We start from the raw sequence: 57,171 nt of genomic DNA, 5'->3' as shown, positions 1-57,171 counted from the left end.
GCGGGGAAAGCTGTCGCGAAGCGACTGAAGGGGGCGCTCTGGCTGGTGATCTTCGGGTCCCCGTTTGCCGCGGCGAGGGCAGGCCGGAAACGTCCGTAAGGATCGCGCGCACGATGCGCGCGAGTTCGTTGCACGCACACGGACGTGCGTTCAACGAACCCCGGCCTGGCCTCGCGAACCCGTAGCGCGTAGCGCGGAGGGCGCGGCATCCGGGGTGTGTTCTCTTTGGTGACTTTCTCTTGCACAAGCAAGAGAAAGTGACCCGCGCGCCGGACGCGCGCGGAAAAGCGAACGGATGCGGCTACAAAAGATCAAAAAGCAAGAACCGGATTTACAAGCTGCGTCCGCAGTTTGCCCCCGAGCCATTCGCCGCGCGAATGTTCGCTCCGACATCCTGCCTGCGCAGTCCCGCCTGCGCGGGAATGACGCGCAAGGCGGCCGCGGCCGTATTGAATTCCTTTCGCGCGAGACGCAAGAAAGGCGCGCCGCTACTTGCGCCGCAGCGCGTAAAACTCCGCGACGAAATCCGCGAGCCTGCGCGCGGCGATCGCCTTGCGCAGCCCACGCATCAGGTCCTGGTAGTAGTGCAGGTTGTGGATCGTCGCCAACATCGGCCCGAGCATCTCGCCGCACTTGTCGAGATGGCGCAGGTAGGCGCGCGAGAAGCCGTTCGCGCAGGTGTAGCACGCACAGGCTTCGTCAAGCGGGCGCGTGTCGCGTTCGTACTGCGCGTTGCGGATGCGCAGCACGCCGCTGCGCGTGAAGATGTGTGCGTTGCGCGCGTTGCGCGTCGGCATGACGCAGTCGAACATGTCGATGCCGCGCACGACTGCCTCGACGATGTCCTCGGGACGCCCGACGCCCATCAGGTAGCGAGGCCGGTCGGCCGGCAGCAGCGGCACGGTTTCTTCGAGTGTGCGATTGCGTTCCTCTTCGGGTTCGCCGACGGCGAGGCCGCCGAGCGCGTAGCCGTCGAAGCCGATCTGCAACAGGCCGTCGGCAGAAATCCTGCGCAGCGCCGCATAGGTGCCGCCCTGGACGATGCCGAACAGCGAATTCGGATTCTTCAGATCATCGAACGCGCGACGCGAGCGCGCCGCCCAGCGCAGCGACAACTCCATCGAATCGCGCGCCTGCTTTTCCGTCGCGGGATACGGCGTGCACTCGTCGAAAATCATCGCGATGTCGGAGTCGAGCGTCTTCTGGATACGCATCGACTCCTCGGGCGAGAGGAACACCTGCGAACCGTCGACGGGCGAGGCGAAGCGCACGCCCTCCTCCGTGATCTTGCGTCGCGCGGCCAACGAGAAGACCTGGAAGCCGCCCGAGTCGGTCAGGATCGGCTTGTTCCAGCCGATGAACCTGTGCAGTCCGCCGAACTCGCCGATCACCCCGAGGCCGGGGCGCAGGAACAGGTGGAAGGTATTGCCGAGGATGATTTCCGCGCCCGTTTCGCACACAGCGCGTGTTGTCATGCCCTTGACCGAACCGTAAGTGCCCACCGGCATGAAGGCCGGCGTCTCGACCGTGCCGCGCGCGAACGTCAGGCGCCCGCGCCGGGCCGTGCCATCGCCGCCGAGAAGCTCGAATCGCATCGACGTCATTGCGAAAAGCTCAAGGGCTCAGCGCCGCGCCGCAATGGCGGCAATACCTGTCGCCCGCCTCGAGCGACTTGCCGCAGGCGCGACACGACGGCTTCGGCGCGGACTTCGGCAGCAACAGCGATATCAGCCAGCCGAGCGGCCCGAGCGCGACGCCGAGCAAGGTGTCGCGCACGACGGCGTTCTTGTACTTGCCGATTAGCGCGCCGACGAGTGCGCAGACGATGGTGAAGCCGATCAGCCAGTACCACAGCGTCGGATCGATCAGCACGGCCGAGCAGGCGTCGAGCGTCTGCATCTGCTCGTCGGGATCGCCCGACTGCAGCACTTGCATCAGCGTGGCGATATCGCAAGCCAACGGGGTCGCCTCGCGATCTCACGCGCCCGCGCGCGCGATCGCGTCGTCGATGCGCTTGAGCGCGCGGGCGCGGCCGACGAGATAGACCGTATGGTCGATCGACGGCGACACCTGCGTGCCGGTCATCGCCACGCGCAGCGGCTGCGCCACCTTGCCCATGCCCTCGCCGATCGCGGCGGCGGCGTCCTGTATGGCCTTGTGCACGTTCTCGACGTTCCAGTCGACGACGTTCGCGAGTTGCGCATGCACGGCTTGCAGCGCCGGCACGGCGGTCGCCGATTTCAGATGCTTGACCACGGCGGCCTCGTCCCACGAGACGATCGGCCCGTACCAGACGCTGGCCTTCTCGGCCATCTCGCGCAGCGTCTGCGCGCGCTCGCGCAGCGCAACGATCACGTCCGCCGGCGCGGGGCCCTGCGCGGGATCGAGGCCCTGCATGCGCAGGTGCCATTCGAACTCGCTTGCCAATTCGAGCGGATCGTCGTTCTTGATATACTGCTGGTTTAGCCACTTGAGCTTGTCAAGATCGAAGCGCGCCGCGGCGCGGTTCACATCGGCGACGTCGAACAGCTCGACCATTTCCGCACGCGAAAAAATCTCCTGGTCGCCGTGCGACCAGCCCAGGCGCACGAGGTAATTGAGCAGCGCGTGCGGCAGGAAACCGTCGTCGCGGTACTGCATCACGCTGACCGCGCCGTGGCGCTTGCTCAGCTTCTGCCCGTCCGCGCCGAGGATCATCGGCAGGTGCGCGAACGCGGGCGCTTTCGCATCGAGCGCGTGATAGATGTTGATCTGGCGCGGCGTGTTGTTGACGTGGTCGTCGCCGCGGATCACGTCGGTGATGCCCATGTCGATGTCGTCGACGACGACGGCGAAGTTGTAGGTCGGGAAACCGTCCGAGCGGAATATGACGAGATCGTCGAGCTCGTCGTTGCTCCACTCGACCCGACCCTTGACCTTGTCGTCGAACACGACGCTGCCGCCTTGGGGGTTCTTGAAGCGGATCACGCGGTTCGGATCGTCGCGGTAGGGCTCGTCGCGGTCGCGGTACCAGCCGTTGTAGCGCGGCTTCTCGCTCGATGCCATCGCAGCGTTGCGCATCGCTTCGAGTTCTTCCCTGGTCTCATAGGCGTAGTACGCCTTGCCGGCACGGATCAGTTCCTCGGCGACATGGCGGTAGCGCTCCGTGCGCAAGGTCTGGTAGTACGGGCCTTCGTCGGCGCCGAGGTCGAGCCAGCGCATGCCGTCGAGGATGGCCTGCACCGCCGCGTCCGTCGAACGTTCACGGTCGGTGTCCTCGATGCGCAGGATGAATTCGCCGCCGCGATGCCGCGCCTCGAGCCAGCAGTACAGCGCGGTGCGCGCACCGCCGATGTGCAGGAAGCCGGTGGGGCTCGGGGCGAAGCGGGTGCGGACGGTCATTGCGAAAACGAGCTGAAAAACAGCCGCAAAGAGTAACAGAAGGCGCGCTAAACTGTGCTTTTCGCCAACGGACACGCACGATGAAGCGATGGTTACTCGCAACAGCGGCATTCCTCGCCGGCTGCACCGCTCCCGAACACGGGGCGAAAGCGCCGGCGCCGCCCGCATCCGGCACGCAGGCGCAACTCGTCCTGCTCGAAACGACCGACATCCACTCCAACGTGATGAGCTACGATTACTACAAGCTCGCCGAGGACAAGGCCATCGGCCTCGAGCGCGCGGCGACGCTCGTGCACGCGGCGCGCAAGGAGTTCGTCAACACGATGCTGTTCGACGCCGGCGACACGATCCAGGGCACCGTGCTCGCCGACTACCAGGCGCAGGTCAAGCCGGTCGCCTGCAATCAGGAACTCGCGGTGTACAAGGCGATGGACACGCTCGGCTACGACGCCGGCACGATCGGCAACCACGAATTCAACTACGGCCTGCCGTTCCTGAGCCAGGTCACCGGCACCGCGCTCGACCTGAACGGCGTGCCGGCCGAACACTGCAAGGGGCCGAATTTCCCGCTCGTGCTGTCGAACGTGTTCAGCGCGAAGGACGGCAAGCCGCTGTTCGCGCCGTGGAAAGTTCTGACGCGCACGATCAGGGCGCGGACCGCCGACGGCAGGACGGTCGAGGCTCCGGTCAGGATCGGCGTGCTCGGCTTCGCGCCGACGTGGATCCTCGACTGGGACAAGCGCAATCTCGACGGCAAGGTCACGGTGATGGGCCCGGTCGAAGCGGCGCAGAAATACCTGCCCGAAGTCAGGGCCGCGGGTGCGGACATCGTCGTGGCGATCTGCCATTGCGGACTCAACCCCGCGCCGTACTCCGACAAGCTCGAGAACGCCGGCTGGCATCTCGCCGGCGTGGCCGGCATCGACGTGCTGCTGCTCGGCCATTCGCACGACATCTTCCCGAATCCGGCCAATCCGAAATCGCATTACGCGAACATGCCCGAGGTCGACAACGCGCGCGGCTTCGTGCGCGGCGTGCCGGCGGTGATGGGCAACTATTTCGGCAAGAGCCTCGGTCTCGTCGAGCTTGCGCTGGTGTTCCGCGACGGACGCTGGCAGGTCGATCGCGCGGCGAGCAGGTCGGAAGTGCGTTCGGTCAAGGGCGCGGACGGCTTCGCCGACGCCGACGAACGCATCGCCGGGCTGGTCAAGGACGAACACGCCGGCGCGATCGAGTACGTGAAGACGCCGATCGGCCGCAGCGACTACGACATCAGTACCTACTTCGTCGCCGCGGGTGACACGTCCGCGTTGAGTCTGGTCAACGCAGCCCAGCGCGACTATGCGCAAAAGTACATAAAGCAAAATTTGCCGCAATACGCCTCGACCCCGGTGCTTGGCGCCGCTTCGCCGTTCAAGGCCGGCTTCGGCGGCCCCAACGACTACACCGACGTGCCGGCCGGTCCGCTCGCGATCAACAACGCCGCCGACCTGTACCTCTACCCGAACGTGCTGACCGCGGTGAAGGTGAACGGCGCCGGCGTCAAGGCGTGGCTGGAAACCTCGGCGCGTTGGTTCAACCGCATCGATCCGGCGAAACGCGAGACTCAGGAACTCGTCAACACGAAGTTCCCGACCTACAACTTCGACGTGCTGCAGGGCGACCTCAGCTACGCGATCGACGTGACCCGGCCGGCCGGCCAGCGCATCGCCGACCTGAAATACCGCGGCAAGCCGGTGCGCGACGACGAGGATTTCATCGTCGTCACCAACAACTACCGCGCCGGCGGCGGCGGCCGCTTTCCGGGGCTCGACGGCAACAACATCGTGCTCTCCGCGCCCGACACCAATCGCGAGGTGCTGATCAACTTCATCCGCGAGCACGGCGAGATCCTGCGCAAGGAGTTCAGCAATCCGCACAACTGGCGCTTCGCGAAAACCCGGACCTCCGGCCCGATCGTGTTCACCTCGGCCGCAAACAAGCTCGACCTCGCGCGCAAGGCGGGGCTGGTCAACGTCGCGCAGGTCAGGGACAACGGCGACGGGACGGCGGTCTATTCGGTCGATCTCTCGCATTGAGCGCGTCGCCGCGGGCCTGTTGCGCCTCGGCCGGGAACCCGGCGACCGCGTCGGCATCTGGGCGCCGAACTGCGCGGAGTGGGTGCTGACCCGTAAGCTTCCGCTGATCGCGGACACACAGTAAGTAGAACTTTCTGGCATCTTTCCAGCCAGGAGGTTCCGTGAAGAAATCGAAGTTTAGCGAGACGCAGACCGTCTCGATTCTCGAGCAAGGCGACGTCGGCGTGCCGGTGAAGGATTTGTGCCGGCAGGCTGGGAGACGTACTACCAGTGGAAGTCGAAGTACGGCGGCATGGAGGCGTCGGATATGCGGCGGGTGAAGGAGCTGGAAGCGGAGAACGCCAAGCTCAAGCGGATGTACGTGCCCGAACGTCCCGACCGGGTATGGTCGGCGGACTTCATGCTTGATGCGCTGGCCTGTGGCCGGCCGTTCCGCACCTTCAACCTCATCGACGACTTCAACCGCGAGGCGGTGCACATCGAGATCGACACCTCGATCACTTCGGCGCGGCTGGTGCGCATCTTCGAGCGCATCGCCCAGGAACGCGCGCTGCCGCAAGTGCTGCGCACCGACGACGGCGCGGAGTTCCTGAGCGAGGTGTTCGTGCAATGGGCCAAGGCACACGGCATGGCGATCCGGTACACACAGCCGGGCAAGCCGAACCAGAATGCCTACATCGAACGCTTCAACCGCACCTACCGCAAGGAGGTGCTCGCCCAGTACTTGTTCGTCCGCCTGGACGAGGTGCGCGAGGCAACGTGGCAGTTCCTGATCGACTACAACGAGCAACGTCCCCACGACGCCCTTGGCGGCATGACACCCGCCCAGTACCGTTCCCACAACGCCGAAAGCTCTACTTTTGCAGTGTCCGCTCGACGGGGAGCTTAAGCAGCGACTTTAGCTCTCTGGAATGCACTGAAAAAGCGAAAGGCCCCGGATTCCGGCTTTCGCCGGAATGACGAGCCTGGCCCAGGTTCTAAGCGTTGCCGCCGACCGCGCCACAGCTTGCCCAGGCGCGGACCCTGACGGAAAATAGGCGGATGACCGATTCCACGCGTTACCCGCGCCTGTCGCGCATCGACTCGCCGACCGACCTGCGCAAATTCGACGAGGCCGAGCTGCCCGAGGTCGCGCGCGAACTGCGCGAATACCTGATCGAACAGGTCGCCGGCGCCGGCGGCCATTTCGGCGCGGGGCTGGGCGTGGTCGAGTTGACGCTAGCGCTGCACTACGTCTACGACACGCCGAACGACCGCCTCGTCTGGGACGTGGGCCACCAGTGCTATCCGCACAAGATCCTGACCGGGCGCCGCGACCGCATCCATACGATCAAGCAGGCGGGTGGCCTCGCGCCATTCCCGCGACGCGACGAATCGCCTTACGATACGTTCGGCGTCGGCCATTCGTCGACGTCGATCTCGGCCGCGATCGGCATGGCTGTCGCCGCCCAGGCCAAAGGCGATGCGCGCAAGATCGTCGCCGTGATCGGCGACGGCGGCCTGACCGGCGGCATGGCCTACGAGGCCCTGCACCACGGCGGCGACCTCGACACCGACGTGCTCGTGATCCTCAACGACAACCAGATGTCGATCAGCGAGAACGTCGGCGCGTTGCCGAAGATGCTCGCGCGGCTGATGACGAGCCGCACGCTCAACGCGATGCGCGAGCGGGCGAAGAACAGCATGCGTCCGCACAGCTTCCTCTGGCGCTTCTTCAAGCGCTGGGAAGAACACTTGAAGGGTATGTTCGTCCCCTCCACGCTGTTCGAGGAATTCGGCTTCCACTATTTCGGCCCGATCGACGGCCACGACCTGCCGCAGCTGCTGCATGCGCTGAAGACGCTGAAGGACCTCAAGGGCCCGCAGCTGCTGCACGTGATCACGACCAAGGGCAAGGGCTACGCGCCGGCCGAGGCGCAGCAGATCGACTACCACGCGGTCGGCCCGTTCGACCCGGTCAAGGGCCTGGTCAAGAAGGCGCCCGGCAAGCAGACTTACACCGAGGTGTTCGGCGACTGGCTGTGCGAGCAGGCGCGCGCGGACGAGCGCCTGCTCGCGATCACGCCGGCGATGCGCGAAGGCTCGGGCCTCGTGCGCTTCTCCAAGGAATTTCCGCAGCGCTATTTCGACGTCGGCATCGCCGAACAGCACGCGGTGACGCTCGCCGCGGGCATGGCCTGCGAGGGCGCCAAGCCGGTCGTCGCGATCTACTCGACCTTCCTGCAGCGCGCCTACGACCAGGCGATCCACGACGTCGCGATCCAGAACCTCGACGTCACCTTCGCGATCGACCGCGCCGGCGTCGTCGGCCCCGACGGCGCGACGCACGCGGGCAGCTTCGACCTGACTTACCTGCGTTGCATCCCGAACCTGATCGTCGCCGCGCCGAGCGACGAGAATGAGTGCCGGCGATTGCTCACGAGTGGATTTTTATACAATGGACCCGCGGCGATCCGCTATCCGCGCGGCACCGGCCCGGGCGCGAAGCTCGACGCCGAACTGAAGGCGCTGCCGGTCGGCAAGGCCGACGTGCGCCGGCGCGGCGCGGGGCTCGCGATCCTCGCTTTCGGCAGCCCGCTCGCCGCGGCGCTCGACGCCGGCGCCGAACTCGGCGCGACGGTGGTCGACATGCGCTGGATCAAGCCGCTCGACGAGGCGCTGATCCTCGAACTCGCGCGCACGCACGGCGCGATCGTCACCGTCGAGGACAACGCGGTCGCCGGCGGCGCCGGCAGCGCGGTCGCCGAGTATCTTTCTGCGCAAAATATACAAATGCCCGTTTTGCACCTCGGGCTGCAGGACGTTTATCTCGAACACGCGAGCCGCGAACGACTGCTCGCCGAAGCGGGCATCGACGCGACCGGCATCCGCGCCGCGATCCTCGAACGCTGGCCGCAGTCCGTACCGAAGCGCATCGGCGAAATGCGCAGCGTGCTCTGATGGATACCGCGCGAAGCGAAGGCGGGTTCGTCGATCTGTCGCACACGATCGAGCACGGGCTCGTCACCTACAAGGGGCTGCCCGCGCCGGTGATCTGCGACTATCTCAGTCGCGCCGCCTCGCGCGAGTTGTATGCGGCGGGCACCGAGTTCCAGATCGGCAGGATCGACATGGTGGCGAACACCGGCACCTATCTCGATTGCCCGTTCCATCGCTACGCCGACGGCAAGGATCTTTCCGAAGTGGCGATCGAGGCGACGACCGACCTCGACGCGATCGTCGTGCGCGCGCCGTACACGCCCGCACAGGCGATCGGGCCAGAGACGTTCCGCGGCAGGGAAATCCGCGGCCGTGCCGTGCTCGTTCACACCGGCTGGGACGCGCACTGGAACACGCCGGGGTACTACGCAGGGGGCCCGTTCCTGACCGCCGGCGCGGCGCAGTACCTGCGCGACGGCGGTGCGCGGCTCGTCGGCATCGACGCGCACAACATCGACGATACGCGCGGCGGCGAGCGGCCGGTGCACTCCCTGCTGCTCGGCGCCGGCATTCTCATCGTCGAACATCTGTGCAACCTCGCGGCCGTGCCCGACGAGGGCTTCGCCTTCAGCGCAACACCGCCGAAATTCAAGGGCGTCGGCACGTTCCCGGTCAGGGCGATGGCGAAGCTTTCCCGTCGCTGAGCCGCCGCTGCGGAACGGCTCGTCCGCACGGGTATCGGCTGCGCGTTTCATAGTAAAATTCCGCGATTCGCCGCCAAACACTTTGGCGCCATCGCATTCCTAATGATAAAAAACGTCGAATACCTCCTGCCCGGCGGCCGCTCGGGCGTGCTGCTGATCCATGGCCTGACCGGCACGCCGACCGAAATGCGCTTCGTCGCCAAGGGCCTGCAGCGCCACGGCTTCACCGTCTACGGCATGCAGCTCGCCGGCCATTGTGGCAACGAAGCCGACCTGCTCGCCACCGGCCGCAGCGACTGGTTCCAGAGCGTGCGCGAGGCGGCCGACCGGCTCGCCGCACAGGTCGACCATCTGTTCGCCGCCGGCCTGTCGATGGGCGCGCTGCTCGCGCTGCGCCTCGCCGCCGAGCGGCCCGAACAGGTTGCCGGACTCGGCCTCTACGGCACGACGTTCCGCTACGACGGCTGGACGATTCCGTGGTACGGCAAACTCTCGTTCCTGTTGCCGATGGCGGTCAGCATCGGCATCGGCCGGCACGCCAGGTTCCACGAGCAGTTCCCTTACGGCATCAAGGACGAGCGCATCCGCCAGCGCATCGCCGGCGCGATGCTGAGCGGGCACAGCGACGAAGCCGGCCTGCCGGGCAATCCGTGGCCTTCGCTCGCCGAGTTCTACCGGTTGTCGTGGCGCGTGCGCAAGCTGCTGCCCAAGGTCCTTGCGCCGAGCCTGATCATGCACTCCAGCGAAGACGACGTGGCCAGCCTGGCCAACGTGCGCCGCCTGGAGCGCGACCTGGGCTGCCCGCACGAAACGGTGATCCTCGACAAGAGCTATCACATGATCACGGTCGACCAGGAACGCGACGTCGTGATCGAGCGCAGCGCGGCGTTCTTCAAACGCATCGCCGAAGGCCGCGCGGCGGGTTGATCGGCGGACGTTACCGAACCCAGGCCAGCGTCTGCGCTATCATTGCCGCACCCGACACGGAGACCCTTCATGAGCACCGTCCAAGACACCGTCTTCGGCATCATCGCCAAGGAAGCGAACATCGATCCGGCGAAGATCACGCTCGATTCGACGTTGAAGGACCTCGAGATCGCCTCGCTCGATGCGGTGCAGATCATTTTCGAGATCGAGGACCACTTCAAGATCACGCTGCCCGACCGCGATCCGAACTTCGACACCGAATCGGTGCGCGGTCTGGTCGAGGCGGTCGAGAAGCTCGTCGCCGGGAAAAACGCCGACGACGCATCGCCCGCCTAACGCCAAAAGCGGAAATGGTTGGCTGCAAAACCGCAAAGCGCGCAAATGCTTCTCGGTCGACTTCGCGCCTTTCGCGTTCTTTGCGGCCAATCTGTTCCTGAAACTTCCCGGCCCATTACCCCATGAGTTCTGTTCGTCGTGTCGCCATCACCGGCATGGGCGCGATCACCGCGCTCGGCCACAACGCCGCTGCCACCTGGTCCGCGCTGGCCGAGGGCCGCTCGGGCATCGGCCCGATCGAGACGATCCCGACCGACCTGCTCAACGTCAAGATCGCCGCCGAAGTGCGCGGCTACGATCCGGCCGCGCATTTCGACAACAAGAAGCTGCCGCTGCTCGACCGCGTCTCCCAGTTCGCGCTGGTTGCCGCGCGCGAGGCCGTGGCCCAGTCCAGACTCGACTTCCGCGTCGACGGCCGCGGCGAGCGCGCGGCCTGCATCGTCGGCAGCGGCATCGGCGGCGAGAACACTCACAACGAACAGTCACGGCGTTTCTTCGCCGACAACAACCCGCGCCTGCACCCGCTCACGATCATCCGCGTCATGGCGAACGCGCCGGCCTGCCACGTCGGCATCGAATTCGGCCTGACCGGTCCGTCGTTCGCGGTCGTCAGCGCCTGCGCCTCGGCCAACCACGCGATGAGCCAGGCGGCCGACATGATAAAAAGTGGAAAAGTGGATTTCGCCGTCACCGGCGGCACCGAAGCCTGCGTCACCGTGACGACGATGAAGGCGTGGGAGGCGATGCGCGTCACCGCCGACGATACCTGCCGCCCGTTCTGCAAGCAGCGCCGCGGCATGGTGCTCGGCGAAGGCTCGGGCATGTTCGTGTTCGAGGAATTCGAGCACGCGCGCCGGCGCGGCGCGGTCATCCTCGCCGAATTCGCCGGCAGCGGCATGACCGCCGACGCGGCGGACATGGTGTTCCCGTCCGAGGCCACCGTCGCGCGCGCGATGCAGGATGCGCTCGCCGATGCGGGCCTCGACCCGGCCGACGTCGGCTACATCAACGCGCACGGCACCGCAACGCCGGCGAACGACCCGACCGAGACGAAGGCAATCCGGCGCGCGTTCGGCGCGGATGCGGACCGGCTCGCGGTGTCGTCCACCAAGTCGATGCACGGCCACGCTCTCGGCGCCGCCGGCGCGCTCGAGATGGTCGCCGCGATCGGCGCCCTGCGCCACGGCATCATCCCGCCGACCGCGAACTTCATCGACCCCGACCCCGTCTGCGACCTCGACTACGTGCCGAACGTCGCACGCGCGAAAACCGTGAGTGCGGTGCTGAGCAACTCGTTCGCGTTCGGCGGGCTCAATTCCGTCGTCGCACTGAAGAAAGCCTGATGCGGGGACGCGCAGCGCGCAGACGGCGTCTGCGGTGAAAATGGTTGCCGAGGCGGAACCGTTCGGCTATCCTTGCGCCCCCTCGCCGGAACCGTTTTCCGGTGCCGTCACGAAGTGGGCAGTTAGCTCAGCGGTAGAGCATCACCTTGACATGGTGGGGGTCACAGGTTCGATCCCTGTACTGCCCACCACTTCGTAGTCCAACGCCGTCCAAGCAAGTCCGGAAAACCCAATGAAACCGCGCACTGTCGCGGTTTTTTTGTGCGAAGCAGTCCAAGGGCGTCCGCTTGCATCCGGGAAAATTGTGAGTAGGATAGTGAGTAGAACGCAGGTTCCCTACTCACCCTACTCACTTTTCGAGGTTCCCGTGCTGACCGATGCGAAGCTGCGCGTTATGAAGCCGCGTAGGGTGCTCTACAGGGTCGCCGACGCCAACGGCCTGTGTATCGAGGTGCCGACGAGCGGGGCGCGCTTGTGGCGCTTCCGGTATCGCTTCAACGGCAAGGCGAGCATGTTGTCGCTTGGCGAGTACCCAGCCGTGTCGCTGGTCGACGCGCGCGCACGCCGCGACGAGGCGCGCAAGCTATTGAACGCGGGCACCAACCCTGCCGACGCTGCACGCGCTGCCAAGGTCGCGCAGGTGGAATATGCGCAGAACACCTTCGGCTCGGTCGCGGCGGAACTGATCGATAAGCGCGAGCGCGAAGGCAAGTCGGCGGGCACCATCTACCGCGAACGGCAATGGTTGAAGAACGACCTTGCGCCCTATCTCGGCACGCTGCCGATCAAGGACGTGACCGCGCCCGTGCTGTTGGCCGCGTTGCGCAAGATCGAATCCCGCGCCCCAGAGACTGCGCACCGTGCGCGCGGCCTATGCGTGCAGGTGTTCCGCTACGCCGTGGCGACCGGGCGGGCTGAGCGCAACGTCGCCGACGACACGCGCGGCGCGCTGACCACGCCGACCAGCGGACACTTCGCCGCCGTCACGGACCCGGAGCAAGTTGCGCCGCTGCTGCGCGCCTTGTGGAGCTACCAAGGCACGCCTGCCGTCATGGCCGCGTTGAAGCTCGCGCCGCTGGTGTTCGTGCGTCCGGGCGAACTGCGCACGATGCGATGGGCCGACGTCGACCTTGATGCCGCCGAGTGGCGCTACACCACGAGCAAGACGGGCACGGCGCACATTGTCCCGCTGGCCGCGCAGGTGGTGGACGTGTTGCGCGACCTGCATCCGTACACCAGCCGCAGCGAGTACGTGTTCCCGAACGAACGCAGCGCACACAGGCCGATGAGTGAAAACGCCGTCAACGTGGCGCTGCGGACGATGGGCGTCGACCGCGACACCATGACCGGCCACGGCTTCCGGGCGATGGCGCGCACGATGCTGGATGAAGTTCTCGGCTTCCGGCCCGACTACATCGAGCAACAGCTTGCACATGCTGTGCGCGACCCGCTTGGTCGAGCCTACAACCGCACGGCGCACTTGGCCGAGCGCAAGAAGATGATGCAGGCATGGGCCGATTACTTGGACGCGCTACGCACCAGCGCGAACGTAGTGCCGATCAAGCGCAAGGCGTAACCGAATCCGGCATGTGCCGGTAAGCGGCTCGCCAGCATCATGCTGGCGAGCCTCACCACAACGAAGCAAACGAGGTACTTCATCATGGCTAAGAAAAGTATACCAAGCAGCAGAACAGTACTTGTGCCGGCAGCAATGCTATTGAGCGGCAATGGTTTCACGATGCCAGCCGGGAACTCTTTCACATTTGATTCCGGCCTATCCATTTCGGAAGGCGATTTGCTCGTGTGCGATAGAGACAGGCTCCCGGCGCGCGGCGACGTGGTTGTAATGATGAGGAAAGGACGCAAGCCATTCGCCAGACAGTGCGATATTCCGCCCTTTGACGTTGGGAAAAAAAAATGGAGCTTCGGGCACTGCGCAGATGATGAGATGTACCTTTTCAATAGCGAGGACTTTGCGTTGATTGGTGTAGTTACCGGCTGGCATGATAATGGCGGCGACTGGCATACCGTGAGTGACAAAATCGCCACGGCAGCGAAACGGGCAACAAAGCGCAAGGGCGCACGCAAGGCTGTCCGCAAAGCGGCCTAATCCGTCATGACGACGAAGCGGACAACCAAGAGCAAGCGCGCGCCCAGTGCGCGCGCGTTTCGCCAGTGGCAAGAATCGCCGCTGTACGATGTTTGCAGCAAAGCCTCGTATGAGGCAAAGCTAATTTTAAGCGCTGCACGCAAAAATGGAATCGACATCGCAGATGGTAGTTTCATCGCGCAGCATTTGGACGCCGCGCTACATGCGATGAAGAGCACGGAAAACGCATGGCTTGCTGGCGACGACAAGCAAGCCGCAAAGTTTGCCGCTCTCGCTGGCGTGATGGTTGGCATCATGGCGCGCGACAACGATGCCGTATTCAACGCCTACCGCAAGAAACAAAAGCACTCCGCAAGGCAACCGCGCAGACCGGAAGGAATCACTGCGGCGATGAGGCGAACCGCAAGGGTGAAGGGCACGGCACTTGAACGATGGCCGCACCTGTATAGCGAATTGAGAAATGATTTCGAGCTTGAAGAAGATGGCGACGCATACGTCATCGAATATGCGAACGGCAAAGACGAAGACCGTTCATATCACCTTTCGTTCAAGACGTTTCAAAACTATCTAGCAAGCCTAAAATCCCGCCAGCCCGGTTAACGGGATTTCCACCCGGAGAGTACCCACCGTCCGCAGCGATGCGGATGGGCGCGGGCACTACCGCCAGCGTCCCCATAGCGGAGACGCATATATGACTCACACCGCTACACCGGCCTTCGCGCCGCTTGTCGAGACGTGCCGCGCGCACGGCATCGGTCGCAGCGTCGCATTCGAGCTTGCAAAGCGCGGCGACCTCGAAACCTTCCACATCGGCGCGCGCCGTTTCGTCTATTTGGAAAGCCTGCGCACGCTGCCGCAGCGCCTCGCCGCGCGTGACGCGAAGGAGGCCGCGTGATGCAGACCTTCGGAAACGACAACGCCCGGCTGGCACCGGGCGCTGAGGCGAAACAGGAAAATTCTAGCAGCGCAAAGCCTACGGCATCGACCATCATCGGGCAAGTGCTGGCCGAAATGCGCAATGGTGGCACGCTAACTTCGCGCGAATGTTGGGTTCGGTTCGGCGGTTCGCGTTTGGCCGCCGTCGTCCATAAGCTGCGCAAGGAAGGCTGGCCGATCCAAGCCGAGGAAATCGCGGTCGAGTGCCGCAGCGGTCGCGTGGCTCATGTCGCGAGGTACAGCTTGCCCACTGCGTCGCAGGTGTCGCAATGAGCGCCGTCATTGCACCACGCCGTGGCCGTGGCCTGGCTAAGGAAAGCCTCACCATCATCGAAGCGGCGACCGAAATACTGCGCGAGATTCAACCCGCCACGGTGCGCGCAACCTGCTACAAGTTGTTCACGCAGAGCCTCATCCGCGACATGGGCAAGGGCAGCACGGACAAGGTTTCTCGATTGCTGACCGGCGCGCGCGAGCGTGAGGTTATCCCGTGGAATTGGATTGTTGACGAGACGCGCGAGGCCGAACGCATCGCGTCATGGGACAACCCGGAAAGCATCATCCGTTCCGCCGTCGCGCAATATCGCAAAGACTACTGGAAGGAACAGCCGCACCGCGTGGAAGTGTGGTCAGAGAAAGGCACCGTGCGCGGCACCATCGCGCCGGTGCTGCGGGAGTTCGGCGTTACGTTCCGCGTGATGCACGGCTACGGTTCGGCCACGGCTCTCTACGGTGCGGCGCAAGACACTGTGGAGAACGACAAGCCGTTGACCGTGCTCTACGTCGGCGACCACGACCCAAGCGGCCTGCACATGAGCGAGGTGGACATTCCCGAACGACTGGAACGCTACGGCGGCGAGGCGGACTTCCGGCGCATCGCCTTGACCGCGCAGGACGTGGCACCTGGCACTGACCTGCCGCACTTCGATGCGGACACGAAGCGCGGCGACCCTCGTTACCGCTGGTTCCGCGACCGCTACGGCTCGCGCTGTTGGGAATTGGATGCGCTGTCGCCCGTAACCCTGCGTGCCCGTGTCGAGAACGCCGTCGTGGAGATGCTGGACATGGGCCGCTGGAACAGTGCCGTGCAGGTAGAAAAAGCCGAGCGCGCGAGCATGAACGAATTCTTCGCGACGTGGAAAGGGACTATTTCCGGGCAAGCCTCGAAATACTCCGGCGAGGGCGCCCATGACACGGCGTAAGCACAGGAGCAGCGGCGGCGAAGCACATGTGCGCTTGTACAGGCACGAACTGGACTGCGCCGCCTACCGCACTCTTGGCGCTGGTGCGCGCGTCTTGCTGGTCGAGATGCGCGCATTGTTCAACCCGAAGAACGGCGACAACCGCATCTTCATGGGAGTACGCGACATGATGACCCGCTGCAATCTGACGCAGCGGGTCGCCACGCGCGCCCGTGATGAACTTCTGGAACGCGGCTGGATTAGCCTCGTCGAGCAAGGCAGCTTCCACCGCAAACTCAAACACGCGACCGTCTACGCCCTCGAAAACGAAGCGCCAAATGACCGCAAGGGCAGCGTGCCGAGCAAGGCATTCATGCGCTGGCAACCCGACCCTTCCACGAAAAAACACGGTAGCGGAATCGACTACCGATCGGTAGCGGAATCAACTACCGATGCTCACAAAAAAGGGCAAAAAAGAGCCGTCTCGGTAGCGGAATCGACTACCGATAAAGCCGATTTTCGCCCTCTCTCGGTAGCGGAATCGACTACACAGATAGCTGTTACCAAGCGTGCAGGTGTTTCTTGTGCCGCTGCTGAATCTTTTTTTTGGTCGGCGGCGACACCGGGAATTTCCAACAAAGCGCAATTGATTCTGCTCGCTGGCGGGCTGGTGGCGAGCGCGAATAAATCGACAACGAGAAAAGCCGCATGACTGAAACATCACCAAGGAAAAGAGGAAAGGGCGCACCGTGGCGCAAAGGCGAATCGGGCAACCCGAAAGGCAGGCCGAAAGGAAGCGGCCTTGTCGGCGAACTGCGGCGGGCGATTGCGACGAACGCGACCGGCATCGTCGAGGCGCTGGCGCGTCAAGCACTCGCAGGCGATACGCAGGCGGCGCGCGTGCTGCTGTCAAAGGTGCTTCCGGACGTGAAGGCAGAGGCGTTGCCCGTGCATCTTCCGGAACTGGCCGCTGGAACGCTCACAGAACGCGCGCAGGCGGCGTTGCAGGCCGCGGGCGCGGGCGAGGTAGCACCAGACACGGCGGCGGCGCTGGTGGCCGCTGTAGGCGCGCTGGCACGACTTCGCGAAGTCGATGAATTGGAAAGCCGCATCGCGGCATTGGAGGAACGACGAAATGAGAACGAACATTGATCGCGTGGCGGCGCTTGAAGAACGCAGTCACCTTGAAGAATCCACGATGCAAGTCATCGAGCTTGTCGGCACCGAAGACGAGCGGGTTCATGCTGCCGCTGTACTGGGTGGCGAGACCATCGTTCGCGGCGACGACGAGCGTCTGGACGTATTCCGCAAGCGTGTGGACCGCTATGCCGCATCTTTGGATACGGGCAGGCGCGTCAGGGTTGCGCGCAATCGCCTTGGATGTAGCGACGCGGAGCAGGCCGAACGACTCGCACGCACCATCGTGAAATTTTGAAACCGCTGCGGACGGTATCCGCGACCGCGCAGGCGGTTCCTGCAATCATCAAACGATGAGGAACGAAAAATGAGTAAAGCACCTTTTGCGCTACACCACGGATACGCCATTCGCGCCTTCGATTGGACGCGCATCAATGGCGCTGGTTCGCCAGCGCTTGCCAACCTTGCGGCAGCGTACCGTGGAACGATGGCCGAGGTCGGCACGCTGACCGCGAAGTTGGAAAGCTTGCACGGGAGTCAGGATTACACGCAGGTCGGCAGGCGAAATTTGATGCGCGACCTTTTCGCGACGAAGGTGGTGCCGGTTCTCAAAAGTGCGACCGCTGCGATTCAGGCCGCCGACGACGAGATTGCCGCTATCCGCGCGAGGCCGACCAATTCGACCGGGCCGGACAAGGCCGACCTTGCTGCCGCGATGGTGCGTGCCGAGATTCGTAGCCACCTTCGCGGCATGGATACCACGGCGCGCATTGCGATGCTCTCGCGGCCAGACGCCCTTGATCCGCAGACAGCACAGGCAATCCTCGAAGCGCCTTCCTCGCTGACCGGCGTGAGCGATAATCAGCGTGAGGTGTTGCGTGAGCGCGCTTTTGCCGCATCGAATCCGGGCGCGCAAAAAGAGATCGATCTACTTCACGAAGCGATTGGCGCGGTCTCCACGGCGGCGCGCGCTGCCGCGTTGGAAGGACAGAAGCACGGCGAATTCGCGGAGCATGAAGTTGCGGAATTACTCGGCTCGCCGACCTTGCGCCAGAAAATCGAAGCGCACATTGCGCAGGGCGGCGACGCCAAAGCCGCTTGAATCGATACCAGTTACTCCGGTGGCCGCCTTCGGGCGGCCTTTTTTTGGCCGCATCGCGCTGGTCGACAACTTCGCCCAAGTCATCCCCCAAGGCTTCGGCGCGGACGACGTGGCGGTTGACATCGCGCTTGGATTCGCCTGTTACGGCTTCGGTGTCGGCTGCGAAGGCTTTGGATTGCGCAGGCGGTTTCTTGTAGCCAATTTCAGGTGGGACAACTTGTCCCACCTGATTCGGATTCAGCGCCGCCCATACCTCCTTCCTGCGCTTCATCACCTCGGCACGCAACGGGCAGGCCGTGGTCGACGACGTGCTGCACGCGCCGATGCCAGCTTTCGCGGCTAGAACATTGGCGGTTCGGGCTGCATTCTCGGAAGGTTGGCGCCGAACGGCGCCGACCTTCTCGCCGGGTGCGGCCTGTGTTGCCGCCTGCCTCTCCCTCGCCTTCCTTTCCTCATACGGCTTCATCGCCGCGATGGCGTGTGCGAGCTGCGATTCGCTTAGGTGCCTGCGGTGCAGATTCAGCGACACCACGAACGCGGCGTGGAGCGCAAAACGGCGTCCAATGATGGGACACCGTTTTCCGAACCATCCGAATACGCCGCCACGCTCGAACGCACCGGCATCAGCCGTCAGACCGGAAAGGTTGTTACGTCCAACGGTGTGACACAACAAAGCGGATACGCCCATGCGCTCGCCTGCGCGGTCGCGGGCTTTGCCGGTAGTACGACCTTCCGGAAAATTTTCCGGAAGGTCGGATTTGCGAGTACCGGCAAGCTCCTTTTGCCGCTGCGCAGCCCTCTCCCTCTCGAACGCAAGGAACCCTTTCGCGATCAGGCTGCGTTGCGTGGGGTACCAAAGAAAATTGTGAGTAGATTTGCGAGTAGAAAACAGAAATCGGAAATAAGTACTATTTGAAAATCAGAAACTTATGCGGAAGTTGCGGAGCCTGTACTGACTTCGTAGTCCAACGGCATCCCCGGAATCCCGAGTCGAGCGGGAATCCGTCTTCGCGGCCTCTCCCCTCGGCTCGATTCAACTCATCAAGCCCAGGGCCTTGACGCGCTGCAACTCGTCGCGCACGCGCGCGGCTTCCTCGAACTGCAAGTCTTGCGCGAGCTTGTACATCTGCGCCTCGAGTTTCCTGAGCTTCGCCGCCAGTTGCTCGGGCGACAGCGCGGCGTAGTCGGCCTGCTTCTCCGCCACGGCCAATACGCCTGTCTTCGCACGCTTACCGCCGGCGCGCTCGGTCTCCGCGTCGGCGCGCGCGCCTTCCATGATGTCGGCGATCTTCTTCACCACCGATTTCGGCGTGATGCCGTGCTCGATGTTGTAGTCGATCTGCTTCTGGCGGCGGCGCTCGGTTTCCTCGAGCGCGCGCTTCATCGAGTCGGTGATGCGGTCGGCGTAGAGGATCGCCTTGCCGCGCAGGTTGCGCGCGGCGCGGCCGATCGTCTGGATCAGCGAGCCGGTCGAACGCAGATAGCCTTCTTTGTCGGCGTCGAGGATCGCGACGAGCGACACCTCGGGCATGTCGAGGCCCTCGCGCAGCAGGTTGATGCCGACGAGCACGTCGAACTTGCCCAGGCGCAGGTCGCGGAGGATCTCGACGCGCTCGACCGTCTCGATGTCCGAATGCAGGTAGCGCACGCGCACGCCGTGCTCTTCAAGATAATCGGTGAGGTTTTCCGACATGCGCTTGGTCAGCGTGGTCACCAGCACGCGGTCGCCGATCTTGACCCGCTCGTGGATCTCGCCGAGCAGGTCGTCGACCTGGGTGCGCACCGGGCGGATCTCGACTTCGGGATCGACCAGCCCGGTCGGGCGCACGACGAGTTCGACGACGCTGCCCTGCGCGTGTTTGAATTCGTACTTGCCCGGCGTCGCCGAGACGAAGATCGTGCGCGGTTCGCGCGCCTCGAATTCGTCGAACTTGAGCGGACGGTTGTCGAGCGCCGACGGCAGCCGGAAACCGTACTCGACGAGGTTCTCCTTGCGCGAGCGGTCGCCCTTGTACATCGCGCCGAGCTGCGGCACGGTGACGTGCGACTCGTCGATCACGAGCAGCGAATCCGGCGGCAGGTAGTCGAACAGCGTCGGCGGCGGCTCGCCGGGCTTGCGGCCGGTGAAATGGCGCGAGTAGTTCTCGATGCCGCTGCAGTAGCCGATCTCGGCCATCATCTCCAGGTCGTACTGCGTGCGCTGCTGCAGGCGCTGCGCCTCGACGAGTTTGTTCGCCTTGTGGAGCTGGTCGAGGCGCTCCTTGAGTTCGACCTTGATCGTCTCGATCGCGTCGAGCACGCGCTTGCGCGTGGTCACGTAATGCGTCGACGGATAGATCACATAGCGCGGCACCTTGCGCAGCACGGCGCCGGTCAGCGGATCGAACACCGAGATGTTCTCGACCTCGCCGTCGAACAGTTCGATGCGCACCGCGTCGGTCTCGCTCTCGGCCGGGAACACGTCGACCACGTCGCCGCGCACGCGGAACGAACCGCGGTGCAGCTCGTAATCGCCGCGCTCGTACTGCAGCTCGGTCAGGTGGCGGATCAGTTCGCGCTGATCGATGCGCTCGCCGCGCGCGAGGATCAGGCGCATGGAAAGATAATCTTCCGGATCGCCGAGGCCATAGATCGCCGATACCGTAGCGACGATCAGCGCGTCCGGACGCGACAGCAGCGCCTTGGTCGCCGACAGGCGCATCTGCTCGATGTGCTCGTTGATCGACGAATCCTTCTCGATATAGGTGTCGCTCGCGACGACGTAGGCTTCCGGCTGATAGTAGTCGTAATAGCTGACGAAATACTCGACCGCGTTGTGCGGGAAGAACTCCTTGAACTCGCCGTAGAGCTGCGCGGCCAAGGTCTTGTTCGGCGCGAGCACGATCGTCGGCTTCTGCACCTGCTGGACCACGTTGGCAATCGTGAAGGTCTTGCCCGAGCCGGTGACGCCGAGCAGGGTCTGGTGCGCGAGCCCGTCGTTGAAGCCGGCCACGAGGCGGCGGATCGCCTCGGGCTGGTCGCCCGACGGCTGGAAAGGGGAAACGAGTTGGAAACGGTCGGCAGACATGGGCGCAACATATCCAATGTGGATGACATTGCACAAATATCAACCGTCATGACTTTGGCGCAGCGCCCCGAGCGCGTCTTCGGCGTGACTTGGCCGACGAGCGGGAGAGTCAAGACGAGGCGCCGGGACGAGGTCCGCGGCCCGGTCATGGCAGGCGCAGGATGGCAGACGATCGACCGCGCCTCTCGTCGAAGCGGGCCCCGGCGCGTAAGCTCCGCGTTCGCCGATCAACGCCGGGATCAAAATGAGCGCCGCCGCCGACACGGGCCGCCCGAAAATCGACCGCCAGTTCGCCCACCGCGTGGCCGTGCTCGCGCGCGGGCTGGCGCTCGCCTACCTGCTGGCGTTGGTCGTGATCTATGCGGCGCTCCGGCTGGTCGGCGAGCGCTGGTGGCTGACCACCGTGGCGCTCTACCTGCCGCAGATCGGATGGGCACTGCCGTTGCCGTTCGTGACGGTTGCCCTCCTCCTTACCCACTCGTTCCGGTTCCTGCTCACACAGCTCGCCGCACTGCTGATCATCCTCTTCCCGCTCATGGGGCTCTGCCTGAGCGGCTCGAAGGCGCTCCGCCCGGGCGTCCCGCACTTCCGGGTCCTCACCATCAACATCGGCCTCGGCGGGAACGGGACCGACGAGATACTCGATCGGGTCCGCGCCACCGACCCGGACCTGGTGGTCCTCGAGGAGGTGGCTCCCGACAACGTCGAGCCGCTGCGCGCCGGCCTGGCGGACTACGCGTCGTTCCAGGCCCTCGACCAGTTCGTGGTGGCCAGCAAATTCCCGCTCGACGAGGCCTACCGGCCGCCCGAGGTGGCGGTCGACGGCCGGCTCCATTCGCGCCACTACGTCCGCTTCCGCCTGACGACGCCCGCCGGGCCGGTGCGCCTCTTCGCCGTCCACCCGCTCTCGCCGCACGACGCGTTCGACAGTATCCGCGGCGAAGGACTGCGCGGCGAGATCGCCACCGGCCGCGTGTTCCAGAACGACACCCGCGAGGCGATGGTCGCCAACACCAACCAGCGGATGATGCATGTCCGCACGTTGGCCGAAGACGCCGCCTGCTGGAGCGAGCCCGTGCTGATCGCCGGCGACACCAACCTGCCAGGGCCGAGCTGGGCGCGTGCGCGCTGGCTGGGCGGCTACCAGGACGCCTTCTCCGCCGCCGGCCTCGGGTTCGGCTACACCTACCCGGCACAGAAAATGGCCTGGATGCGCATCGACCGCATCCTGGTCAGCGCGCACTTCCGGGTGCTCGCCGCGGCGACCGTCCCTCCGCGCATCAGCAATCACCTGCCGGTGATGGCCGACCTCGAGCTGCCGGCCCTCGCAGGCAGGTAGATCGATCAGCCGTGTTCGAAGCGGAGCATCGCGTGCCGCCGCGACATGTCGTTGCGGGCGATGCTTTGCCGACACGCGCGCAAAAGATGGCCTGTAACGGAAGTCGTCAGGCATACTGACCGCCATCATTGTCAGCCGAACCACCGCCATGCAAGCCCGTACCTCTTTCGGCCAGCACACCCTCGGCCGCGAGTATTTCGTCTCGGACGAAATCTGGAATGCCGAGCACGAAAAGATCTTCTACCGCTCGTGGATGCTCGCCGGCCACGTCTCGCAGCTCGAACAGCCGGGCAGCTACTTCCTGTTCGAACTCGGCAGCGAAAGCGTGATCGTGCTGCGCGACCAGGAAGGCGAACTGTGCGCGTTCCACAACCATTGCCGGCATCGCGGCAGCAAGCTCTGCCGCGAAGCGCAGGGCACGCTCGGCAAGACGATCCAGTGCCCGTATCACGCCTGGACGTTCGGCCTTGACGGCGCGCTGCGCGCCGTGCCGACGATGAGCGAGGTCCCCGGCTTCGACGCGGCGGACTATCCGCTGCATTCCGCCGCGCTGACGAACTGGGAAGGCTTCCTCTTCGTCAACCTGTCGCGCGATCCGCAGCCGTTCGCCGACGCGCTGCCCGGCCTCGCCGGCCGTTTCCGGCAGTGGCGCACGGCCGAACTGCGCGCCGCGGTGCGGCGCGAATACGAGGTCGACGCGAACTGGAAGCTGATCTTCCACAACTTCAGCGAGTGCTACCACTGCCCGCTCGCGCATCCGCACCTGAACAAGCTCACCCCGTTCCGCAATTCCGAGAACGATCTCGACGAAGGCCCCGTGCTCGGCGGCCCGATGTGGATGAACAACCGCGACGGCAGCATGACGATGGGCGGCGAACGCTGCGCGCCCACGCTGCCCGGCGTGACCGACTCGGAACGCGGCAAAGTATACTATTACAGCCTGTTCCCGAGCGGCTTCCTCTCGTTCCACCCCGACTACGTGATGATGCATCGCGCGCTGCCGCTGTCGAAGGACCGCACGCGCGTGGTCTGCGAATGGCTATTCCATCCCGACTCGATCGCCGCGCCCGGCTTCGATCCCGCGCCGGCGGTGGAGTTCTGGGACCTGACCAACCGCCAGGACTGGGACCTCTGCGCGAACGCGCACCGCGGCGTCGTCTCGCTGGCCTGGGAACCCGGACCGTATTCCGAACTCGAAAGCCAGCTCGCTGCGTTCGACCGCCAGTACCGGCGCGCGCTCGGCGAAGAAGTGATCGCCTCGCGTCGCGCGGGCTGAGTTTCCTTGCTTCTTTGCCGTCATTCCAGCGAAAGCTGGAATCCAGCTCTCGCTTCGAAGCGATGACGACAAAAAGGCTGGATTCCAGCTTTCGTTGGAATGACGAGCGAGGCACAATGCCAGCGCATGTCGTCGCAACCCGATCATTCCACGCCGCCGCTTCGTTCCGCGCAGAATCTGACCGCGCAGGCGCTCGAGCGCGCGACCGGCGCGGATCTGAGCGAAGGCAACGCGGTCGAACTGCTGATCGATGCGCGCGCCCATTTCGATGCTTGGCTCGCTGCGATCCGCGCGGCGCGAAGCTGGGTCCTGCTGGAAAACTACATCGTCGCCGACGACGAGGTCGGCCGTGAATTCCTCGCCGCGCTGAGCGAGCGCTCCGCCGCGGGCGTGCGCGTCGCCGTGATCCGCGACTGGCTCGGCTGCCTCGGCAGTTCGTCGTCGGCGTTCTGGCAGCCGCTGGTCGCAGCGGGCGGCGAAGTGCGTGCGTTCAATCCGCTGCGCCTCGACAGCCCGTTCGGCTGGCTCGGCCGCGACCATCGCAAGCTGCTCGTCGTCGACGGCGGCCTCGCCTTCGTTTCCGGCGTCTGCCTGTCGGCGAAGTGGCTCGGCGACCCCGCGCGAGGCATCGCGCCGTGGCGCGACACCGGCGTCGCGATCCGCGGGCCGGCCTGCGCCGAAATCGCGGCAGCCTTCGCCGACAACTGGGCGCAGCTCGGCGCGCCGCTCGCCTTCGACGTCGGCGCCCCGGCACGCGCCGGCGACACGAACCTGCGCGTCATCGCCACGACGCCGAGCCGCGCCAGCGTCTACCGCACCGACCTCTACGTCGCCGGGATGGCGCGCAGGACGCTGTGGCTGACCGACGCCTATTTCGTCGCGTTCGCGCCCTACGTGCAGGCGCTGTGCGCGGCCGCGCGCGACGGCGTCGACGTGCGCCTGCTCGTGCCGGGTACGAGCGACCTGCAACTCGTCGCGCGCCTGTCGCACGCGGGCTACCGGCCGCTGCTCGAAGCCGGCGTGCGCGTGTACGAATGGAACGGCTCGATGATCCATGCCAAGACCGCGGTCGCCGACGGCCGCTGGGCGCGCGTCGGCTCGAGCAATCTCAACATCGCGAGCTGGCTGACCAACTGCGAGATCGACGTGGCCGTCGAGGACGAGGCTTTCGCCGAGCGCATGGCCGCGCAGTACGAAGCGGACCTGGGCAACGCGACCGAGGTCGTGCTCGACGAGCGCGCGCGCCCCGCGCGCCCGAAACGGTTGGAGAAACGCCTGCGCGGCGGCAGCGGCAGTTCGAGCCGCGCGGCGGCGGGCACGCTGCGCCTGGTCAACACGGTCGGCGCGGCGATCGGCGGCCGCCGTCTGCTCGGGGGTGCCGACGCCGGCCTGCTGCCGCCCGCAGCCTTGCTGCTGATCGGCGTCGCCGGGCTTGCGGCGATCTGGCCGCGTGCGGTCGCGTGGCCGTTTGCGCTGCTTGCGTTCTGGGTCGGCGTAAGCCTGCTGCTGCGCTGGCGCAAACTGCGGCGCGAACGCAAGAAGGCGAGTACCCAAACGATTTCGTGACGTCGAAAGTAGTACCCTTCTCCCCTCCGGAGAAGGTGCCGGCAGGCGGATGAGGGAAGAGCCTCGCACGATTGCCACACCTTTCGAAACCGACACTCCTTCCCCTCATCCGCCCCTCCGGGGCACCTTCTCCCGAGGGGAGAAGGGAAGCAAACGCAACGCATGTCCGAACTTTTTTCCGACACCGCTCCCGAACGCGAAATCTTCTCCCCGAGCCAGCTCGTGCGCCTCGCGCGCGATCTGCTCGAGGACACGTTTCCGCTGATCTGGGTCGAAGGCGAAATCTCGAATTTCTCGCGCCCGGCTTCGGGGCACTTGTATTTCAGCCTGAAGGACGCCCAGGCGCAGATCCGCTGCGCGATGTTCAGGAACCGCTCGATGCTGCTGCGCTTCCGGCCGGCCGACGGCGCGCGCGTGCTCGCGCGCGTGCGCGTGAGCCTGTACGAAGCGCGCGGCGAGTTCCAGCTCATCGTCGAACATCTCGAAGAGGCCGGCGAAGGCGCGCTGCTGCGCGCGTTCGAGCTGCTCAAGGCGAAGCTCGCCGCGGAGGGGTTGTTCGACGCGGCGAACAAGCGGCCGCTGCCGCAACCGCCGCAGCGCATCGGCGTGATCACCTCGGCCACGGGCGCCGCGATCCGCGACGTGCTCAGCGTGCTGTCGCGACGGTTTCCGCTCGTCGACGTCGAGGTGATCCCGGTGCCCGTGCAGGGCAAGGAAGCGCCGCCGGCGATCGTCGCCGCGCTGAACTCGGCCTCGAAAGCGCGGCGTCACGACGTATTGCTTCTCGCGCGAGGCGGCGGCTCGCTCGAGGACCTGTGGGCGTTCAACGACGAAGGCGTCGCGCGCGCGATCCGCGCGTGCGCGATCCCGGTCGTCAGCGCGGTCGGTCACGAGGTCGATTTCACGATCGCCGACTTCGCCGCCGATCTGCGCGCGCCGACGCCTTCGGCCGCGGCGGAATTGCTCGTGCCGGACGGCACGACGATCCGTCGCAATCTGCAGCGCGAAGAGACGCGGCTCGAAACGCTGTTCCTGCGCCGCCTGCAGAACGCCGCGCAGCGTCTCGACCATGCCTGGGCGCGTCTACGTGCGCAACACCCGCGCGCGCGGCTGCAGCGCGGCGGTGAACGTCTTGCGCATTTGCGCGCACGCCTGCAGACACAGCATCCGTCGATCCGTCTTGCGCAGCGGCGCGAGCAACTCGCCGCGCTGCGCCAGCGCCTTTACGCAGCGCTCGACCGCCGGCTGGACCGGCGCAGGCAGCATCTGGTCGAACTCGCACGCACGCTCAACGCGGTGAGCCCGCTCGCGACGTTGCAGCGCGGCTACGCGATCCTGCTCGACCGCGACAACGGCGAGGTGCTGCGCACGGCCGAAGCCGCCGGGAAATCCGCGCATCTCGTCGCACGGCTCGCCGACGGCGAAGTCCGCCTGCGTCCCGAAGCGAAACCGCGCACCGTGCGCAAGGCGAAACCCGGCGACGATTGACGCGGCCTTGCACGGCAGCCGGCATCGACCGCACACTGGCCGCCCCGTCCTGCCAGATGAGGCGAATCATGCTGCGCATTCTCGTTGCCGCCGTGTCGATGATGTTCCTGCTCGCTGTGCCGCCTGCGCACGCGGACGCGTGGCCGACGCCGGCCGAAGACGACTTCGTCGTCAAGGACTTCCGTTTCGCCAGCGAAGAGACGCTGCCCGAGCTGCGCCTACACTACCGCACGCTCGGCAAAATCCACAAAGGGAAAAATGGAAAAGTGGACAATGCCGTGCTGATCATGCACGGCACCGGCGGCGCCGGCACGCAGTTCCTCAACGACCGTTTCGCCGGACAGTTGTTCGGGCCGGGCCAACCGCTCGACGCGGCGAAGTACTTCATCGTGCTGCCCGACGGCATCGGCCATGGCAAATCGAGCAAGCCGAGCGACGGGCTGCGCATGAAGTTTCCGCACTACGACTACGACGACATGGTCAAGGCGGACTACCTTCTGCTGACGCAGAAGCTCAAGGTCGATCACCTGCGCCTGGTCATGGGCACGTCGATGGGCGGCATGCACTCCTGGGTCTGGGGCGAGACGTATCCCGATTTCATGGACGCGCTGATGCCGCTCGCCTCGCTGCCGGTCGAGATCGCCGGGCGCAACCGCATGTTCCGCCGCATGTTCATGGACGCGATCCGCAACGACCCCGAGTGGAACAACGGCGACTATGCGAAGCAGCCGCGCGGCCTCGCCGACGCGCTGCACATCCTCATGATCATGGGCTCGGTGCCGCTGCAGTGGCAGAAGGACTACCCGACGCGCGACGCGGCCGACAAATATCTCGAGGACCGCATCGCCACGCTGATGAAGGAGGACGACGCCAACGATTGCCTCTACCAGGTCGACGCCTCGCGCAATTACGACCCGCAGCCGAAACTCGGCACGATCAAGGCGCCGCTGCTCGCGGTCAATTCCGCCGACGACCAGATCAACCCGCCCGAACTCGGCATTCTCGAACGCGAGATCAGGAACGTGCCGCACGGTCGCGCCGTCGTCATTCCGATCAGCGATGCGACGCGCGGGCACAGCTCGCATACGTGGGCGGTGTTGTGGAAGGACCAGCTTGCGACGTTGCTCCAGGAAAGCGCGAAGTGATCTTTCCGTCATTCCCGCATGCTCTCAGAGCATTTTCGGTTCAGGCGCTTCAGACAGCCGCGACCAGAACGATCCGGACCGGCTCAGGTTCTGTGGCGCCGGCACGGTCAACCTCGGATTCCGCTGCGCCAAAGACGGCGTGGGAGACAGACAATGAAATTCCTCGCCTGCCTGCATGCCGCCGTCGTGGCGATCACGATCCTCGTTTCGTCCCATGCCGCCGCGAACGCATCGACCGATCTCGATCCGCTGCCCGGCGACTCCATCTACCGTCTCGATCTCGCCCTCGTCGACCAGGACGGACATGGCCTTACGTTGGCCGAGCGGCGCGGCAGCCCCGTGCTGGTCGCGATGTTCTACACCTCGTGCCCGTACATGTGCCCGCTGATCGTCGAGGCGATCAAGCGCACCGAACACGCGCTCGACGATGCATCGCGCACGCGCCTGCGCGCAGTCCTCGTCAGCTTCGACAGCGTGCGCGACACGCCGGTCGCGCTCAAGGCCACCGCGGCGGAGCGCCATATCGATCTTTCGCACTGGACGCTGGCGCGCACGGACCCGGCCGGCGTGCGCCGCCTCGCGGCCGTGCTCGACGTGCAGTACCGCGCGCTGCCCGACGGCGGCTTCAACCACTCCGGCGTCGTCACCCTGCTTGACGCGCAGGGCCGCATCGCCGCGCACCGACAAACTTGACGAAGTCGATCCCGGCTTACTCGCCGCCGTGCGGAAGACCGTCCGTACCGAGCCGTGAAGACGCACCACGCGTCTGGTCGCGGTAGAATCGCCGCACCGCAGCCTTCGCCACGCCCCACATGGTTTCGACGGCGTCTTCCACGCCACCGCCTTCGCCGCATCTGCTCGTCGTCGACGACGAGACCGAGATCGCCGACTCGATCGCGCGCTATTTCGGCCACTACGGCTTCCGCGTGAGCACGGCCGCCGACGGCGCGGCGATGCGCGAGATCATGCGGAGCGAAGCGGTCGACGCCGTCCTGCTCGATCTCGGCCTGCCGCGCGAGGACGGCTTCGAGCTGACGCGTTGGCTGCGCGAACACTGGCGCGGCGCGATCCTCATCGTCACCGGACGCGGCGAATCGGTGGACCGCGTCGTCGGCCTCGAACTCGGCGCCGACGACTACGTGACCAAGCCGTTCGACCTGCGCGAACTGCTCGCGCGCGTACGCAGCGTGCTGCGGCGCACGTCCGCCACGCCCGCTGCGCCCCCGGCACGGCGGGCCGGTTTTGCCTTCTCGGGCTTTCTCCTCGACCCGGACCGGCGCCACCTCGCCGATGCCGACGGTGCCGAGGTAGCGCTGACGACGGGCGAGTTCGACCTGCTCTGCGTCCTCGTCCGCCATCCCGGCCGTGTGCTTTCGCGCGACGCGATCATGAGCGAGATGCACGGGCGCGAAAGCGGCCCGTTCGACCGCGCGATCGACGTGCAGATCGGCCGCCTGCGGCGCAAGATCGAGGCCGACCCCGCGCGTCCGCAACTGATCAAGTCGGTGCGCAACGCGGGCTACCTGTTCGCCGCGCGCGTGGATCGCGGCTAGATCGCCGGCGCGCGCGACGATGTACCGCGAATTGTTCGACATCGCCCCCGACGCGATGATCGCGGTCGACGGCTCGGGCCGCATCGTGCGCGCGAACGCGCAGGCCGAGCGCCTGTTCGGATACGCGGAGGCGCGGCTGCTCGGTGCCGGCATCGAGATGCTGATCCCCGAACGCGCACGCCACATGCACCAGGCCCATATGGCGAACTACATCGCGAATCCGCGCGTGCGCGCGATGGGCTCCGGCCAGGAACTGATCGGCCTGCGCAACGACGGCAGCGAATTCCCGGTCGAGATCGCGCTCAGCCCGATTTCGACGCCGGAAGGGCGCCTCGTCGTCGCCGCGATCCGCGACATTTCCGAAACGCAGCGCGCGCGCGCTGCGCTCGCCCGCGCACGCTACGACAAGGTGATTGCGCAGATCGGTCAGCTTTTCCTCACCTCGCCCGGTCACGACGACGCCATCGCGCGCCTGCCCGCGCTCGTCGCCGAAGCGCTGGCCGTCGATGCGGTCGCGCTCATTTTCCGAATACCGTTGCGCGAACGTCTGCACGTGCGCGCTTCCTCCGGTATCGACGCGCAGGCGCTGTCGCGCTTGACCGACCTGCTCGGTGCGGGTCTGTTCGACCGCCTGACCGCGACCGGCCGAACCGATGCCGTCGTGCAAGGCGGCGCGCTGCTCGACGCGGGTTACGCCGCGAGCGCGGTGGTCCCGCTTCCGGGCCACGGCGCACCGGCGTCCGCGCTGCTCGCGCTGTCGCGCGCGCCGCGCCATTTCGACCACGATGCGCTGCATTTCCTGCATTCGATCGCGACCACGCTCGCGGCGACGCTGCAGCGCATGCGCACCGAGGAGCAGCTCTCGCACGCGCAGCGCCTCGAAGCGGTCGGCCAGCTCACCGGCGGCATCGCGCACGACTTCAACAACCTGCTCACGGTGATCTCGGCGAACCTGCAGATCCTCGAGGACGATCTCGCCGGCCATCCCGGGCACCTCGAAACGATCGCGATCGCCCTGCGCGCCGTCGGCCGCGGCGCCGAATTGACGCGCAAGCTGCTCGCGTTCGCGCGGCGCCAGCAGCTTTCGCCGCGCGCCTGCGATCCGCCGGCGCTGCTCGAGGAGGTAGGCGGCCTGCTGCGGCACACGCTCGGCGAGGCGATCGACCTGCGCATCGAATGCGCCGCGGACATGCCGCGCGTCTTCGTCGATCCGGGCCAGCTCGACACGGCCCTGGTCAATCTTGCGATCAACGCGCGCGACGCGATGCCGCGCGGCGGCCGCCTGCACATCGGCGCGCACCTCGCCGAAATCGACGCGGACGCGGCGAGCGGCGAGGCCAAACCCGGCCGCTACGTCGTCATCGCCGTGCGCGACACCGGCTTCGGCATGGCGCCCGACGTGCTCGCACGCGCGCTCGAACCGTTCTTCACGACCAAGGAACAAGGCAAGGGCTCGGGCCTCGGCCTGTCGATGGTCTACGGTTTCGTCGCCCAGTCGGGCGGCCATCTGCAGATCGAAAGCAAGCTCGGCTACGGCACCTGCGTGGAACTCTACCTGCCGGTGATCGCGACGACCGCCGAAGCGTCCGCCGCGCGCATCGCGCCCGCGGCGAGCGAGCGCGGCGACGAAACCGTGCTCGTCGTCGAGGACGATGCCGACGTGCGCCGCGCCGCCCTCGCCTTCCTGCGCTCGCTCGGCTACACGCCGCTGCCCTGCGCGGATGCGTCCGGAGCGCTGCGCGCGATTGCGCAACATCCGCAAATCGCGCTGGTGTTTTCCGACGTGATGCTCGGCAGCGGCATGAACGGCGTGGAGCTCGCCGAGGAAATCCGCGAACGCTGGCCCGCGCTGCCGGTGCTGCTCACCTCGGGCGACGAGCGCTCCGCGCAGAGCGGCGAAGGCTTCGACCTGCTGCGCAAGCCGTATCGCCGCGAGGAATTGTCCACGGCGATCCGGCGCAAGCTCGACCGCCCGCGCGAAGCGTGAAGCGCTATGCCGCTTCGCCCTCGCACTGGATGACGCGGCGCAGGGCCTGCGCATCGAGGATGCGGATCTCGCGCCATTGCACGTCGATGCAGCCCTGATGCGCGAGCCGCGTCAGCGCGCGCGTCACCGTTTCGTGCTTGAGCGCGAGGAAGCTGCCGATGTCGGCGCGCCCCATGCGCAGCACGAAGTGGCTCGGGCTCAGTCCGAGCGCCTCGTGGCGCGCGGCCAGATCGAGCAGGAAGGCGGCGACGCGCTGTTCCGAACCCAGCGAACCGAGCACGAGCTTCCACGAGTGGTCGTTGCGGATCTCGGCGGCCAGCGCCCAGGTCAAACGCTCCTGCAACTCGGGCACCTGTGCGCAGGCGCGCATCACGGCCGGATAAGGCAGCTCCCACACGCCGCTCGTTTCGAGCGCGACCGCCTCGCACTCGTGCGTCGCCGCGCCGATCGAATCGATGCCGATCAGGTCGCCGCGCATGCGGAAGCCCGTCACCTGTTCGCGTCCGTCGTCGGCGATGAGGCACGTCTTCAGGAAACCGACGTTGACGAGATACAGCGCCTTGAACGGCTGTCCGGCGCGGTACAGATACTGCCCCGCCTCGAGCTTGTGGTGCGTGACCGGCACTTGGCTGCGCAGCGCTTCGACATCGATGCTCGCCGGCATCGCGTGCGCCGGCATGATGGGTGGGCGCGGAATCCGCGGACTGGCGACGGGGGCGACGACGACGTTCATGATGGGATTCCGCGGGCCTGGTTCCTGACTTCGGCGGGAAGCTTGAACCCGTGAGGAAACCGGCCGATGTCGCACCCGTCTCGGTATGTAACGGCGCGTAACGGCGCACCGACGCGCGGCGGCCGAACTGGTGTAAGCTTGTACCGGCGTGGCGAGCGCGATGCAACGCGGCTCGCAGCGGTCATCGACTCATTCCAGTCAACTTTAGGGAGGGAAATCACCATGCAGTTGAAACAGGCTTTCATGGCAGCCGCCATCGCCCTGGCGCTCGGCGCATGCAACGACAATTCACAGCAAGCGGCACAGGAAGCCGCCGCCAAGGCCAAGGCCGCCGCCGAGGCAACCAAGGCCGCAGCGCAGGCCACCGCGCAACAGGCGCAGCAGGCGGCAAGCCAAGCGCAGCAGGCCGTCGAACAGGCCAAGGCCGGCGACACGGCCGGAGCGATGCAGTCCGCGCAACAGGCCACTTCGTCCAGCCAGGCGGCGACGGCGAGCGCGCAGACGACGGCCGAGACCGCCAAACAAGGCGCGGCCGACGTCAAGGATGCCGCGCAGCAGGCGATGGACGCAGCGAAGAAGGACGCCGACAAGCACTGAGAACACCCGTCCCTCGCCCGTTACGAATCGGCCGCACAACGCGGCCGATTTCATTTTGTGCGGCTATCGCCGGTGCCGGTACCGGCCATGATTCCGGTGAACGCCAGATGTCAGCGTGCCGGCGGCGTGTTGAACTCCGACACGCGGCCGTCGCGGTCGAAGACGATGCGGCCGCCGCTCTCGTCCGGGTAATACCAGACGTCACCGAACACGCCGGTGGTTTTCTTGCCGGCGGAGCCGAGCAGGTCGCGGACCTGGCTCCAGCCCATGCCCTGCTTGATCCGCGCCCATTTGTCCGGGCTGCCCCAGACCGGCGTCGGCGCGCCGGGCTGCGCTTCGTGCGGCACCGCGGTCATGGCCGGGCCTGCACGGGCCGCGCGGCGAGCTTGGCCTCGAGTTCGGCGACGCGCTGCTCGAGCGCCTTGAAACGCGCCTCGATCGCGGCGTCGTTGGCCTTGCGCCGGGCCAGGGCGGAACCTGGCACGCACAGCAGAGCGCAGGTGGTGAGTACGACAAGGCGATTGAACACGTTCGGTAGCGGATGTTTGGAAAACGAAATGCTACGTTAGCACACGCGACGCAGCGGGCAATCTTGTCGGCCGCGTCGCGCTTCGCAAAGCGTACATTGGGGTTATTTCCCGCGTTGCGAAAAAACTTTGCGCCGGCATGGCGTTGGCCCATGCCAAACGGAGTTTAGTGAGAGGAGAAGGGTCGTTTTGCCGTGACCCGGTTGCGCCTCGTCCATCCTCCAGGGAAAACCCATGCCTCGCTTTCTTCGGCTGCCGCTGCTCGCCTTCGCCCTGCTCGCCGCCGCGCCTGCCGCGCACGCCGATTTGTGTTTCGTCACGACGGCCGGCACGAGCGCCAACGACGGATCGGCCTGGTCCCAATCGATGGACCTGCAGACCGCGCTCGGCACCTCCACATGTACCACGATCTGGGTCGCCAAGGGCGTCTACAAGCCGACCGCCGGTGCCGATCGCACAATCAGCTTCGCCATTCCGCCCGGCGTGCAGGTCTACGGCGGCTTCTCCGGCTCGGAGGATTCTTCCAGTTTCGACCCGGCTTATGATCCCGATCGCGCCGCGAACGTCGCGGCCAATCTCACCGTGCTCTCGGGCGACCTCAACGGCGACGACAGCGACGTCGATTCCGGCAACGGCGTCGACGCGAGCGTGTCCGCAAACAACGGCGACAACAGCTACACGATCGTTTCGATCGATGGCACCACGACAGCCGTCACTTCCGGCACCGTGCTTGACGGTTTCACGATCACCGGCGGCAATGGCAGCTATGGAGGCGGTCTGTACTGCAACGGCCAAGGCGGAACCTGCAGCCCCTCGCTTCGACATCTCGTGTTCAGCGGCAACTACGCCAACTATGGCGGAGCGATGCGCAACGACGGCCAGAACGGCGGCGTGAGCAGCCCAACTCTCGACAACGTGACCTTCAGCGGCAACCAGGCCTTTTCGGGCGGGGCGATCTACAACATCGGCTACTACGGCGAAAGCAGCCCGACATTGACCAACGTCGCTTTCAGCAACAACCGTGCCGAGCTTTACGGCGGCGCAATGGTGAGCGATGGCGAATACGAAGGCGTCAGCAGCCCGGCTTTGACCAACGTCACTTTCAGCGGCAACGAGACCACACAAAGCAATTATGGCGGCGGCGCGATGCACGTCGATTGCCGGGTAAGCGGCGGAGTGACCGGCGGTGTGTGCAACCCTACGCTGACGAACGTCACCTTCAGCAACAACATCAGCGCCGGCTATGGCGGTGGAATCCTGATCGTAGGCTTTGGCGGCACCAGTTCCAGTGCCGCCTTCAGCAACGTCATTCTGTGGGGCAATGCGGCAGCGGCTGACAACAATTTCGCGTTTTCGGCCGGCACCACGCCATCGAGGTTCGACCACAGCATCGTGCAGGGCTCGGGCGGCAGCGGTGCGGGTTGGGTCACGGCGTTCGGTACCGACAATGGTGGCAATCTCGACGCCGATCCCAAGCTCGGCGCGCTCGCGGACAACGGCGGCGCGACGCAAACCCTGCTGCCCGGCAGCGGCAGCGCGGCGATCGATGCGGGCTCCTGCACGTCCGCCGTCGACCAGCGCGGCATCGCGCGCCCGCAGGGCCTGGGCTGCGACATCGGCGCGGTCGAAGTGGTGCAGTCCGGCAGCATCGGCCGGTGTTACGTCTGGGCTAGCGCCACGGGCGCGAACGACGGCACCTCGTGGACGGATGCCTACACCGATCTGCAAAACGCCTTGAACAACCTGAGCTGCACCGAGGTCTGGGTGGCCCAAGGCGTGTACATTCCCGTGCAGCCGGCCGATCCGGCGAACCCCACCTACGACGACGCGGACGTCAGTTTCAACGTACGCCCCGGCCTTGCGGTCTACGGCGGTTTCGCCGGCACCGAAACGAGCCGCGACCAGCGCAATCCCGACCCGATCGCCAACGGCACCGTGCTCTCGGGCGACCTCGCCCACGACGACTGCGGCGGCAGCGGCTGTCCCGGCGGCGTGGACACGGACCACAGCCAGATCGCGGGCCTCAACTCCTACCGCGTCCTGCGCATGGACGGCACCACCGCGGCCGGCACGATCACCGCCAGCACCGTGCTCGACGGTTTCACGATCACCGCGGCCGGAAACAACGGCCACGGCGGCGGCTTCTATTGCAACGGCGCGGGCAGCGGCCACGAGTGCAGCCCCACGCTCCGCAATCTCGTCTTCAGCGCCAACGACGCCGACAACGGCGGCAGCGCGATCTACGACAATGGCGAAGACGGCGGCGTCAGCAGCCCCACCCTCACTCACGTGCTCATCGCTTACGGCTACGGCACCGCGATGGTCAACGACGCTAGCGGCGACGACTACGGCGGCACCAGCAGTCCGACTCTGAGCGACGTCACCTTCAATGGCAATGTGGGCGGCGAATACGGCGGTGCGATCTACAATGTGGCGGCCAACGGCGGCACCAGCAACCCCACTCTCACCAACGTCACGCTCTACGGCAACAGCGCGACTTACGGCGGCGCGATCGTCAACGCCGACTACGACGGGGGTAGCGTCCCCTCGCTCATCAACGTCACGTTCAACGGCAACACTGCGACGTCCGGCTACGGTGGGGCCATCTACAACTACGGCGTCGATCCCGTGCTGCACAACGTGATCCTGTGGGGTGACACCGGCAGCGCGGAAATCTACAACTTCAATGCCGAGCCGTCGATCGACCACAGCATCGTGCAGGGCTCGGGCGGCAGCGGTGCGGGCTGGAATGCGCTGCTCGGCAGCGATGGCGGCGGCAACCTCGACGCCGATCCCGTGCTCGGCGCGCTCGCGAACAACGGCGGCTTCACCCAGACCGTGCTGCCCGGCACAGGTAGCGTCGCGATCGACGCCGGCACCTGCACCGGCGCACCGCCCACCGACCAGCGCGGCGTGGTGCGCCCGCAAGGCGCGGCTTGCGACATCGGCGCGGTCGAAGTCGTCGCGGCCGCGTACACCGTCGGCGGCAGCGCGAGCGGCCTGACCGGCAACGTCGTGCTCGAACTCGATGGCACCTCGCCGAGCAGTACGCAGCAACTCACCGTCGCTTCCGGCGCTGCCGGCTTCACCTTCGCCATGCCGCTCGCCGCCGGCAGCAACTGGGACGTCTTCGTCTTCAGCGCTCCGCCCGACCAATTCTGCGTGCTCGTCAATGCAAACGGCACGGCCATCGCCGCCAACGTCACCACCGTCGCCCTGACTTGTTCCACCATCGCCATCGCGATCGCGCCGCCGACGTTGCCCGATGCGACCTACGGCGTCGCCTATTCACAAGCGTTGACCGCGAGCAGTTCCTCCGGCGCCACCGCGCCCTATTCGTTCTCGCTCGCCTCCGGCACCTTGCCGCCCGGATTCACGTTGACCGCCGACGGCACGATCTCCGGCACGCCCTCGACCGTCGGCAGCTATGCGTTCACCGTGCAGGCCACCTCGTCCAATGCCTACTCCGGCACGCAGAGCTACACGCTCGTCGTCGACAAAAAATCCACCACGATCGCGCTGAGTGCGACGCCCAATCCCGCCACGGCCGGCAACGCGGTGACGATCACTGCGACCCTCGCCGGCGATCCGCCGAGCGGCAGCGTCAGCTTCACCGACAACGGTGCCGCGCTCGCCTGCTCGCCGACGACGTTGATTGCCGGTGCGGGCAGCTCGACGGCGCAATGCTCCGCAACGTTCACGACGACCGGCACGCACACGCTCGGCGCGAGCTACGGCGGCGATGCGGACTACGCGCCCGCGACGGCCACACCGTTCGCGCTTATGGTCGATCCGCCCGGCACGACGGCGCCGGCACCGGCAGTCGGCCGCCTCGTCCTGCTACTGCTCGGCACGCTCATGGCTCTGGCCGGCGCAGGCCGTGTACGCGGCAGACGCCGTCGGCAGCCACATGCGGGCGGCAGCGCATCCGCGCGCCGCGCAAACGGCTAGAATCACCGGCAGAATGACGCGAGAGGTGTCGGATTCATGGAAATCCCCATGGCCACCGCATTCGTTCCCCCGCGGTCGGCGGCGCAGTCGGCCGACGCGCTGTTCGATGCGGTCTACGCCCGACTCAAGCATCTCGCCCACGATCGCTTCACGCGCCTGCGCGACGGCGATTCGCTCGACACCACCGCGCTGGTGCACGAGCTGTATCTGCGCGTCTGCACGGGCCGCGAGCTGACGTTCGCGCACCCCGCGCAGTTCTTCGCCTACGCCGGACGCGCGATGCGTCACCTGCTCAGCGACCGCGCGCGCAACCGCCTGCGCCAGCGCAACGGCGGCGAGTGGCAGCGCGTGTCGCTGGCCGACGCCGAGCACCAACCGTCGATCGACACCGCCGAGGGCGCGCTCGCGCTCGAAGAGGCGCTGCAGAAACTCGAACGCCTCAGTCCGCGCAGCGCGCAGATCGTCGAGTTGCTCTACTTCGCCGGCCTGTCGATCGACCAGGTCGCCCAGGTGCTCGAACTGAGCCGGCGCACGGTCGATCGCGACTGGCGCTTCGCGCGGGCGCTGCTCAACGATCTGCTCGCCTGAACGGCCGCATCGCTCCTGCGGCGCTGCTTACCGCCATGCAGACCCGCCACGATCCCGCCATCGCGCCACCGATCGAGCGCCTGCGCCAATGCTTCGACGCGCTGATCGCGCTGACTCCGAGCGAGCGCGAGGCATGGCTCGCCGTCAACGTCTTCGACGCCGGGGAACGCGCCGCCGTGCGCCGCCTGCTCGACGCGTCGGAACAATCGAGCTTCCTCGATACGCCGATGGATGCGCAGATCGAGCGGCTCGCCGCGGTCGAGATCCAGCCCGAGGGACTGATCGGCCAGCAGGTCGGTGAATTCCGCCTGGTCAAGGCGCTCGGGCGCGGCGGCATGGCGGCGGTATTCCTCGGCGAGCGCGTCGGCCGCGACTTCGCCCAGCGCGGCGCGGTCAAGCTGCTCCAGCGCGGCCTCTATTCCGAACTCGAACAACGCCTGTTCCAGCGCGAGCGCCAGGTACTCGCCGCACTCGACCACCCCAACATCGCGCGGCTGATCGACGGCGGCATCACGCCGGCCGGCATCCCCTACCTCGTGATGGAATTCGTCGACGGCGTGTCGATCGCCGACTACGCGCGCCTGCACGATCTCGACGTGCGCCAGCGCCTGAAGCTGTTTCTCGACGCCTGCCGGGCGGTCGAGGCCGCGCATCGCAGCCTGATCGTGCACCGCGACATCAAGCCCGCCAACATCCTGGTGACCGCAGCGGGCGAGGTGAAGCTGCTCGACTTCGGCATCGCCAAGCTGATCGCCGACGACGCCGACAACGCCACCGGCACGCTCGGCATCTTCACGCCCGAATACGCCGCGCCCGAACAGGTGCGCGGCGGCGCCGTGACCACCGCGACCGACGTCTACGCGCTCGGCGTGCTGCTGCACGAACTGCTCACCGGACAGCGGCCGAGCGGTACGGGGGTGCGGCGCCCGTCCTCGCAACTGCGCGCCGTCGCCGCCGCACAGCAGCCGGCCGCGCCTGCGCAAAAGTATACTCCGGCGCAATTGCGCCGCCTGCTGCGCGGCGACCTCGACAACGTCCTGCTCAAGGCGCTCGAGACGGAACCCGCAATGCGCTACGTCTCGGCAGGCGCCCTCGCCGACGACATCGAGCGCCACCTCGACGGCCGCCCGGTGCACGCGCACCCGGCGACGCGCCGGTACCGCATGCGCAAGTTCGTGGCGCGCCACCGCGCCGGGGTCGCCGTCGCATCGCTCGTGCTGCTCGCGCTGCTGTCGATGCTCGCTCTCGCGCTCTGGCAGGCGCGCGTGGCGCGCGAGGCGACCGCGTTCGCGCAGTCCGAGCGCGAGCGCGCCGAGCAAGTGCGCGACTACCTGCTGTCGATCTTCCGCGAGCAGGACCCGCTGAGCCGCGCGCAGGCGCGCGTGCGCGCGCCGCAGCAGCTGATCGCGGACGCGGTGAAGCGCCTCGACGAGTCGGTGACCGACGCGCCGCGCGTGCACGCCGACCTGCTCGGCAACCTCGGCGAGATCCAATACAACCTCGGCGACATCGCCGCCGCGAGCGCGACGCTGGAACGCGCCGTCGTCGAGCGCCGCGCCGCGATGGGCGTGAACAGCATCGAGGTCGCGCAGTCGCTCGCTACGCTGTGCCAGTTGCGCAATTTCGCGCCCACGGCCGACGATGCGCGCGACGCCTGCGCGGACGCGCTCGCGATCTACCGCGCCAACGGCCGCGAGGAAAGCGTCGACGCGGCGCTGGTCAAGCTCTATTTCGCCAACGAACTGCGGCGCAGGCGCAACGCGCCGCCGGAGGCTTTCGACCTGCTCGCGCAGGCGCAGAAGACGCTCGAGGCGCAACTCGGCCCGAACGACCAGCGCACCGTCGCCGCGCTGATCTCGCGCGCCGAACTGATGGACGCCGCCGACATGGAGGGGCCGAAATCCGAGGCGCTGTTGCGCGAGGCGATCGCGCGCCTCACCGCAGGCTACGGCGAGGACAACGTCTGGCTGTGGCGGCCGTGGGTGGAACTGGGCATGACCCTGCGCGACGAGTACCGCTATCCCGAGGCCGAGCAGGCCTATCTGCGCGGCATCGCCCTGCTGCGCCGGCATTTCGGCGAGAAGTATCCCTATCTCGCGCAATACCTGGGCTGGCTCGCAGCGATGTACACCGACATGGGCCGGCGCAGCGAGGCCGAAGCCACCTTCGCCGCGGCCCTGGCCGCGCTGCCGCCGGGCGACAGCTATGAGCGCGCCTTCGTGCTGCGCCAGCGCTCTTCGCTGGAACTGCCGACGAACCCGGAACAGGCCGAACGCGACACGCACGAAGCCTACGAACTCTACGTCAAGCTGTTCGGCGAACATGCGATCCCTACCGCCGCCGCGGCCAAGTATTGGGCCGATGCGCTCAAGGAACTGGGCCGCCTGCGCGAAGCCGAGGCCCTCGAACGCAAGGCGCTCGGCGAGCACGAGGCCCTGCTCGGCGGCGACTCCGCCAAACTGGGCATGCAGATGGAAAGCCTCGCCGACACGATCGAGCGTAGCGGCGACCGGCCGCAGGAAGTCGTCGCGCTGCTGCGGCGCGCGCTCGCGCTGATCGGATCGAAATACCCGCACGACAACGCCTTCTGGGCCGACGCCGCGATCGGCCTCGCCGATGCGCTGCTCACGCTCGGCGCGCCCGCGGACATCGACGAGGCGCGGGGCCTGATCGACGAGGCGTTCAAGGCCTATCCGGGCAAAGTCAGGCAAAGCGGTAATGAAGGCCAGCTCTGCACCCCGCTCGCCGTGCGCGGACGGCTGTACGCGCTGACCGGCAAGACGGAACTGGCGCGCGCCGACCTGCGCGAAGCGCTGCGCCTATACCGGCCGGTGCCGGGCAACAAGCTGCCCGACTCGCCGAGCATCGCACGCACGCGCCAACTACTGCGCCAGCTCGACGCCACGATGTCTGAACCGGAACCGGCGCATGCCGCGCGCGGCTGAGGTGCGCGCATCGCGGCTTCTTCGCTTTAGAGCATTTTCGACTCAAGTGCTTACAACGAAAGCGCCCCCTCCGCCCCTTCGGAGCACCTTCCCCCGCTACGCAGGGGAAGGGAAAAGCCAAGACGCAGCACGAAAGAATCCTTCTCCTGCGCGCAGCGCGGGGGAAGCAACTGTGTTGTTCCGTCGAGCCGGGATAGCATGATTTTCTCGCCAATAAGCGTTATCGCGCACCATGGCATTGAGAATCGTCAGCAGCTTGCGCATGCAAGCCACGATTTCTTTCCATCACCAGCATCTCCACCAATTGCCGCCGGCGCGCCAGCCGATCCACAAAACCCTGGACGGTCTCTTCCGGCGACGTGCGTAGCCTCGGCTGTACCGCCGCGGCAAAATGCGCCAGCACGCGCGCATCGAGCTGATCGGTCTTGGCCAGCTTGCCCGTTGCCTTGGCGAAGTCCCTGACTTGGCGCAGTAACCACCGACACGGGCAGCTCGGCCGCCCACAACTGCGCCACCAGCGCACGTTTCAGACTTCCGTGGCTTCGAGCACGATCGACTTCGGGACGCAGTCCACCAACTCGGCAACCAAGGCGGCGATACCGCTTTCCTCGTTGACGTACTCGCGCATGGAGTGGGTCGAAGAAACATAGACATCCAGCCCTGCCTTGCTCACGTCAATGCCGACAAAACACTCGTTCATGCCATCGCTCCTGGTACCCGGCCTTGCAGAAACGGGCTTGGTGCCCTGGCAACTGTTCGGGTTGGTGAGAGAACTCCCCAGCCTACCCTAGCTTCCCCGCGATCTCGTGATCCATGGTGGGACGGTCTGACTGGGAGATGAAACGAGCTTACAAGGTGGCGGCAGTCGGAAGGGGGCGCTCTTGCGTCACTGATCAAACGAAAAATGCTCTAGTATCGGGGTGTCGAGAAACTTCCGATGACTTGAGTTGCAACACGGCACGCCCCATCATCCTCGTCATGCCGATCTACGAGTACGCCGCCGTCGACAAGGGCTGCGCCCATTGCGATGCGCACTTCGACATGCGCCAGAAATTGAGCGACGCGGAACTGGCCGCGTGCCCGCAGTGCGGCGCGCCGATCAGGCGCGTGATCCGCGCGCCGAACGTGGCGATCGGCAATGCGCACGTGCTCAAGGAAAGCAACGTCGCAGCGAAGGGCTTCACTCAATACCGCCGCGCCGGCAATGGCGTGTACGAGAAGACCGTGGGCAAAGGGCCGAAGTACATCAGCGGGGATTGACGCGAGCTTCGCATACTTTCCGAGCTTCCTTGTCCTTTCATCTCGTCATTATCGAGGAACGTGCGGCGACTCACGTTTTCGTCGCAACAGTCGGCATAATTTCGACTCGAGGGACTTACCCGCCATTGGAGCACGACTGTCGATGATCCGCGCACCCCGCAACGACCGCGCCGATTCGCGCGGAGCACGAAGCCTGGCCCGCCGGGCGATCGCCGTATTGGCCCTGTGGCTCGCCGGCGCATCCGCTGCGCAGGCGGCCTCGTCGCTGACCGTCTACGACGGCAACCTTGAGAACGCATTCGCCGACTACTACAGCTGGGCGGCGAGCTACAGCCTCGCGAGCGCCGCGACGGTACGCGGCAGCGAGGCGCATTCGATCAGCTTCAAGCCCGACAACTGGGGCGGCGTGCGCCTGCTCGCGAACGGCGGCAGCACGCGCTACGCGCTCGCCGACTACGCGAGCCTGACGTTCTGGGTGCACGGCGGCTCCGCCAGCGGGCAGAAGATCAACGTCTCCCTGCAACTGATCACGCCGACGAACGGACAAACCGCCGACTACGGCAGCCTCGACATCGGCACGTACACGAGCGGCGGCCAGAATCGCTGCAGGCACGTGGAAACAGGTAACGATCGACTTCGACGCGGCGAAGCTCACCTACGGCGCATTCGACGCGCTGACGTTCCAGGCGAACAGCGTGGCCAGCGCGACGCAGGCGCAGGTATACATCACCGACATCGTGTTCAACGCGCGCTCGTCGGCCATCGCGAACGGCGCCGATGTCGCGGTTGCGGTCGACACGGGCGCGATCGGCAACATGGTCAATCCGCTGATTTTCGGCGTGGCCTACGGCAATGGCACACGCAACGCCCAGGTCGGCTACAGCGTGCGCCGCTGGGGCGGCAATTCGACGACGCGCTACAACTGGCAGACCGACTTCAACAACACCGCAAGCGACTACTACTACGAAAACATCCCGAACAGCAGCGACCATGCGCACACGCCGCCGCTCGACAGTTCCGCCGACAAGTTCGTCAGCGAGGCGCGTAGCGCATCGATCCAGCCTCTGATCACGATCCCGACGATAGGCTGGACGCCACGCCCCGACAGCGCGACCGCGCACCCGTACAGCGTCGGTTTTTCGGTCGCGAAATACGGCACGCAGCAATCGACCGACTACTGGGACCCGAACGCCGGCAACGGCTACCACACGGACGGCAGCGCGATCACCGGCAACGACCCGCTCGATTCGTCGATCGCGGTCGACACGACGTTCTGGCAGGGCTGGATCGCGCACCTGCAGTCGTCGTTCGGCGACGCCGCGCACGGCGGCGTGCGCTACTACTCGCTCGACAACGAAGTGATGCTGTGGAACTCCACGCACCGCGACGTGCACCCGGCCGCGCCCACCGAGCAGGAGATCCTCGGCAAGGCGCTCGAGTACGGCGCCGCGATCAAGCAACAGGAACCGAACGCGCGCGTCACCGGCCCCGTGACCTGGGGCTATTGCGACCTGTTCTGGTCGGCCGCCGACAATTGCGGCTCGAGCAACGCCGACCGCAACGCGCACGGCGGGCTGCCGTTCGTCGCGTGGTACCTGCAGCAGGTCTGCGCGAACCCGCTCGCGAACGGCCAGCGCGTCGTCGATTACCTCGACCTGCACTACTACCCGCAGGGCAGCAACGTCAGCCTCAGCGACGACGACTCACCGACGACGGCGGCGCTGCGCCTGCGCGCGCTGAAGGAACTCTACGATTCGTCATGGGTGTCGGAATCGTGGATCGCCGACCTCGGCAATTACGATGCGAACCACTACAGCATCCCGAACCTGATCCCGCGCGCGAAGGCCTGGATCGCGCAATACTGCCCCGGCACGCGCCTGGCGATCACCGAATACAACTGGGGCAACGATGCGACGACCAGCGGCGCCGTCGCGCAGGCCGAGGCGCTGGCGATCTTCGCGCGCGAGGGCGTCGACATGGCCACGCGCTGGGTCGCGCCCGCAGTCGGCTCGCTCAACGAAAACGCGTTCGCGATCTTCCGCAACTACGACGGCGCCGGCGGCGCGGTCGGCGGCTACAGCGTCTCCGCGACCAGCGCCGACCGCGACGTGGTCGGCGCCTATGCGTTCGACATCCCGGGCCAGCGCACGATGGTGCTGCTGACGAACAAGGACACCGCGCCGCACAGCGTACAGTTGACGCTGAACGCCGCGCGCAGCGGCACGTGGACGCGCTATGCGTTCGACGGCGCGCACGGGCTCGCGCAGATAGGCACCGCGACCGCGATCGACGGCAACACGCTCACCATCGACACGCTGCCGGCGATGTCGGCGACGCTGGTCGAGATCGCGGACACCGCGGCGCCGTACATACCGCTGACGCCGACGCGGATCCTCGACACGCGCGCGGGCCACGCCACCGCGGACGATGCCGAAGCCGGCGTCGGCGCGCTCGCGGCGCGCACGCAGTTCGACCTGCCGGTACTCGGTCGCTCCGGCGTGCCGGCCAGCGGCGTCAGCGCGGTCGTGCTGAACGTCACCGCCGTGACGCCGACCGCCGCCAGCCACGTTACGGCATGGCCGACTGGCAGCGCGCTGCCGAACGCATCGAATCTGAACTTCACGCCAGGCGAGACGATCGCGAACCTCGTCGTCGCCAAAGTCGGCGATGGCGGCAGCGTCTCGCTGTACAACCTCGCCGGCTCGACGCACCTCGTCGCCGACATCGTCGGCTACTTCACGACCGCCGCGACGCTCACGTCGCTGGTGCCGGCGCGCCTGCTCGATACGCGACCCGGCCATGCGACGATCGACGGCATCGCCGCGGCCGGCGGTGCGCTCGGCGCCGGCCAGACCATCGGCCTCGCGGTCGCCGGCCGCGCCGGCTTGCCCGCGAGCGGCGTCGGCGCGGTGGTGCTCAACATCACCGCCACGCAACCGACATCGCCCGGCTACATCACGGCGTGGCCATCCGGCACGACGCGCCCGGCGACCTCGAACCTCAATTTCGTCGCCGGCGAAACCATTCCGAACCTCGTCGTCGCGCAGGTCGGCAGCGACGGCAATGTCGCTCTGTTCAATTCGAGCGGGAGCACGCACCTCATCGCCGATCTGCTCGGATGGTTCCCGACCGCATCGGAAATGAACATGACCGGGCCCGCGCGCCTGCTCGACACGCGCAGCGGGCATCGGACCGCCGACGGCATGTTCGCCGGGACCGGCGCGCTCGGCGCGGGCGCGAAGTTAGACTTGACCGTGCTCGGCCGCGGCAGCGTGCCCGCCGCGGGCGTCGGCGCCGTCGTGCTGAACGTGACGGTGGCCGATGCGACCGCACCCGGCTACGTCACCGCATGGCCCACCGGCGCCACGCGGCCGAATGCGTCGAACATCAATTTCGTAGCCGGACAGACGATTCCGAACCTCGTCATCGCGAAAATCGGCGGCGACGGCAAGGTATCCCTGTTCAATTCCGCAGGCGCCACCGACCTCGTCGTCGACGTCTTCGGCTGGTTGCCTGCCGTGCCCTGAACTTGCCCGGCTGCCGAAATGTGGGCTTCGGCAGCCGGCGCCGGACGGACACGAAACCCCGGACCGGCGCGTCGTCAGCAGTTGACCGTGATGTAGACGTACTGGTCGATCGGTGCCCCCGAGGCGTCCCACACGTTGATCCGGACGGTATCGGGTCGAGTGGAATCGAACCAAGTGGATACCGAGGCGTAGTAGGCGCTGACGTATGGGGTCGCGATCGCGCTGCAATAACGAATGTTGGTGTCGAACTGGACCTCGTACACGCCGGTGGAAGTCTTGGTGCCGGCAAGAATTCGGGACGATCCCGAATACGGCGCTCCTGACGGAGCGATAAACCCGGCCAGCGGCTTGACATAGTAGCCGGTGACGTCGATGACGACGTTCACCGGTCCGGCACTGGAGTACACCGCCATCCCGGCGGCTCCCAGCGGAATCGTGGGAGTACTGTTGTTGGTCTGGGACTTGTTGTAGTTCAGCACCGAGGAACTGGGCTTGGCGTCTCCGGCTGCCCAGGCCTGCAGGTGCCCGTCGGCCGGGACGGCCACAGCGACGAGACTGGCGGTGACGGAGACGGCCGACGACGGTATTCCGCAGCCTCCGGACTGTCCGCCTTGTGCGGGGTAACTGGCAGCGGTCTGAACGGCAAAGGTGCGGGTGATGCCGGCGCTGAGCGCGCCTACGGCGACCCGGGTATCGGCCACCCGGCACGGCGCGACCGGAACGTAGCGCAGTTCCGATGTGGTGGGTTGGTAAACCGGCGGAGCCGCGCCGATGCGGGACGAGGGGACGGTGACGCCGCAGACGACGGCGGCGGTGAGTGCAGCGGATACCAGAGTCTTTCGCCATTCTTTCATGTCAATTCTCCAGTTGGGTGAGAAATGATGATGCGACGTCGCCCGCCGGGAACGCGGAGCGACGGATACAAGAAAGAGTACGGGAAATTCAACCCCCCATTTCGCCCACTCTCCCCGAAAAATGATGGCACCGCAAGCGCCATCCGGGCAGCGCAGGGCCTCACTCGATATCGTCGTGTCGGCAACGGCGTATACGAGAAGGCCGTGGGCAAGGAGCCGAAGCACATCAGCAGAGATTAACGGGCGTCGGCTAGACTTTCCGCCCCGAAGCCGCGTCACTCCGAGAGGGTCGACGGGCTTGCATTACCGGAGGCGCGATGCGTACGACACGGATTCCTCTTTTTGCCGCGGCTCTGCTGATCGCCGCCACCATCGCCCGGCCTGCAACGGCCTTGGTCGACCCGACTGCGAAGAAGGACGCGCAGACCGCACCGCAGAACCCCGAGCGCACCAGCCCACCGCAGAAATACGGCGAGCGCTGGTTCTACACGCGCAACGATGGCCGGCGGCAACAGGCGCGGCTCTACGTCGCCGATTCGCTCGACGCGGCGCCGCGCCTGTTGCTCGATCCGAACACGCTGTCGAAGGACGGCAACGCCGCGCTCAAACAATGGTCGGTCAGCGACGACGGCAGGTACGTCGCCTACGGCCTGTCCTCGGGCGGCTCCGATTGGGAAGAATGGCACGTGCTCGACGTCGATGCCAGCAAGCCGATGAAGGACGCGCTCAAGTGGGTGAAGTTCTCGAAGGCGAGCTGGCGCCGCGACGGCACGGGATTTTTCTACAGCCGCTACGACGAGCCGAAAGGCGATGCGCTCAAGGCCGCGAACCGGTTGCAGAAGCTGTATTTCCATCGTCTCGGCGAAGACCAGGACGACGATCTGCTCGTCTACGAAAGCCCGGATCAGCCCGACTGGCGCTTCCAGGGCGAAGTCAGCGACGACGGCCGCTGGCTCGTGATCCGTGTGAACCGCGGCACCGAGCCGAAGAACCTCGTGCTCTATCGCGATCTCGCCAAGCCGTATCGCCAAAAAGGCGAGAAGAAGAAGGTGGCGAAAACGACCGCGCCCGGCCCGAACGTGCGCAACATGCAGGGCAGGAAAATCAAGACGCCGTCGACGATCACGCCGGTGGAAACGCTGATCGGCGAATGGGGCGCCTCTTATGAATTCCTCGGCAGCACCAAGAGCACGCTGTACTTCCTCACCGACGCCGATGCGCCGCGCCATCGCATCGTCGCGATCGGCCTCGACAATCCGGGCAAGGACAACTGGAAGGAACTCGTCGCGCAAGACAAGGACACGTTGCAGAGTGCGCGCATCGTCAACCGCGAAATCGTCGCGGTTTACCAACGGGGCGCGCACAGCGCGGTGCGCCTGTTCGATCTCAAGGGCAAAGCCGTCGGCGAGATCGCATTGCCCGGCCCCGGCACCGCGTCGAATTTCAGCGGACGCACGCGCGATCAGGAGACTTTTTATACTTTTTCCACTGCGACCGCACCGGATGCCGTCTATCGCTACGACTTGAGCCTGCAAAGCGGCGGTGTCTGGCGCGCGCCGAAAACGGCGTCCGACCCGGCGAAATGACGACGCGAATCGATGCAGTCGCCGATGCCCGCGCCTTCACCCTCGATGCGATGAACCTCGCGCGGTGAAGCGATCACGCCAGCGCAGGATCGGCGCTTCGAAGAAGCGGTAGAGCAGCGCCGCGCAGGCGATCGACAGGACGACGAATACGAGGGCACCGAACAGGCACTGCGCCGGCGTCGACGCCTTCCACGGCAGCAGCGACAGGCCGCGCATCACCGCCAACTGGCACAGGTAAAGCGAATACGACCACAGCGCGATGCGGCGCGTCCCGGCCTGCGCGAGCGGCGGCACGCCGCCCGCTCGCCATTCGGCCGCGAGCGGCAGCATCGCCGCGAGACTGGCCGGGATCAGGTTGAACAGGAAGGTGCGCGCGAAGAAATCGTGATCGCGCGGCAGCAGGAAGAACGCCAGCGCGACGCCGATCATGCCGCAGACGCCGGCGACGGCGCAGCGGCGACGATTCGAGATCGACATCGCGCGCACGGTGCAGAACCACGCGGCGACGACGCCGTAGATGAACGCATCGAGACGGACCAAGGCGATCTTGCGCACACCCGAATCCCACAGCGGATCGCGCCAGAGCACGTAGCCGATGCGGATCGCGGTGACGAGCGCGATCGCCGCGAGCAGCCAGCCCACCACGCTGCCGCGCCCCTTCGTCAGGCGGACGACGGCCAGCGTCGCGAGCGGCGCGATCAGATAGAACAGCTCCTCGACCGACAGACTCCATGCTTCCGAGAACAGCGGCGGATGCGGCCAGGCGAAGTTCTGCAGGAAGACGAGGAACAGTCCGAAATGCGGCCACGCGCCGAACATCGCGCGGTAAAGAAGAACGTTCAGCGCGAGGAACAGGAAATAATTCGGCAGCGTGCGCAGCCAGCGCCGCGTCCAGAACCGCTTCAGCTCGAAACCCCCGCCGCGCAGCTCGCCGATCAGGATGCCGCCGATCAGGAATCCGCTGAGCACGAAGAACAGTTCGACGCCGAGGAACGCGAGGCTGTACCAGGCGTCGAGTTCGCGCGTCAGCGGCAGGAACCAGAAACTCGCATGGCCGACGAGGACCAGCAGAATGGCGAACGCGCGCCACGCATCGAGGCCGAAACGCCGCGCGCTATCCATCGACGACTGCCATGGCAAGCATCCGCACGACGTGTCGGTACGCCGGCGTCTGCCGGGAGGTGGATCGCATGCTGCGCGTGGACTTGCCGGGCCGGGACGGAGCGCGCATTGTAACGAATGACGATGCCGCCGCGCCGCCCGCGCGTTTCGCGCGGCGTCGGGCCGATGCGCACGGAATAAGGTTATGTCTTTTCGGCTCGCGCGCGGACTCCATTCCTTCGGCTTATATCGCCGTATACTCGCCGCCTGTCCAGGAAACGGGATCGCGCCATGATCTACAACAGCATTCTCGACACCATCGGCCGCACGCCCATCGTGCGCATCAACCGCCTGGCGCCGCCGGGCGTGGAAATGTATGTCAAGGTCGAGGCGTTCAATCCGGGCGGTTCGGTCAAGGACCGCCTCGCGCTCGCGATCATCCTCGACGCCGAGGCCCGAGGCACGCTCAAGCCCGGCCAGACCGTGGTCGAGGCGACCAGCGGCAACACCGGCGTCGCGCTCGCGATGGTGTGCGCGGCGAAAGGCTATCCGTTCGTCGCCTTCATGACCGAGACGTTCTCGATCGAGCGGCGCAAGCTGATGCGCGCGTACGGCGCGAAGGTGATCCTCACTCCCGCCGCCGCACGCGGCTCGGGCATGGTCCAGGCCGCGCGCGAGTACGCGGAGAAGACCGGCGCGTTCCTCGCCCGCCAGTTCGAGAACGAGGCGAACCCGTCGTTCCACCGCAACACGACCGGCGCGGAAATCATCCAGGACTTCGCCGGCAGGCGCCTCGACTGGTTCGTCACCGGCTGGGGCACGGGCGGCACCGCGACCGGCGCGGGCGAAGTCATCCGCCTCGCGCGCCCGGACACCAAGATCGTGCTGACCGAACCGGCCGGGGCCGCGCTCGTCTCGGGCAAGGAATGGAAGCCGCACAAGATCCAGGGCTGGACGCCCGATTTCGTTCCGGCCGTGCTCAACAAGAACGTCGCGCACCAGATCCTGCCGGTCGACGAAGTCGTCGCGCGCGACACCGCGCGCGAACTCGCGAAGAAGGAAGGCATCTTCTGCGGCATCTCCTCGGGCGGCACCTTCGCCGCCGCGCTCGAGGTCGCCAAGCAGGCCAAGCAGGGCGACGTGATCCTCGCGATGCTGCCCGATACGGGCGAGCGTTATCTTTCGACGTTCCTGTTCGAGGGCGTCAACGAAGGAACGGACGAAGTCTGAGGCTTCCCTTCTCCCACCGGGAGAAGGTGTCCGAAGGGCGGATGAGGGAATTGCCCCGCAGTTGGGGAATACATGGCAAACATGCAACGCTCTTCCCTCATCCGGCGCTGCGCGCCACCTTCCGTCGGCGGGGGAAGGAAAGAATCTTTGCGCCGCTCAGGCGGCAGCGCATTTCTTCACCGTATCCCAGGTGCGCGTCGTCAGCTCGGCGCCGAACGTCTTCTCGATCAAGCGCATGAATGCCGGGTTGCCCGGCTGCGGCACATAGACGGTGAAGACCTCGCTTCCGGCGACGGCAAGGATGCGCACGCCCTCGGTCTCGGGCGGCAGCGCCGGCGGCGCCTTGCGCGGTTCGCCCAGAAAAGTGACGACCCGCTTCGCCGCCTCCGGCACCCGGAACGCGGCATAGGGATCGGCTGCGATCAGCGTATTCAGCACTGCAGTTGAACGCACGATCGTGTAGAACGTGCGCCCGAGCCGCTCCATCGCCGCTTCGATTCGCCGCGCGAGCGCAGGCTCCGATCCCGCACGCGCGTCGAAGACGACGTTGCCGCTGGACAGCACGGTTTTGACTGCGGCGAAGCCGGCCTGTTCGAAGCAGCGCTTCAATTCCGGCATCTTCGCGTTCATCGGGCTGACGCCGCGCAGGAATGCTACGTAACGCGGCATCGTGTCATTCCATCTGTCGCAGGCGCAAGCCGCGCAGCATGCCGTAGATGCTGATCGCCACCCACGCGGTCTCGACGATGAAGGCCGAGAGGTTGAAGTTGTAGAACAACGACAGCACCACGGCGGCCGAGCCGATCGCATTCATCGCCTGGTAAACGAAGCCGGTGCCGTGCAGCTTGCCGGCCTGCAATAGCAGGAACGCGGCCAGGGTGATGACGACGCCGATCATTCCGACCCAATCGTGCCACTGCATGCTTGCGCTCCTTATCCGCGCTGGCGCAGCGCTTCGAACAGCGCCACGCCGGTCGCGACCGAGATATTGAGGCTTTCCACGCCGCCGCGCATCGGGATCTTCGCGAGAAAATCGCAGGATTCCGCCGTGAGCCGGCGCATGCCCTCGCCTTCGCTGCCCATGACGATGCCGAGCGGGCCCTTCAGGTCGAGCTGGTAGAAATCCTGCGCCGATTCGCCGGCGAGGCCGACAAGCCACACGCCCTTTTCCTTCAGCGCCTTCAGCACGCGCGCCAAGTTGGTCACGGCAAAGAACGCGACGCGGTCGGCCGCGCCGCTCGACGCCTTGCGCACGGTCGGCGTGATCCCGGCCGCCTTGTCCTTGGGCACCACGACCGCGGTGACGCCGGCCGCCTCCGCGCTGCGCAGGCAGGCGCCGAGATTGTGCGGATCGGTCACGCCGTCGAGCACGAGGATCAGCGTGTCGTTCTGCGCCTTGTCCACGAGTTCGTAGAGCTCCTTCTCCGCGCGCGGCGGCGGCGCGCGATAGCGCGCGACCGCACCCTGGTGGCGCGCGCCGCCGGTCATCTTGTCGAGCGCTTCGCGATCGCGCGAATGCGGCTTGATGCCGGCGTCGCGTGCCTTCTCCGACAGTTCCTTGAGCCGCGCATTGTGGCTGCCGGCTTCGATGTAGAGCTCGAGGATGTTCTTTGAATCGTGGCTCAGCGCCGCTTCGACCGAATGAATTCCAAACAACAATTCACCGCTCATATTTCGAACCTACAAATCGAAAGAGTTGCCACGAAGACACGAAGATCACGAAAAAGAGCGACATCAACAGAACACATGATCATCGCTTCGCTTTTCTTCGTGGCTTTTCTTCGTGATCTTCGTGTCTTCGTGGCGGATCTTTTGCTTTGTCGTCCTTTGCCACGAGGCGGAAGTCGATCTTGCGGTCCTCCATGCTCGCGCGCAGCACTTGCACGCGCACCGCGTCGCCGAGGCGGAATCGCAAGCCGCCTCGCTCGCCGCTCAGCAGATGGCGCACCGGATCGAAATGGTAGTAGTCGTTCGGCAACTGCGTGATGTGGACGAGGCCCGACACCTGCGATTCGGTCAGCTCGACGAACAGGCCGAACGAGGTCACGCCCGAAACGATGCCGTCGAATTCGCTGCCGACATGCTTCTCCATCCACGCGCACTTGTAGCGTTCGTCGACGTCGCGCTCGGCCTCGTCGGCGCGGCGCTCGTTGTGCGAGCAGTGCGTCGCCAGCGATGCCATGTCGTTGGCGCTGTAGGCGTACTCCGACGGCTTGCCGCGCGACAGCGCGTAGCGGATCGCACGGTGCACGAGCAGATCGGGATAGCGCCGGATCGGCGAGGTGAAATGCGCGTAGTGTTCGAGCGCGAGGCCGAAGTGCCCCGAGTCCTGCGGACTGTAGACGGCGAGCGACTGCGAGCGCAGCAGCACCGACTGGATCAGCCCGGCGTCGGGGCGCTGCCTGATCTGCTTGAGCAGGTTCGAGAAATCCTTCGGCTTCACCTCGGCATGCGGCGGCATGCGCAGGCCGAACTCGAGCAGGAATTCCTGCAGGTCCTCGTACTTCGATTCGGGCGGCGGCGCGTGCACGCGGAACAGCGCGGGAATCTTCGCCTTGTCGAGGAACTTCGCGGCCTCGACGTTGGCGGCGATCATGCACTCTTCGATCAGCTTGTGCGCGTCGTTGCGCGGCTCGGCACCGAGCTGCACGACCTCGCCCGACGCGGCGAGGCGGAACTTCACCTCGGTGCTTTCGAAATCGATCGCGCCGCGCTGCTGGCGCGCTTTCGCGAGAATCCGGTAAAGCTGATGCAGCGTTTCGAGCTGCGGCAACACGTCTGCGAGTTCCTGGCGCGCATCTGCGTTGTTCTCGCCCAGGGCCTGCCACACACGCGTATAGGTCAGGCGCGCATGCGAACGCATCACCGCCGGATAGAACTTCGCCTTCGACACTTCGCCCGAGTAGCCGACGTGCATATCGCAGACCATGCACAGCCGCTCGACCTTCGGATTGAGCGAACAGATGCCGTTCGACAACGTCTCGGGCAGCATCGGTACGACGAAACCGGGAAAGTACACCGACGTCGAACGCTTCTGCGCCTCGTCGTCGAGCGCGCCGCCGGGCCGCACGTAATGCGAGACGTCGGCGATCGCGACGACGAAACGGAACCCACCCGCCGTTTTCTCGGCGAACACCGCATCGTCGAAATCGCGCGCGTCCTCGCCGTCGATCGTCACGAGCGGCAGCTTGCGCAGGTCGACGCGGCCCTTGATTTCCTCGCGCGTGACCTCGGGTTCGACCTGCGCGGCTTCGCGCAGCGTCTGCGCCGGAAATTCCTGCGGCAACCCGTGCCCGGCGATCGCCATCTCGACGATGATCGAGGGCGTGAGGCGCTCGCCGAGCACGCTGACCACCTCGCCGATCGGCCCGCGCTGTGCGGTCGGCGGCTGGGTGATCTCGGCGACGACGATCTGGCCCGAGCGCGCGCCGCGGTCCTTGCCGGGAGGAATCAGGATGTCCTGGTGCAGGCGCCGATCGTCCGGCGCGACGACGACGATGCCGTTCTCGACGACCACGCGGCCGACGAGGCGCGAGGCGCGGCGTTCGAGCACTTCGCAGATCGCGCCCTGCTTGCGCCCGCGCCGGTCGACACCGACGATGCTGATCAAGACGCGATCGCCGTGCAGCACCTTGCGCATCTCGGCCGGCGAAAGATAAATGTCGTCGCCGCCCGCGTCGGGCCGCAGGAAACCGAAGCCCTCCGCGTTGGCGATGATCGAACCCGGAATCAGGTCGAGCTTGGTCGCCACGCCGTACGCGCCGCGGCGGTTCTGCAGCAACTGGCCGTCGCGCAGCATCGCGGCGAGGCGCTTGGCCAAGGCGTCGATGTCGCGCGGATGGCGCAAGCCGAGGCCGCGCGCGAGACTCTCCGCGGTCAGCAGTTGCCCGCTGTCGTTGAGGAAGGCGACGATCGCCTCGCGGCTCGGAATCGGGAACTCGTAGCGTTGCGCCTCGCGTTCGGCCTGCGGATCGGACCGGCCCTTCTTTCCTGCCGAATTCGGCGCGGCGAATTTGGTCGGCGCGGATTTCACCGCCTTCGCATCGTCCGCAGGCGCGATGCCCCGGGCAGGCTTGGACGATTTCGAGGACTTCGGCGCAGCCGCGGGCGGCGACTGCGGCAGAAAGCCGGGAGACTTCAACGCGGCTTTGGCACCACGCCCGGCCGCCGCTGCGCCGTTCGCCACGTCCGGCAGCCAACCCGGCAATTTCGCGCTCGTCTTGCCGCGCTTCGACGCGGCGGGAGTTTTCTTCTTCAAGCCATTTCCAATCGATGTTCTTGTTCGCGACGGTTCATCGCCGCATTCGCGTTCGCGGACCAGGCCGAAAGTGCCGTGATCCTTCTCATTATAGGCCGACATTGACACCCGCGCGGCGCGGCGGTATCTTGCGCGCCCCTCGCAGGACGATCCCGCGCGAGCGGCGCCTTGCCCAGGTGGCGGAATTGGTAGACGCACTAGTTTCAGGTACTAGCGCCGCGAGGCGTGGAGGTTCGAGTCCTCTCCTGGGCACCATGACATCGTCCGAAGCCGTCCAACGGAATCCGGAAAACCCCAGAAAACCGCGCAGTGACGCGGTTTTTTTGTGCGCAACCGTCTGATAGTGTCCGATAGCATCCGGTCGAAACGTGAGTAAGATTGCGAGTAAGGGTGAGTAAGTGCTAGGATGGGCACAAGGCACATCTTTACTCACAAAGGGTCGCCATGCTCACCGATGCGAAGCTTCGTGCGCTCAAGCCGCGCGAGAGCGTCTACAGGATCGCCGATGCCTTGGGGCTGGCCATCGAGGTGCGCCCGACCGGAACGCGCTGGTGGCGCTTCCGGTATCGCTTCAACGGCATCGCGAACATGCTCACGATGGGCGAGTATCCCGGCGTGTCGCTGGTCGAAGCCCGCAAGCGCCTCGGCGCTGCCCGCGGACTGCTCGACAACGGCATTGACCCCAGCGCGCAGCGCAAGGTCGACAACGAGGCCGCCAAGTCGAAAGCCGAACACGCCAAGCGCGGCACCTTCGCGGCCGTCGCCGCCGATTGGGTGGCGTTCAAGGCGAAGGGCTGGGCCAGCGAAACGAAGCGCAAGGCCGAATTCGTGCTCGATCGCTATCTCATCCCTGCCCTTGGGGACCGCGATATCGCCACGCTCGCAGCCAAGGATGCGGCAAAGCCCCTGCTCGCCCTCGCCGAGTCCGCCCCGAATCTCGCTCGCAAGGCGCGCCAGTACATCGGCGGTATCGTGCGCTATGCCCAACGCGAGGGATTGCGCGACGAGGCCCGCGCCCTGCCGCTGGCCGAAGTGCTGCCGAGTTTCGACAAGGGCAACATCCCCGCCGTCACGACGCCGGACGAAGTCGCGAAGCTGATCGAGGCGATCCAAGATTATCCCGCGGCCGTCGTGCGCGCCGCCCTGCTTTGTTGCGCCTATACCGCCCAGCGTCCCGGCGTCGTCGCTGCGATGCGCTGGGACGAGATCAAGGGCGAGGAATGGCACATCCCCGGCCCGAAGATGAAGATGCGCCACGCGCACATCGTCTCCCTGCCTCGCCAAGCGGTTGCGCTACTGGACGAAATGAAGGCATTCACGGGCGGCCGGGAATACGTGTTTCCGCCGCTGGCGCGGCAGAAAACCCCGCACCTGCATCGCGACGCACTGAGCAACGCCCTGCGCCGCATGGGCTTCGCCGGCCAGCATGCCACGCACGGCTTTCGCGGCATGCTCCGCACGGTCGCGCGCGAAAGGCTTGGCGTCGCTGCCGACGTGCTCGAAGCGCAACTGGCGCACGCGAAGAAAGGCGAAGTGCAGAAAGCCTACGATCGCACCACGTTCACCGACGAGCGCCGCAAGGCGATGCAGGCATGGGCCGACTATCTGGACAACCTGCGCGTCGGCGGAAAGGTGATACCGATCAAGCGCCGCAAGGCGTGAACGAATCCGGCGCGAGCCGGTAAGCGGCTCCCCGGCGTGGTAGTGACACGCCGGGGAGCCTGACCACAACAAAACAATGAGGGTTCATCATGGCTAGAAGGAAGTCTATCAAAGCTTCGGGTAACGCCACCACGGATATGACGCATGAAGAAGTCAAGAAATTGGCGGCGATCTTGGATGAACGCAACCGAGTCGCAACCTATCGAAAATATAGCGAAGCGGTGACGGATCACATCGAGCTTGTCCGCCGCGTATACGAGCGTGAACTGCGAAGAATTGTGGATGCCGTCGAGCGCCGCGCGGCGACCTGTCCGCATTGCGGCAGGCGCACCGAAGATCATGTGGATGTTGAACTGGATCCCGGCTTGCGTCTCGTCGTCGACAACACATAACGCGAATCGCCACGGCTAGGCCGGCCAGCCGAACGCGGGACACCTTCACCCGCTGCCGTGGCGCTCCTTTGAGGGGCGCGGCGGAGGCGCGCGCATGGTAAGCACCGACAATCAGGAGTCTCACGCGGAAGCGCTAGCGGTCTTCGATGAATATTCGGCCGCAGCGGAACGCTTGTACAAGTATACGTTCGAGCATCGGCAGAAAACAGGCAGACTACCGAAGCCCGCCGCCGGCGATCCGCGCGCGGAGTCTCCGGAAGAAGTCGCGTTCGGCGTTGCAATGTGCGCGATAGAGAATGGCTTTGTTTGCCCGGCATGGGCCGCGAAGGCCGTTGCGGCTGCATGGAAGCAATTCGAGGACTACGAGGTTGCGTCCTTGGGCGCT

At 66.1% G+C, this 57,171-nt stretch carries 53 protein-coding genes, 2 tRNA genes and 1 pseudogene (1 of these 56 only partly in view); 41 read left to right on the top strand and 15 right to left on the bottom strand.

The genetic code is table 11. From position 1 onward, the window contains the following. Positions 1 to 488: 488 nt before the first annotated feature. From tgt to gltX, 3 genes are read right to left on the bottom strand one after another with little or no spacing between them, the layout of a single operon-like run. Positions 489 to 1,604, bottom strand: coding sequence for a tRNA guanosine(34) transglycosylase Tgt (tgt, locus tag QM741_RS13565; RefSeq protein ID WP_415208210.1), 1,116 nt, complete (start codon positions 1,602 to 1,604; stop codon positions 489 to 491). A 10-nt stretch (positions 1,605 to 1,614) separates the two neighbouring features. Further along, positions 1,615 to 1,959 (bottom strand): zinc-ribbon domain-containing protein, encoded by a 345-nt coding sequence (locus QM741_RS13560; protein ID WP_415208209.1) that lies wholly within the window; start codon positions 1,957 to 1,959, stop codon positions 1,615 to 1,617. Between the two features lie 18 nt (positions 1,960 to 1,977). After that, positions 1,978 to 3,381, bottom strand: a complete 1,404-nt coding sequence (gene gltX, locus QM741_RS13555; protein WP_415208208.1) for a glutamate--tRNA ligase — start codon at positions 3,379 to 3,381, stop codon at positions 1,978 to 1,980. 80 nt (positions 3,382 to 3,461) lie between these two features. Here gltX and QM741_RS13550 point away from each other — a divergent pair, with 80 nt between their 5' ends. From QM741_RS13550 to QM741_RS13450, 21 genes and pseudogenes are all read left to right on the top strand, one after another. After that, positions 3,462 to 5,459 carry a bifunctional 2',3'-cyclic-nucleotide 2'-phosphodiesterase/3'-nucleotidase gene (locus tag QM741_RS13550; RefSeq protein ID WP_415208207.1) on the top strand — a complete coding sequence of 666 codons (1,998 nt, stop codon included), beginning with the start codon at positions 3,462 to 3,464 and terminating at the stop codon, positions 5,457 to 5,459. A gap of 19 nt (positions 5,460 to 5,478) precedes the next feature. Then, positions 5,479 to 5,583: a hypothetical protein gene (locus QM741_RS13545; RefSeq protein ID WP_415208206.1), complete on the top strand. Its 105-nt coding sequence runs from the start codon at positions 5,479 to 5,481 to the stop codon at positions 5,581 to 5,583. 37 nt (positions 5,584 to 5,620) lie between these two features. Further along, positions 5,621 to 6,348, top strand: a pseudogene (locus QM741_RS13540) (IS3 family transposase). 152 nt (positions 6,349 to 6,500) lie between these two features. Then, on the top strand, positions 6,501 to 8,399 hold the full coding sequence (dxs, locus tag QM741_RS13535; RefSeq protein WP_415208205.1) for a 1-deoxy-D-xylulose-5-phosphate synthase: 1,899 nt from the start codon (positions 6,501 to 6,503) through the stop codon (positions 8,397 to 8,399). Continuing rightward, a complete protein-coding gene (locus QM741_RS13530; RefSeq protein ID WP_415208204.1) occupies positions 8,399 to 9,082 on the top strand; it encodes a cyclase family protein in 684 nt (227 codons plus the stop codon). Before dxs ends, QM741_RS13530 begins: the two co-directional genes overlap by 1 nt. Before the next feature lie 102 nt (positions 9,083 to 9,184). Beyond that, a complete protein-coding gene (locus tag QM741_RS13525; protein ID WP_415208203.1) occupies positions 9,185 to 10,009 on the top strand; it encodes an alpha/beta hydrolase in 825 nt (274 codons plus the stop codon). 69 nt (positions 10,010 to 10,078) lie between these two features. Then, entirely contained in the window at positions 10,079 to 10,345 is a 267-nt protein-coding gene (locus QM741_RS13520) for an acyl carrier protein (protein WP_415208202.1), read from the top strand. Positions 10,346 to 10,467: 122 nt separating this feature from the next. After that, positions 10,468 to 11,688, top strand: a complete 1,221-nt coding sequence (locus tag QM741_RS13515) for a beta-ketoacyl-[acyl-carrier-protein] synthase family protein (protein ID WP_415208201.1) — start codon at positions 10,468 to 10,470, stop codon at positions 11,686 to 11,688. A gap of 116 nt (positions 11,689 to 11,804) precedes the next feature. Next, positions 11,805 to 11,879, top strand: a tRNA-Val gene (locus QM741_RS13510). A 176-nt stretch (positions 11,880 to 12,055) separates the two neighbouring features. Beyond that, the gene (locus QM741_RS13505) at positions 12,056 to 13,264 is read left to right on the top strand and encodes a tyrosine-type recombinase/integrase (protein WP_415209127.1); all 1,209 of its coding nucleotides are present in this window, start codon (positions 12,056 to 12,058) and stop codon (positions 13,262 to 13,264) included. Positions 13,265 to 13,303: 39 nt separating this feature from the next. Beyond that, positions 13,304 to 13,798, top strand: a complete 495-nt coding sequence (locus QM741_RS13500; RefSeq protein ID WP_415208200.1) for a hypothetical protein — start codon at positions 13,304 to 13,306, stop codon at positions 13,796 to 13,798. 6 nt (positions 13,799 to 13,804) lie between these two features. Beyond that, a complete protein-coding gene (locus QM741_RS13495) occupies positions 13,805 to 14,398 on the top strand; it encodes a hypothetical protein (protein ID WP_415208199.1) in 594 nt (197 codons plus the stop codon). Positions 14,399 to 14,489: 91 nt separating this feature from the next. Continuing rightward, a complete protein-coding gene (locus QM741_RS13490) occupies positions 14,490 to 14,693 on the top strand; it encodes a hypothetical protein (protein ID WP_415208198.1) in 204 nt (67 codons plus the stop codon). Beyond that, a complete protein-coding gene (locus QM741_RS13485; RefSeq protein ID WP_415208197.1) occupies positions 14,693 to 15,007 on the top strand; it encodes a helix-turn-helix domain-containing protein in 315 nt (104 codons plus the stop codon). Before QM741_RS13490 ends, QM741_RS13485 begins: the two co-directional genes overlap by 1 nt. After that, positions 15,004 to 15,936, top strand: a complete 933-nt coding sequence (locus QM741_RS13480; RefSeq protein ID WP_415208196.1) for a hypothetical protein — start codon at positions 15,004 to 15,006, stop codon at positions 15,934 to 15,936. Before QM741_RS13485 ends, QM741_RS13480 begins: the two co-directional genes overlap by 4 nt. Further along, on the top strand, positions 15,923 to 16,627 hold the full coding sequence (locus QM741_RS13475; RefSeq protein WP_415208195.1) for a hypothetical protein: 705 nt from the start codon (positions 15,923 to 15,925) through the stop codon (positions 16,625 to 16,627). Before QM741_RS13480 ends, QM741_RS13475 begins: the two co-directional genes overlap by 14 nt. Next, positions 16,624 to 17,067, top strand: coding sequence for a DUF5681 domain-containing protein (locus tag QM741_RS13470; protein WP_415208194.1), 444 nt, complete (start codon positions 16,624 to 16,626; stop codon positions 17,065 to 17,067). The genes QM741_RS13475 and QM741_RS13470 overlap by 4 nt, the downstream gene beginning before the upstream one ends. Continuing rightward, positions 17,051 to 17,350 (top strand): hypothetical protein, encoded by a 300-nt coding sequence (locus QM741_RS13465; RefSeq protein ID WP_415208193.1) that lies wholly within the window; start codon positions 17,051 to 17,053, stop codon positions 17,348 to 17,350. Before QM741_RS13470 ends, QM741_RS13465 begins: the two co-directional genes overlap by 17 nt. Positions 17,351 to 17,419: 69 nt before the next feature. Further along, positions 17,420 to 18,154 (top strand): hypothetical protein, encoded by a 735-nt coding sequence (locus QM741_RS13460; protein WP_415208192.1) that lies wholly within the window; start codon positions 17,420 to 17,422, stop codon positions 18,152 to 18,154. Positions 18,155 to 18,173: 19 nt separating this feature from the next. Continuing rightward, entirely contained in the window at positions 18,174 to 18,497 is a 324-nt protein-coding gene (locus QM741_RS13455; protein ID WP_415208191.1) for a hypothetical protein, read from the top strand. Between the two features lie 198 nt (positions 18,498 to 18,695). Then, positions 18,696 to 19,070, top strand: coding sequence for a hypothetical protein (locus QM741_RS13450; RefSeq protein ID WP_415208190.1), 375 nt, complete (start codon positions 18,696 to 18,698; stop codon positions 19,068 to 19,070). Positions 19,071 to 19,187: 117 nt separating this feature from the next. On the opposite strand, the gene uvrB is transcribed toward QM741_RS13450, so the two are convergent. After that, positions 19,188 to 21,221, bottom strand: coding sequence for an excinuclease ABC subunit UvrB (uvrB, locus tag QM741_RS13445; RefSeq protein WP_415208189.1), 2,034 nt, complete (start codon positions 21,219 to 21,221; stop codon positions 19,188 to 19,190). A 244-nt stretch (positions 21,222 to 21,465) separates the two neighbouring features. Between uvrB and QM741_RS13440 the strand changes: the two genes are divergently transcribed. From QM741_RS13440 to QM741_RS13405, 8 genes are all read left to right on the top strand, one after another. After that, positions 21,466 to 22,560: an endonuclease/exonuclease/phosphatase family protein gene (locus QM741_RS13440; protein ID WP_415208188.1), complete on the top strand. Its 1,095-nt coding sequence runs from the start codon at positions 21,466 to 21,468 to the stop codon at positions 22,558 to 22,560. Positions 22,561 to 22,708: 148 nt separating this feature from the next. Next, the gene (locus QM741_RS13435; protein WP_415208187.1) at positions 22,709 to 23,836 is read left to right on the top strand and encodes an aromatic ring-hydroxylating oxygenase subunit alpha; all 1,128 of its coding nucleotides are present in this window, start codon (positions 22,709 to 22,711) and stop codon (positions 23,834 to 23,836) included. A gap of 126 nt (positions 23,837 to 23,962) precedes the next feature. Continuing rightward, positions 23,963 to 25,402: a phospholipase D-like domain-containing protein gene (locus QM741_RS13430; RefSeq protein WP_415208186.1), complete on the top strand. Its 1,440-nt coding sequence runs from the start codon at positions 23,963 to 23,965 to the stop codon at positions 25,400 to 25,402. 162 nt (positions 25,403 to 25,564) lie between these two features. Beyond that, the gene (gene xseA, locus QM741_RS13425) at positions 25,565 to 26,890 is read left to right on the top strand and encodes an exodeoxyribonuclease VII large subunit (RefSeq protein ID WP_415208185.1); all 1,326 of its coding nucleotides are present in this window, start codon (positions 25,565 to 25,567) and stop codon (positions 26,888 to 26,890) included. A gap of 68 nt (positions 26,891 to 26,958) precedes the next feature. Continuing rightward, a complete protein-coding gene (locus QM741_RS13420; protein WP_415208184.1) occupies positions 26,959 to 28,035 on the top strand; it encodes an alpha/beta fold hydrolase in 1,077 nt (358 codons plus the stop codon). Positions 28,036 to 28,188: 153 nt separating this feature from the next. Beyond that, complete coding sequence (locus tag QM741_RS13415) at positions 28,189 to 28,728, top strand: SCO family protein (RefSeq protein WP_415208183.1); 540 nt, start codon at positions 28,189 to 28,191, stop codon at positions 28,726 to 28,728. A 119-nt stretch (positions 28,729 to 28,847) separates the two neighbouring features. Further along, entirely contained in the window at positions 28,848 to 29,588 is a 741-nt protein-coding gene (locus QM741_RS13410; RefSeq protein WP_415208182.1) for a response regulator, read from the top strand. Between the two features lie 19 nt (positions 29,589 to 29,607). Continuing rightward, complete coding sequence (locus QM741_RS13405) at positions 29,608 to 31,575, top strand: PAS domain S-box protein (RefSeq protein WP_415208181.1); 1,968 nt, start codon at positions 29,608 to 29,610, stop codon at positions 31,573 to 31,575. Between the two features lie 4 nt (positions 31,576 to 31,579). Here the strand turns inward: QM741_RS13405 and QM741_RS13400 are convergent, their stop codons facing one another. Beyond that, positions 31,580 to 32,308, bottom strand: coding sequence for a helix-turn-helix domain-containing protein (locus QM741_RS13400; protein ID WP_415208180.1), 729 nt, complete (start codon positions 32,306 to 32,308; stop codon positions 31,580 to 31,582). A gap of 222 nt (positions 32,309 to 32,530) precedes the next feature. On the opposite strand from QM741_RS13400, the gene QM741_RS13395 reads away from it, so the two are divergent. Next, the gene (locus QM741_RS13395) at positions 32,531 to 32,905 is read left to right on the top strand and encodes a hypothetical protein (protein ID WP_415208179.1); all 375 of its coding nucleotides are present in this window, start codon (positions 32,531 to 32,533) and stop codon (positions 32,903 to 32,905) included. A gap of 110 nt (positions 32,906 to 33,015) precedes the next feature. Here the strand turns inward: QM741_RS13395 and QM741_RS13390 are convergent, their stop codons facing one another. After that, on the bottom strand, positions 33,016 to 33,261 hold the full coding sequence (locus QM741_RS13390) for a hypothetical protein (RefSeq protein WP_415208178.1): 246 nt from the start codon (positions 33,259 to 33,261) through the stop codon (positions 33,016 to 33,018). Continuing rightward, complete coding sequence (locus QM741_RS13385; RefSeq protein WP_415208177.1) at positions 33,258 to 33,434, bottom strand: hypothetical protein; 177 nt, start codon at positions 33,432 to 33,434, stop codon at positions 33,258 to 33,260. Before QM741_RS13385 ends, QM741_RS13390 begins: the two co-directional genes overlap by 4 nt. 232 nt (positions 33,435 to 33,666) lie before the next feature. Between QM741_RS13385 and QM741_RS13380 the strand changes: the two genes are divergently transcribed. From QM741_RS13380 to QM741_RS13370, 3 genes are read left to right on the top strand one after another with little or no spacing between them, the layout of a single operon-like run. Then, positions 33,667 to 37,383 carry a choice-of-anchor Q domain-containing protein gene (locus QM741_RS13380; RefSeq protein ID WP_415208176.1) on the top strand — a complete coding sequence of 1,239 codons (3,717 nt, stop codon included), beginning with the start codon at positions 33,667 to 33,669 and terminating at the stop codon, positions 37,381 to 37,383. Between the two features lie 48 nt (positions 37,384 to 37,431). Next, on the top strand, positions 37,432 to 37,971 hold the full coding sequence (locus QM741_RS13375) for an ECF-type sigma factor (protein ID WP_415208175.1): 540 nt from the start codon (positions 37,432 to 37,434) through the stop codon (positions 37,969 to 37,971). Between the two features lie 35 nt (positions 37,972 to 38,006). After that, on the top strand, positions 38,007 to 40,916 hold the full coding sequence (locus tag QM741_RS13370) for a protein kinase domain-containing protein (protein WP_415208174.1): 2,910 nt from the start codon (positions 38,007 to 38,009) through the stop codon (positions 40,914 to 40,916). A gap of 220 nt (positions 40,917 to 41,136) precedes the next feature. On the opposite strand, the gene QM741_RS13365 is transcribed toward QM741_RS13370, so the two are convergent. Both QM741_RS13365 and QM741_RS13360 read right to left on the bottom strand, forming a co-directional pair. Then, entirely contained in the window at positions 41,137 to 41,439 is a 303-nt protein-coding gene (locus QM741_RS13365) for an IS110 family transposase (protein WP_415208173.1), read from the bottom strand. Positions 41,440 to 41,442: 3 nt separating this feature from the next. Then, positions 41,443 to 41,616, bottom strand: coding sequence for a hypothetical protein (locus QM741_RS13360; protein ID WP_415208172.1), 174 nt, complete (start codon positions 41,614 to 41,616; stop codon positions 41,443 to 41,445). A 242-nt stretch (positions 41,617 to 41,858) separates the two neighbouring features. Between QM741_RS13360 and QM741_RS13355 the strand changes: the two genes are divergently transcribed. Further along, entirely contained in the window at positions 41,859 to 42,176 is a 318-nt protein-coding gene (locus QM741_RS13355) for an FmdB family zinc ribbon protein (RefSeq protein ID WP_415208171.1), read from the top strand. Between the two features lie 695 nt (positions 42,177 to 42,871). Next, complete coding sequence (locus QM741_RS13350; RefSeq protein WP_415208170.1) at positions 42,872 to 45,703, top strand: glycoside hydrolase family 44 protein; 2,832 nt, start codon at positions 42,872 to 42,874, stop codon at positions 45,701 to 45,703. A gap of 74 nt (positions 45,704 to 45,777) precedes the next feature. Here the strand turns inward: QM741_RS13350 and QM741_RS13345 are convergent, their stop codons facing one another. Continuing rightward, on the bottom strand, positions 45,778 to 46,557 hold the full coding sequence (locus tag QM741_RS13345; protein ID WP_415208169.1) for a hypothetical protein: 780 nt from the start codon (positions 46,555 to 46,557) through the stop codon (positions 45,778 to 45,780). Positions 46,558 to 46,874: 317 nt separating this feature from the next. Between QM741_RS13345 and QM741_RS13340 the strand changes: the two genes are divergently transcribed. Beyond that, positions 46,875 to 48,143: a hypothetical protein gene (locus QM741_RS13340; protein ID WP_415208168.1), complete on the top strand. Its 1,269-nt coding sequence runs from the start codon at positions 46,875 to 46,877 to the stop codon at positions 48,141 to 48,143. A gap of 36 nt (positions 48,144 to 48,179) precedes the next feature. Here QM741_RS13340 and QM741_RS13335 read toward each other — a convergent pair whose 3' ends face one another. Beyond that, positions 48,180 to 49,265 carry an acyltransferase family protein gene (locus tag QM741_RS13335; protein WP_415208167.1) on the bottom strand — a complete coding sequence of 362 codons (1,086 nt, stop codon included), beginning with the start codon at positions 49,263 to 49,265 and terminating at the stop codon, positions 48,180 to 48,182. 270 nt (positions 49,266 to 49,535) lie between these two features. Here QM741_RS13335 and cysK point away from each other — a divergent pair, with 270 nt between their 5' ends. Beyond that, on the top strand, positions 49,536 to 50,474 hold the full coding sequence (cysK, locus tag QM741_RS13330) for a cysteine synthase A (RefSeq protein ID WP_415208166.1): 939 nt from the start codon (positions 49,536 to 49,538) through the stop codon (positions 50,472 to 50,474). A gap of 156 nt (positions 50,475 to 50,630) precedes the next feature. On the opposite strand, the gene QM741_RS13325 is transcribed toward cysK, so the two are convergent. From QM741_RS13325 to rnr, 4 genes are all read right to left on the bottom strand, one after another. After that, the gene (locus QM741_RS13325) at positions 50,631 to 51,143 is read right to left on the bottom strand and encodes a DUF1697 domain-containing protein (protein ID WP_415208165.1); all 513 of its coding nucleotides are present in this window, start codon (positions 51,141 to 51,143) and stop codon (positions 50,631 to 50,633) included. Positions 51,144 to 51,147: 4 nt separating this feature from the next. Further along, positions 51,148 to 51,396, bottom strand: a complete 249-nt coding sequence (locus tag QM741_RS13320) for a CBU_0592 family membrane protein (protein WP_415208164.1) — start codon at positions 51,394 to 51,396, stop codon at positions 51,148 to 51,150. A gap of 11 nt (positions 51,397 to 51,407) precedes the next feature. Further along, positions 51,408 to 52,145 carry a 23S rRNA (guanosine(2251)-2'-O)-methyltransferase RlmB gene (gene rlmB / locus QM741_RS13315; RefSeq protein WP_415208163.1) on the bottom strand — a complete coding sequence of 246 codons (738 nt, stop codon included), beginning with the start codon at positions 52,143 to 52,145 and terminating at the stop codon, positions 51,408 to 51,410. Positions 52,146 to 52,224: 79 nt separating this feature from the next. Continuing rightward, positions 52,225 to 54,732, bottom strand: a complete 2,508-nt coding sequence (gene rnr, locus QM741_RS13310; RefSeq protein ID WP_415208162.1) for a ribonuclease R — start codon at positions 54,730 to 54,732, stop codon at positions 52,225 to 52,227. Positions 54,733 to 54,902: 170 nt separating this feature from the next. On the opposite strand from rnr, the gene QM741_RS13305 reads away from it, so the two are divergent. From QM741_RS13305 to QM741_RS13290, 4 genes are all read left to right on the top strand, one after another. Then, a tRNA-Leu gene (locus tag QM741_RS13305) sits at positions 54,903 to 54,987 on the top strand. 189 nt (positions 54,988 to 55,176) lie between these two features. Then, positions 55,177 to 56,394: a tyrosine-type recombinase/integrase gene (locus QM741_RS13300; protein WP_415208161.1), complete on the top strand. Its 1,218-nt coding sequence runs from the start codon at positions 55,177 to 55,179 to the stop codon at positions 56,392 to 56,394. An 89-nt stretch (positions 56,395 to 56,483) separates the two neighbouring features. After that, positions 56,484 to 56,786, top strand: a complete 303-nt coding sequence (locus QM741_RS13295) for a hypothetical protein (RefSeq protein ID WP_415208160.1) — start codon at positions 56,484 to 56,486, stop codon at positions 56,784 to 56,786. A 94-nt stretch (positions 56,787 to 56,880) separates the two neighbouring features. Then, a protein-coding gene (locus tag QM741_RS13290; RefSeq protein WP_415208159.1) for a hypothetical protein crosses the window boundary here: on the top strand, positions 56,881 to 57,171 show its 5' end (the start). The gene runs 357 nt beyond the window's last position; 291 of the gene's 648 nt are visible here — the first part of the coding sequence; the start codon lies at positions 56,881 to 56,883; the stop codon falls past the right edge of the window.

This window comes from Rudaea sp. (assembly GCF_047601565.1).
Classification (GTDB): Bacteria; Pseudomonadota; Gammaproteobacteria; order Xanthomonadales; family Rhodanobacteraceae; genus Rudaea.
This window is presented reverse-complemented; position numbering and strand designations above follow the sequence as displayed.

What these genes read in the sequence shown, in the direction of transcription:
- QM741_RS13485 (WP_415208197.1), top strand. Translation starts at nt 14,693, where the DNA reads ATGCAGACCTTCGGAAACGACAACGCCCGGCTGGCACCGGGCGCTGAG.
- QM741_RS13335 (WP_415208167.1), bottom strand. Translation starts at nt 49,265, where the DNA reads ATGGATAGCGCGCGGCGTTTCGGCCTCGATGCGTGGCGCGCGTTCGCC.
- QM741_RS13345 (WP_415208169.1), bottom strand. Translation starts at nt 46,557, where the DNA reads ATGAAAGAATGGCGAAAGACTCTGGTATCCGCTGCACTCACCGCCGCC.
- QM741_RS13420 (WP_415208184.1), top strand. Translation starts at nt 26,959, where the DNA reads ATGCTGCGCATTCTCGTTGCCGCCGTGTCGATGATGTTCCTGCTCGCT.
- QM741_RS13325 (WP_415208165.1), bottom strand. Translation starts at nt 51,143, where the DNA reads ATGCCGCGTTACGTAGCATTCCTGCGCGGCGTCAGCCCGATGAACGCG.
- QM741_RS13520 (WP_415208202.1), top strand. Translation starts at nt 10,079, where the DNA reads ATGAGCACCGTCCAAGACACCGTCTTCGGCATCATCGCCAAGGAAGCG.
- QM741_RS13530 (WP_415208204.1), top strand. Translation starts at nt 8,399, where the DNA reads ATGGATACCGCGCGAAGCGAAGGCGGGTTCGTCGATCTGTCGCACACG.
- rlmB (WP_415208163.1), bottom strand. Translation starts at nt 52,145, where the DNA reads ATGAGCGGTGAATTGTTGTTTGGAATTCATTCGGTCGAAGCGGCGCTG.
- QM741_RS13370 (WP_415208174.1), top strand. Translation starts at nt 38,007, where the DNA reads ATGCAGACCCGCCACGATCCCGCCATCGCGCCACCGATCGAGCGCCTG.
- xseA (WP_415208185.1), top strand. Translation starts at nt 25,565, where the DNA reads ATGTCCGAACTTTTTTCCGACACCGCTCCCGAACGCGAAATCTTCTCC.
- QM741_RS13320 (WP_415208164.1), bottom strand. Translation starts at nt 51,396, where the DNA reads ATGCAGTGGCACGATTGGGTCGGAATGATCGGCGTCGTCATCACCCTG.
- cysK (WP_415208166.1), top strand. Translation starts at nt 49,536, where the DNA reads ATGATCTACAACAGCATTCTCGACACCATCGGCCGCACGCCCATCGTG.
- gltX (WP_415208208.1), bottom strand. Translation starts at nt 3,381, where the DNA reads ATGACCGTCCGCACCCGCTTCGCCCCGAGCCCCACCGGCTTCCTGCAC.
- uvrB (WP_415208189.1), bottom strand. Translation starts at nt 21,221, where the DNA reads ATGTCTGCCGACCGTTTCCAACTCGTTTCCCCTTTCCAGCCGTCGGGC.
- QM741_RS13410 (WP_415208182.1), top strand. Translation starts at nt 28,848, where the DNA reads ATGGTTTCGACGGCGTCTTCCACGCCACCGCCTTCGCCGCATCTGCTC.
- QM741_RS13415 (WP_415208183.1), top strand. Translation starts at nt 28,189, where the DNA reads ATGAAATTCCTCGCCTGCCTGCATGCCGCCGTCGTGGCGATCACGATC.
- QM741_RS13440 (WP_415208188.1), top strand. Translation starts at nt 21,466, where the DNA reads ATGAGCGCCGCCGCCGACACGGGCCGCCCGAAAATCGACCGCCAGTTC.
- QM741_RS13295 (WP_415208160.1), top strand. Translation starts at nt 56,484, where the DNA reads ATGGCTAGAAGGAAGTCTATCAAAGCTTCGGGTAACGCCACCACGGAT.
- QM741_RS13495 (WP_415208199.1), top strand. Translation starts at nt 13,805, where the DNA reads ATGACGACGAAGCGGACAACCAAGAGCAAGCGCGCGCCCAGTGCGCGC.
- dxs (WP_415208205.1), top strand. Translation starts at nt 6,501, where the DNA reads ATGACCGATTCCACGCGTTACCCGCGCCTGTCGCGCATCGACTCGCCG.
- QM741_RS13550 (WP_415208207.1), top strand. Translation starts at nt 3,462, where the DNA reads ATGAAGCGATGGTTACTCGCAACAGCGGCATTCCTCGCCGGCTGCACC.
- QM741_RS13470 (WP_415208194.1), top strand. Translation starts at nt 16,624, where the DNA reads ATGACTGAAACATCACCAAGGAAAAGAGGAAAGGGCGCACCGTGGCGC.
- QM741_RS13480 (WP_415208196.1), top strand. Translation starts at nt 15,004, where the DNA reads ATGAGCGCCGTCATTGCACCACGCCGTGGCCGTGGCCTGGCTAAGGAA.
- QM741_RS13490 (WP_415208198.1), top strand. Translation starts at nt 14,490, where the DNA reads ATGACTCACACCGCTACACCGGCCTTCGCGCCGCTTGTCGAGACGTGC.
- tgt (WP_415208210.1), bottom strand. Translation starts at nt 1,604, where the DNA reads ATGACGTCGATGCGATTCGAGCTTCTCGGCGGCGATGGCACGGCCCGG.
- QM741_RS13395 (WP_415208179.1), top strand. Translation starts at nt 32,531, where the DNA reads ATGCAGTTGAAACAGGCTTTCATGGCAGCCGCCATCGCCCTGGCGCTC.
- QM741_RS13525 (WP_415208203.1), top strand. Translation starts at nt 9,185, where the DNA reads ATGATAAAAAACGTCGAATACCTCCTGCCCGGCGGCCGCTCGGGCGTG.
- QM741_RS13430 (WP_415208186.1), top strand. Translation starts at nt 23,963, where the DNA reads ATGTCGTCGCAACCCGATCATTCCACGCCGCCGCTTCGTTCCGCGCAG.
- QM741_RS13400 (WP_415208180.1), bottom strand. Translation starts at nt 32,308, where the DNA reads ATGAACGTCGTCGTCGCCCCCGTCGCCAGTCCGCGGATTCCGCGCCCA.
- QM741_RS13435 (WP_415208187.1), top strand. Translation starts at nt 22,709, where the DNA reads ATGCAAGCCCGTACCTCTTTCGGCCAGCACACCCTCGGCCGCGAGTAT.
- QM741_RS13300 (WP_415208161.1), top strand. Translation starts at nt 55,177, where the DNA reads ATGCTCACCGATGCGAAGCTTCGTGCGCTCAAGCCGCGCGAGAGCGTC.
- QM741_RS13405 (WP_415208181.1), top strand. Translation starts at nt 29,608, where the DNA reads ATGTACCGCGAATTGTTCGACATCGCCCCCGACGCGATGATCGCGGTC.
- QM741_RS13390 (WP_415208178.1), bottom strand. Translation starts at nt 33,261, where the DNA reads ATGACCGCGGTGCCGCACGAAGCGCAGCCCGGCGCGCCGACGCCGGTC.
- QM741_RS13475 (WP_415208195.1), top strand. Translation starts at nt 15,923, where the DNA reads ATGACACGGCGTAAGCACAGGAGCAGCGGCGGCGAAGCACATGTGCGC.
- QM741_RS13380 (WP_415208176.1), top strand. Translation starts at nt 33,667, where the DNA reads ATGCCTCGCTTTCTTCGGCTGCCGCTGCTCGCCTTCGCCCTGCTCGCC.
- QM741_RS13375 (WP_415208175.1), top strand. Translation starts at nt 37,432, where the DNA reads ATGGCCACCGCATTCGTTCCCCCGCGGTCGGCGGCGCAGTCGGCCGAC.
- QM741_RS13360 (WP_415208172.1), bottom strand. Translation starts at nt 41,616, where the DNA reads ATGAACGAGTGTTTTGTCGGCATTGACGTGAGCAAGGCAGGGCTGGAT.
- QM741_RS13465 (WP_415208193.1), top strand. Translation starts at nt 17,051, where the DNA reads ATGAGAACGAACATTGATCGCGTGGCGGCGCTTGAAGAACGCAGTCAC.
- QM741_RS13500 (WP_415208200.1), top strand. Translation starts at nt 13,304, where the DNA reads ATGCTGGCGAGCCTCACCACAACGAAGCAAACGAGGTACTTCATCATG.
- QM741_RS13515 (WP_415208201.1), top strand. Translation starts at nt 10,468, where the DNA reads ATGAGTTCTGTTCGTCGTGTCGCCATCACCGGCATGGGCGCGATCACC.
- QM741_RS13460 (WP_415208192.1), top strand. Translation starts at nt 17,420, where the DNA reads ATGAGTAAAGCACCTTTTGCGCTACACCACGGATACGCCATTCGCGCC.
- QM741_RS13340 (WP_415208168.1), top strand. Translation starts at nt 46,875, where the DNA reads ATGCGTACGACACGGATTCCTCTTTTTGCCGCGGCTCTGCTGATCGCC.